At 54.3% G+C, this 56,702-nt stretch carries 55 protein-coding genes (2 of these 55 cut by a window edge); 36 read left to right on the top strand and 19 right to left on the bottom strand.

Translation table 11 applies throughout. The annotated features are described in order from the left end of the window. A protein-coding gene (gene rsmD, locus IFO68_RS11700; RefSeq protein ID WP_192016037.1) for a 16S rRNA (guanine(966)-N(2))-methyltransferase RsmD crosses the window boundary here: on the bottom strand, positions 1-336 show its 5' portion. Its footprint begins 270 nt before the window's first position; 336 of the gene's 606 nt are visible here — the first part of the coding sequence; it begins with the start codon at positions 334-336; the stop codon falls past the left edge of the window. A 181-nt stretch (positions 337-517) separates the two neighbouring features. On the opposite strand from rsmD, the gene ftsY reads away from it, so the two are divergent. From ftsY to glpD, 8 genes are all read left to right on the top strand, one after another. Further along, positions 518-1,807: a signal recognition particle-docking protein FtsY gene (gene ftsY / locus IFO68_RS11695; RefSeq protein WP_192016036.1), complete on the top strand. Its 1,290-nt coding sequence runs from the start codon at positions 518-520 to the stop codon at positions 1,805-1,807. Between the two features lie 2 nt (positions 1,808-1,809). Further along, entirely contained in the window at positions 1,810-2,478 is a 669-nt protein-coding gene (gene ftsE / locus IFO68_RS11690) for a cell division ATP-binding protein FtsE (RefSeq protein ID WP_027250514.1), read from the top strand. Then, a complete protein-coding gene (gene ftsX / locus IFO68_RS11685) occupies positions 2,468-3,394 on the top strand; it encodes a permease-like cell division protein FtsX (protein WP_192016035.1) in 927 nt (308 codons plus the stop codon). The genes ftsE and ftsX overlap by 11 nt, the downstream gene beginning before the upstream one ends. A gap of 148 nt (positions 3,395-3,542) precedes the next feature. Next, positions 3,543-4,403: an RNA polymerase sigma factor RpoH gene (rpoH, locus tag IFO68_RS11680; protein ID WP_192016034.1), complete on the top strand. Its 861-nt coding sequence runs from the start codon at positions 3,543-3,545 to the stop codon at positions 4,401-4,403. 574 nt (positions 4,404-4,977) lie between these two features. After that, positions 4,978-5,304, top strand: a complete 327-nt coding sequence (gene glpE, locus IFO68_RS11675) for a thiosulfate sulfurtransferase GlpE (protein WP_161458539.1) — start codon at positions 4,978-4,980, stop codon at positions 5,302-5,304. A gap of 70 nt (positions 5,305-5,374) precedes the next feature. After that, positions 5,375-6,226: a rhomboid family intramembrane serine protease GlpG gene (gene glpG / locus IFO68_RS11670; protein WP_192016033.1), complete on the top strand. Its 852-nt coding sequence runs from the start codon at positions 5,375-5,377 to the stop codon at positions 6,224-6,226. A gap of 123 nt (positions 6,227-6,349) precedes the next feature. Continuing rightward, positions 6,350-7,114, top strand: coding sequence for a DeoR/GlpR family transcriptional regulator (locus IFO68_RS11665; protein ID WP_192016032.1), 765 nt, complete (start codon positions 6,350-6,352; stop codon positions 7,112-7,114). Between the two features lie 283 nt (positions 7,115-7,397). Then, positions 7,398-8,912 carry a glycerol-3-phosphate dehydrogenase gene (gene glpD / locus IFO68_RS11660; RefSeq protein WP_192016031.1) on the top strand — a complete coding sequence of 505 codons (1,515 nt, stop codon included), beginning with the start codon at positions 7,398-7,400 and terminating at the stop codon, positions 8,910-8,912. A 103-nt stretch (positions 8,913-9,015) separates the two neighbouring features. On the opposite strand, the gene IFO68_RS11655 is transcribed toward glpD, so the two are convergent. Continuing rightward, positions 9,016-9,423, bottom strand: a complete 408-nt coding sequence (locus IFO68_RS11655) for a flagellar basal body-associated protein FliL (RefSeq protein WP_192016030.1) — start codon at positions 9,421-9,423, stop codon at positions 9,016-9,018. Between the two features lie 158 nt (positions 9,424-9,581). On the opposite strand from IFO68_RS11655, the gene IFO68_RS11650 reads away from it, so the two are divergent. Continuing rightward, entirely contained in the window at positions 9,582-10,190 is a 609-nt protein-coding gene (locus IFO68_RS11650) for a chorismate--pyruvate lyase family protein (RefSeq protein WP_192016029.1), read from the top strand. Between the two features lie 4 nt (positions 10,191-10,194). After that, positions 10,195-11,052 (top strand): 4-hydroxybenzoate octaprenyltransferase, encoded by an 858-nt coding sequence (gene ubiA, locus IFO68_RS11645; protein WP_192016028.1) that lies wholly within the window; start codon positions 10,195-10,197, stop codon positions 11,050-11,052. A 68-nt stretch (positions 11,053-11,120) separates the two neighbouring features. On the opposite strand, the gene plsB is transcribed toward ubiA, so the two are convergent. Continuing rightward, positions 11,121-13,577: a glycerol-3-phosphate 1-O-acyltransferase PlsB gene (gene plsB, locus IFO68_RS11640; protein WP_192016027.1), complete on the bottom strand. Its 2,457-nt coding sequence runs from the start codon at positions 13,575-13,577 to the stop codon at positions 11,121-11,123. A gap of 220 nt (positions 13,578-13,797) precedes the next feature. Here plsB and lexA point away from each other — a divergent pair, with 220 nt between their 5' ends. The 6 genes from lexA to IFO68_RS11610 all read left to right on the top strand — a co-directional run bounded on the left by lexA (position 13,798) and on the right by IFO68_RS11610 (position 19,789). After that, positions 13,798-14,418 carry a transcriptional repressor LexA gene (lexA, locus tag IFO68_RS11635; RefSeq protein ID WP_192016026.1) on the top strand — a complete coding sequence of 207 codons (621 nt, stop codon included), beginning with the start codon at positions 13,798-13,800 and terminating at the stop codon, positions 14,416-14,418. A gap of 92 nt (positions 14,419-14,510) precedes the next feature. Further along, on the top strand, positions 14,511-15,308 hold the full coding sequence (locus IFO68_RS11630; protein WP_192016025.1) for a class I SAM-dependent methyltransferase: 798 nt from the start codon (positions 14,511-14,513) through the stop codon (positions 15,306-15,308). Between the two features lie 248 nt (positions 15,309-15,556). Beyond that, positions 15,557-16,699: a cytochrome c oxidase subunit II gene (coxB, locus tag IFO68_RS11625; protein ID WP_473741667.1), complete on the top strand. Its 1,143-nt coding sequence runs from the start codon at positions 15,557-15,559 to the stop codon at positions 16,697-16,699. Positions 16,700-16,712: 13 nt separating this feature from the next. Further along, positions 16,713-18,317 carry a cytochrome c oxidase subunit I gene (gene ctaD, locus IFO68_RS11620; protein ID WP_192016023.1) on the top strand — a complete coding sequence of 535 codons (1,605 nt, stop codon included), beginning with the start codon at positions 16,713-16,715 and terminating at the stop codon, positions 18,315-18,317. Between the two features lie 9 nt (positions 18,318-18,326). Next, a complete protein-coding gene (locus IFO68_RS11615) occupies positions 18,327-18,878 on the top strand; it encodes a cytochrome c oxidase assembly protein (protein WP_192016022.1) in 552 nt (183 codons plus the stop codon). A gap of 8 nt (positions 18,879-18,886) precedes the next feature. Next, on the top strand, positions 18,887-19,789 hold the full coding sequence (locus IFO68_RS11610) for a cytochrome c oxidase subunit 3 (RefSeq protein ID WP_192016021.1): 903 nt from the start codon (positions 18,887-18,889) through the stop codon (positions 19,787-19,789). 12 nt (positions 19,790-19,801) lie between these two features. Here IFO68_RS11610 and IFO68_RS11605 read toward each other — a convergent pair whose 3' ends face one another. Further along, the gene (locus IFO68_RS11605) at positions 19,802-20,008 is read right to left on the bottom strand and encodes a DUF2909 family protein (protein ID WP_027250530.1); all 207 of its coding nucleotides are present in this window, start codon (positions 20,006-20,008) and stop codon (positions 19,802-19,804) included. 53 nt (positions 20,009-20,061) lie between these two features. On the opposite strand from IFO68_RS11605, the gene IFO68_RS11600 reads away from it, so the two are divergent. The 6 genes from IFO68_RS11600 (at position 20,062) to IFO68_RS11575 (ending at position 25,394) form a co-directional block, all read left to right on the top strand. Beyond that, positions 20,062-20,742 carry an SURF1 family protein gene (locus IFO68_RS11600; RefSeq protein WP_192016020.1) on the top strand — a complete coding sequence of 227 codons (681 nt, stop codon included), beginning with the start codon at positions 20,062-20,064 and terminating at the stop codon, positions 20,740-20,742. Between the two features lie 34 nt (positions 20,743-20,776). Continuing rightward, complete coding sequence (locus IFO68_RS11595) at positions 20,777-21,325, top strand: cytochrome oxidase (RefSeq protein WP_192016019.1); 549 nt, start codon at positions 20,777-20,779, stop codon at positions 21,323-21,325. A 31-nt stretch (positions 21,326-21,356) separates the two neighbouring features. Then, entirely contained in the window at positions 21,357-22,511 is a 1,155-nt protein-coding gene (locus IFO68_RS11590) for a COX15/CtaA family protein (protein ID WP_225445189.1), read from the top strand. A gap of 18 nt (positions 22,512-22,529) precedes the next feature. Further along, positions 22,530-23,456, top strand: a complete 927-nt coding sequence (gene cyoE, locus IFO68_RS11585; RefSeq protein WP_192016018.1) for a heme o synthase — start codon at positions 22,530-22,532, stop codon at positions 23,454-23,456. 88 nt (positions 23,457-23,544) lie between these two features. Continuing rightward, complete coding sequence (gene dinF, locus IFO68_RS11580) at positions 23,545-24,894, top strand: MATE family efflux transporter DinF (protein WP_192016105.1); 1,350 nt, start codon at positions 23,545-23,547, stop codon at positions 24,892-24,894. Between the two features lie 107 nt (positions 24,895-25,001). Then, positions 25,002-25,394 (top strand): 3D domain-containing protein, encoded by a 393-nt coding sequence (locus IFO68_RS11575; protein WP_192016017.1) that lies wholly within the window; start codon positions 25,002-25,004, stop codon positions 25,392-25,394. A 155-nt stretch (positions 25,395-25,549) separates the two neighbouring features. Here the strand turns inward: IFO68_RS11575 and nfuA are convergent, their stop codons facing one another. Beyond that, a complete protein-coding gene (gene nfuA, locus IFO68_RS11570) occupies positions 25,550-26,128 on the bottom strand; it encodes a Fe-S biogenesis protein NfuA (protein ID WP_192016104.1) in 579 nt (192 codons plus the stop codon). 118 nt (positions 26,129-26,246) lie between these two features. Beyond that, complete coding sequence (locus IFO68_RS11565; RefSeq protein WP_336510272.1) at positions 26,247-26,930, bottom strand: ComF family protein; 684 nt, start codon at positions 26,928-26,930, stop codon at positions 26,247-26,249. Between the two features lie 46 nt (positions 26,931-26,976). On the opposite strand from IFO68_RS11565, the gene bioH reads away from it, so the two are divergent. Then, a complete protein-coding gene (gene bioH, locus IFO68_RS11560; protein ID WP_192016015.1) occupies positions 26,977-27,801 on the top strand; it encodes a pimeloyl-ACP methyl ester esterase BioH in 825 nt (274 codons plus the stop codon). 136 nt (positions 27,802-27,937) lie between these two features. Beyond that, the gene (locus tag IFO68_RS11555; RefSeq protein WP_027250538.1) at positions 27,938-28,402 is read left to right on the top strand and encodes a hypothetical protein; all 465 of its coding nucleotides are present in this window, start codon (positions 27,938-27,940) and stop codon (positions 28,400-28,402) included. 70 nt (positions 28,403-28,472) lie between these two features. Here IFO68_RS11555 and IFO68_RS11550 read toward each other — a convergent pair whose 3' ends face one another. Continuing rightward, positions 28,473-30,794: a Tex family protein gene (locus IFO68_RS11550; protein ID WP_192016014.1), complete on the bottom strand. Its 2,322-nt coding sequence runs from the start codon at positions 30,792-30,794 to the stop codon at positions 28,473-28,475. 211 nt (positions 30,795-31,005) lie between these two features. Here IFO68_RS11550 and greB point away from each other — a divergent pair, with 211 nt between their 5' ends. From greB to envZ, 3 genes are all read left to right on the top strand, one after another. Then, positions 31,006-31,482 carry a transcription elongation factor GreB gene (greB, locus tag IFO68_RS11545; RefSeq protein ID WP_046220413.1) on the top strand — a complete coding sequence of 159 codons (477 nt, stop codon included), beginning with the start codon at positions 31,006-31,008 and terminating at the stop codon, positions 31,480-31,482. Positions 31,483-31,625: 143 nt separating this feature from the next. After that, positions 31,626-32,345, top strand: a complete 720-nt coding sequence (gene ompR, locus IFO68_RS11540; RefSeq protein ID WP_027250541.1) for an osmolarity response regulator transcription factor OmpR — start codon at positions 31,626-31,628, stop codon at positions 32,343-32,345. A 9-nt stretch (positions 32,346-32,354) separates the two neighbouring features. After that, on the top strand, positions 32,355-33,713 hold the full coding sequence (envZ, locus tag IFO68_RS11535) for a two-component system sensor histidine kinase EnvZ (protein WP_192016103.1): 1,359 nt from the start codon (positions 32,355-32,357) through the stop codon (positions 33,711-33,713). 76 nt (positions 33,714-33,789) lie between these two features. Here the strand turns inward: envZ and IFO68_RS11530 are convergent, their stop codons facing one another. From IFO68_RS11530 to IFO68_RS11495, 8 genes are all read right to left on the bottom strand, one after another. Beyond that, a complete protein-coding gene (locus tag IFO68_RS11530; RefSeq protein ID WP_192016013.1) occupies positions 33,790-35,163 on the bottom strand; it encodes a uracil-xanthine permease family protein in 1,374 nt (457 codons plus the stop codon). Positions 35,164-35,375: 212 nt separating this feature from the next. Next, on the bottom strand, positions 35,376-37,457 hold the full coding sequence (recG, locus tag IFO68_RS11525) for an ATP-dependent DNA helicase RecG (protein ID WP_192016012.1): 2,082 nt from the start codon (positions 37,455-37,457) through the stop codon (positions 35,376-35,378). Positions 37,458-37,489: 32 nt separating this feature from the next. After that, positions 37,490-38,194, bottom strand: a complete 705-nt coding sequence (gene trmH / locus IFO68_RS11520; RefSeq protein ID WP_192016011.1) for a tRNA (guanosine(18)-2'-O)-methyltransferase TrmH — start codon at positions 38,192-38,194, stop codon at positions 37,490-37,492. Positions 38,195-38,304: 110 nt separating this feature from the next. Further along, positions 38,305-40,407: a bifunctional GTP diphosphokinase/guanosine-3',5'-bis pyrophosphate 3'-pyrophosphohydrolase gene (gene spoT / locus IFO68_RS11515; protein WP_192016010.1), complete on the bottom strand. Its 2,103-nt coding sequence runs from the start codon at positions 40,405-40,407 to the stop codon at positions 38,305-38,307. An 18-nt stretch (positions 40,408-40,425) separates the two neighbouring features. Then, positions 40,426-40,701: a DNA-directed RNA polymerase subunit omega gene (gene rpoZ, locus IFO68_RS11510; protein WP_027250547.1), complete on the bottom strand. Its 276-nt coding sequence runs from the start codon at positions 40,699-40,701 to the stop codon at positions 40,426-40,428. A gap of 50 nt (positions 40,702-40,751) precedes the next feature. Then, entirely contained in the window at positions 40,752-41,378 is a 627-nt protein-coding gene (gene gmk / locus IFO68_RS11505) for a guanylate kinase (RefSeq protein WP_192016009.1), read from the bottom strand. A 144-nt stretch (positions 41,379-41,522) separates the two neighbouring features. Further along, positions 41,523-42,587 carry a glycosyltransferase family 4 protein gene (locus IFO68_RS11500; RefSeq protein ID WP_192016008.1) on the bottom strand — a complete coding sequence of 355 codons (1,065 nt, stop codon included), beginning with the start codon at positions 42,585-42,587 and terminating at the stop codon, positions 41,523-41,525. Continuing rightward, a complete protein-coding gene (locus IFO68_RS11495; protein WP_192016007.1) occupies positions 42,584-44,806 on the bottom strand; it encodes a Gfo/Idh/MocA family oxidoreductase in 2,223 nt (740 codons plus the stop codon). The genes IFO68_RS11500 and IFO68_RS11495 overlap by 4 nt, the downstream gene beginning before the upstream one ends. A gap of 309 nt (positions 44,807-45,115) precedes the next feature. Here IFO68_RS11495 and IFO68_RS11490 point away from each other — a divergent pair, with 309 nt between their 5' ends. Beyond that, entirely contained in the window at positions 45,116-45,628 is a 513-nt protein-coding gene (locus tag IFO68_RS11490) for a hypothetical protein (protein WP_192016006.1), read from the top strand. A gap of 8 nt (positions 45,629-45,636) precedes the next feature. Here the strand turns inward: IFO68_RS11490 and IFO68_RS22145 are convergent, their stop codons facing one another. Then, positions 45,637-47,949, bottom strand: coding sequence for a plasmid pRiA4b ORF-3 family protein (locus IFO68_RS22145; protein ID WP_192016005.1), 2,313 nt, complete (start codon positions 47,947-47,949; stop codon positions 45,637-45,639). A gap of 37 nt (positions 47,950-47,986) precedes the next feature. On the opposite strand from IFO68_RS22145, the gene IFO68_RS11480 reads away from it, so the two are divergent. Beyond that, entirely contained in the window at positions 47,987-48,289 is a 303-nt protein-coding gene (locus IFO68_RS11480; RefSeq protein ID WP_192016004.1) for a hypothetical protein, read from the top strand. A gap of 784 nt (positions 48,290-49,073) precedes the next feature. Here IFO68_RS11480 and IFO68_RS11475 read toward each other — a convergent pair. Next, a complete protein-coding gene (locus IFO68_RS11475; protein WP_192016003.1) occupies positions 49,074-49,937 on the bottom strand; it encodes a YicC/YloC family endoribonuclease in 864 nt (287 codons plus the stop codon). 189 nt (positions 49,938-50,126) lie between these two features. Here IFO68_RS11475 and rph point away from each other — a divergent pair, with 189 nt between their 5' ends. Together rph and pyrE are read left to right on the top strand one after the other, a co-directional pair. Next, positions 50,127-50,843 carry a ribonuclease PH gene (rph, locus tag IFO68_RS11470; protein WP_192016002.1) on the top strand — a complete coding sequence of 239 codons (717 nt, stop codon included), beginning with the start codon at positions 50,127-50,129 and terminating at the stop codon, positions 50,841-50,843. Between the two features lie 125 nt (positions 50,844-50,968). Further along, entirely contained in the window at positions 50,969-51,610 is a 642-nt protein-coding gene (gene pyrE / locus IFO68_RS11465; RefSeq protein ID WP_192016001.1) for an orotate phosphoribosyltransferase, read from the top strand. 140 nt (positions 51,611-51,750) lie between these two features. On the opposite strand, the gene slmA is transcribed toward pyrE, so the two are convergent. Beyond that, complete coding sequence (gene slmA, locus IFO68_RS11460; protein WP_027250562.1) at positions 51,751-52,341, bottom strand: nucleoid occlusion factor SlmA; 591 nt, start codon at positions 52,339-52,341, stop codon at positions 51,751-51,753. A gap of 207 nt (positions 52,342-52,548) precedes the next feature. Beyond that, entirely contained in the window at positions 52,549-53,760 is a 1,212-nt protein-coding gene (coaBC, locus tag IFO68_RS11455) for a bifunctional phosphopantothenoylcysteine decarboxylase/phosphopantothenate--cysteine ligase CoaBC (protein ID WP_192016000.1), read from the bottom strand. 258 nt (positions 53,761-54,018) lie between these two features. On the opposite strand from coaBC, the gene radC reads away from it, so the two are divergent. From radC to mutM, 5 genes are all read left to right on the top strand, one after another. Next, the gene (gene radC, locus IFO68_RS11450; protein ID WP_192015999.1) at positions 54,019-54,693 is read left to right on the top strand and encodes a RadC family protein; all 675 of its coding nucleotides are present in this window, start codon (positions 54,019-54,021) and stop codon (positions 54,691-54,693) included. Positions 54,694-54,897: 204 nt separating this feature from the next. Beyond that, a complete protein-coding gene (gene rpmB / locus IFO68_RS11445) occupies positions 54,898-55,134 on the top strand; it encodes a 50S ribosomal protein L28 (RefSeq protein WP_192015998.1) in 237 nt (78 codons plus the stop codon). Positions 55,135-55,147: 13 nt separating this feature from the next. Next, entirely contained in the window at positions 55,148-55,315 is a 168-nt protein-coding gene (gene rpmG / locus IFO68_RS11440; protein ID WP_005371942.1) for a 50S ribosomal protein L33, read from the top strand. Between the two features lie 110 nt (positions 55,316-55,425). Then, positions 55,426-55,911 carry a hypothetical protein gene (locus tag IFO68_RS11435; RefSeq protein WP_192015997.1) on the top strand — a complete coding sequence of 162 codons (486 nt, stop codon included), beginning with the start codon at positions 55,426-55,428 and terminating at the stop codon, positions 55,909-55,911. Positions 55,912-55,952: 41 nt separating this feature from the next. Beyond that, positions 55,953-56,702, top strand: partial view of a bifunctional DNA-formamidopyrimidine glycosylase/DNA-(apurinic or apyrimidinic site) lyase gene (mutM, locus tag IFO68_RS11430; RefSeq protein WP_192015996.1) — the 5' portion only. Its footprint extends 60 nt past the window's final position; 750 of the gene's 810 nt are visible here — the first part of the coding sequence; the start codon lies at positions 55,953-55,955; its stop codon lies off the right edge, out of view.

The raw sequence follows: 56,702 nt of genomic DNA, 5'->3' as shown, positions 1-56,702 counted from the left end.
AGCTTTATCTGTCTCTAAGGTGTCCAGATTACGCTTCAGCTGACTGGCGGCTTTCGTGTCTAGCTCCAGCAGTGTCAGGTGCTCCGCACCACGCGATAAAGCTTCAAGACCAAGGCTGCCGCTGCCGGCAAAGAGATCCAGACATCGTGAGCCGTGGATATCCGGGGCAAGCCAGTTAAAAACGGTTTCTTTGACACGGTCGGTTGTCGGGCGTAACCCGGCAACATCGTGGACCGGCAGTTTACGTCCTCGCCAGCGGCCACTGATGATACGTACAAAGCCTGCCTGGCTGGGCGGGTTAGCTTTGTGTCCGGAATGCGTCTTACGTCTAGTCATACATTTCTTCGACCGTAGAGAAAGTGGTAGTATACATGGGCCTGATTATCTTTGTGTTTGTTCGTTGTTACCCTGACGATTGGTTATGTTCGCCAGGCCTACTAAGCTGGCAAGCCCAAAGATAAACAGGCCCTTTATTTTCAGGCCGTAAATTGTACCAATCAATGTCTAGGATTTGCCAATGGCAGAAAAAAAGAAGCGCGGATTATTTTCATGGCTGGGGTTTGGTGAAGAAGAACAAACCGAGCAAAAAGAACAACATAAACCGCAAGAAGAGACCATAGAGCCGGAACAGACTCAGGAGGCACAAACGCAGCCTGCTTCTGCAGAGGAGTCGGGTCCACCTCATCAGGACATGGCGGATGCGGAAGCCCCGCTGACGCACCGCGACGCTGAGCCTGAATTGCCTGAGCAGAGTGTGCATCTGGATGTCGAGGCAGATACACAGATCCGGCCGGCAGAAGAAGATGCACAGCCACCAAGCCTGCAAGCCGCGGCTGAACCGGCCCTTGTTTCTGAGGAGCCGGCGGTGCAGGAAAAACCGCAGCGCGAGGGTTTCTTTGCCCGGCTGATGAAAGGGCTGAAGAAAACCCGCAATAATCTAGGGGCTGGCTTCTTCGGTTTATTCCGGGGCAAGCAGATTGATGATGATCTGTTTGAAGAGCTGGAAGAGCAGCTGCTGGTGGCAGATGTCGGTATGGACACCACGCTCAAGATTATCGAAAACCTGACCGAAAAAGCCGACCGCAAACAGCTCAAAGACGGCGAGGCCCTGTACGGTCTGCTGAAAGACGAGCTGAGTGAGATGCTGGCAAAAGTTGAGCAGCCACTGGTGATTGATACCAGCCGCAAGCCTTATGTGATTTTAATGGTGGGTGTGAATGGCGTAGGTAAAACCACCACTATCGGTAAGCTGGCCAAGCAATTCCAGCAGCAGGGGCTGTCAGTCATGCTGGCCGCTGGGGATACCTTCCGTGCCGCGGCGGTAGAGCAGCTGCAAGTGTGGGGCGATCGTAATAACGTGCCTGTGGTCGCCCAGCATACCGGTGCCGACAGTGCTTCAGTGATCTACGATGCGATTGAGTCAGCCAAAGCACGCAATGTCGATGTGGTGATTGCCGATACTGCCGGCCGTCTGCAGAACAAAGGCAATCTGATGGAAGAGCTGCGTAAGATTGTCCGGGTGATGCAGAAAATAGATCCGCTGGCGCCGCACGAAATTATGCTGACCGTTGATGCCGGTACTGGCCAGAATGCGATCAGTCAGGCCAAACTGTTCAGTGAAGTGGCACCAGTATCTGGTATTACACTGACCAAACTGGATGGCACGGCTAAGGGTGGTGTAATTTTTGCCATCGCAGATCAATTCAATATCCCTATCCGTTACATTGGTATTGGTGAAGGTATTGAAGATTTGCGTCCTTTTGCCGCCCAGGAATTTATTGAGGCTCTGTTCAGCGACGAGGATTAACTGTGATTCGGTTTCAGCAGGTCAGTAAAGCATATCGGGGCGGTCGCCAGGCCCTGCAAAAAGTGGATTTCCATCTGGGAAAAGGTGAGATGGCTTTTCTCACCGGCCATTCCGGTGCCGGTAAAAGCACGCTGTTGAAACTGATCGCCGCGGTTGAACGGCCGAGTGATGGCCGGATTTTCTTCAATGATCATGATATTACCCGGATAGACAGCCATCAGATTCCTTTTCTTCGCCGTCACATCGGGATGATTTTTCAGGATCACAGACTGCTGATGGACCGGACTGTGTTTGACAATGTGGCGCTGCCACTGCAAATCGCCCAGTCTCCGGCCGGTGATGTGAAGCGACGGGTTTCCGCCGCGCTGGATAAAGTCGGCCTGCTGGATAAAGCACAATGCCTGCCGATTCAGCTGTCCGGCGGGGAACAGCAGCGGGTCGGGATTGCCCGGGCCGTGGTCAATAAGCCGCTGGTGGTACTGGCGGATGAACCGACCGGGAATCTGGATGCCGATCTGTCCCAGCAGATGATGGGACTGTTTGCCGAATTTAACCGGGTCGGGGTGAGTGTACTGATGGCCACCCACGACACCTCTTTATTAAGCCGTCACAGTTACAGACGGCTTGATTTACACCAGGGCAGTTTGCGCGAGGTGGCGTATGGCGCGTAAAGCTCAAAGCTGGTTCTCTGTCCAGCGTCAGGTGGGTAAGCAGGCACTCACTGATCTATGGCGCCGTCCGGTGGGCAATGTCCTGACGCTGGCAGTGCTGGCCTTTGCCCTGACCTTACCGGCCTGTTTTTATCTGGCGGCAAAGAATATTGCGATTGTCAGCCAGGCCTGGCAGAACCCGACTCAGCTGACTGTTTATATGGCGCCGGGTGCCGGCGATGCAGACGCCCGCACCCTGAGAGAGAGTCTGGCGGGCTGGACGGAAATCAGTTCGGCGGATTATGTCTCGCCTCAGCAGGGATTGGATGAATTCCGTGAGCACGCAGGCTTTGCCAAGGCCCTGAGCCTGCTGGATGATAACCCCTTGCCGGCGGTGCTGATTATCAAACCGTCGGTGCAATGGCAGTCGGGCAGCCAGGCGGAAATACTGGCCCGCAAGCTCAGTGAGCAGGCTGGTGTGGATGATGTCCGGCTGGACAGCGACTGGCTGCAGCGTCTTGAAGCCATCAAGCAACTCAGTGTCACGCTGACCATGATCATGGCTGGCCTGATGCTGTTGGCCGTGTTCCTGATAGTGGGTAATACGCTGCGTCTTCAGCTGCAAAATCAGAAAGAGGCGGTGCAGGTTATGAAACTGGTTGGGGCGACCAACACGTATATTCTGCGGCCATTTCTGTACACAGGCGCCTGGTATGGCTTATTGGCTTCGGTGGCTGCGTTAGTGCTCACTACGCTGGTAAGCTTTATACTGGAAAGTGCAGTTGATAAGCTGGCCGCTTTGTATGGCAGTGATTTCCACCTAACCGGTCTGGCCTGGGATGAATGCCTGCTACTCATTCTCTTATCGGCTCTGCTGGGCATACTGGCAGCCCGTCTTTCAGCCGGCAGACACTTAAAAGAAATTGAACCAATGTGATGAATCAGACTCTACGTATTGGTTACGCATGCTTGCATTTTGTGCAGCATTGAAGGCATTATTGTCGGTCTGGCAGTGTAATGCTGCTTGATTTAGGTGAAAGTCCAGGGTATTTGGCCCTGGCAAAGCATCCACAGGGGTTACTTGAATGACAAAAGAGATGACTTCATTAGCTTTAGTTTCTGCTGATAGCCTGGAAGGCTATATCCGGTCTGTAAACAGCCATCCGATGCTGACAGCCGAGCAGGAGCGGGAGTTAGCTGAGCGTCTGCATTATGACGGTGATATTGAGGCTGCCCGCAGTCTGGTATTGTCGCACCTGCGCTTTGTAGTCCATGTTGCCCGCGGCTATACAGGTTATGGCCTGCCAATGGCTGATCTGGTTCAGGAAGGCAATATTGGTCTGATGAAGGCGGTAAAACGCTTCAACCCGGAAGTGGGTGTCAGGCTGGTGTCTTTCGCTGTCCATTGGATCAAGGCTGAAATTCATGAGTATGTGCTGCGTAACTGGCGGATCGTGAAAGTCGCGACCACCAAGGCTCAGCGTAAACTGTTCTTCAACCTGCGTAAGGCGAAAAAGCGCCTTGGCTGGTTTAACAATGAAGAAGTCGAAATGGTGGCCGAGCAACTGGGTGTAGAAACCAGTGAAGTGCGTGAGATGGAGTCCCGTCTTGCCGCGCAGGATGCCACCTTTGATATGCCGGCTGATGATGACGAACGTGAAAACAGCTACACAGCACCTGTGTATTTTCTGGAAGACAAGTCATCTGACGTGGCGCTCAGCTATGAAGAAAATAACTGGGAAGATCACGCCAACAATCGTCTGTCACTGGCACTGGCGAATCTGGATGACCGCAGTCAGCATATCGTGCGTTCACGCTGGCTGGAGGACGATAAGTCCACATTGCAGGATCTGGCTGATCATTATGGTGTCTCAGCCGAGCGAATCCGCCAGCTGGAGAAAAACGCGATGCGCAAGTTGAAAGATGCCGTCGGTGACGCGCTGTAACGATCCGTATGGTGCAGGATCCTTGGGATGAGGATCCCTGCGGGTCGCTGGATTTTCTATCCACAAACTTATTGAATGAAGAAACCGGCTTTGAGCCGGTTTTTTTGTGCCTGAACACCTATGGAATGGCGGTTTGCTGAGTGGCTGCTGGTATAGCCGGCTGAGGCTGAAAATGTTATCCACAGGCTTTGATCGGATCTTTACTATATCTAGTGGATCCTTTTGGGCAGAAACACATTATCAACGCTATTCACAGTTTTTTCCACAGCTGGCGAAACTATGATCAGCAGGCTACTGGCTGGCCCAGCCAGCCTGACTAACTCTCGATCCTGTAAGGATATTCGGCAAAGCCCGCACGCAAAAGGCAGCCAGATTTTTTTCAAAGCTGTGAGTAACTGAGTATACTGGCTGGCATTGAATGAGTAGGGGATACCGTGCTGAATGCGGCAGGATCCCTTGGGTCCACCATTGCTGGTTTTTGCGTCGATAGCATGTCGTGTAAGATCGTGTGATGAGGGGGATTAGCGCAGCCAGATGCTGGCACCCCGATTGATAATTACAGAATGAGGTCATCATGGAGCAGTTTGAACATATTTCGGTTGAGCAAGCGTACGCATTATTACAACAGTCCGACACTAAGGCGGTACTGGTCGATATTCGCGATCCTCAATCCCACGCTTTATCTCATCCGGCGTCTGCTTTTCACCTGACCAATGACTCTATGGTCAGTTTTATGGATGACGTTGACTTCGAGCAGCCGGTGATCGTGATGTGCTACCATGGGATCAGCTCTCAGGGTGCTGCCCAGTATCTGATTAATCAGGGGTATGAAACCGTGTACAGCATGGACGGCGGCTTTGAAGCGTGGCGCCGTCAGGCTTATCCGTGTGTTGAGCAGTAATTCAGCCAGATGATCATCCTGCGCTTGCCAGCGACGCCTGCGGCGCACAAATTTCAACAGGGAGTCTGAGATGCAGCGCATCGCCGTGCTCAATAACCCCCGAATGGCACAGGCCTTTATAGATTATATGGCCTCCCGTGGTATTGAACTTACCCTGGCCGCTGAACCCGGCGGCCAGTTTGCCATTTGGTTGTCTGACCCAGCGCACCAGGTAGAAACCGAAGCCGAGTGGCAGCAGTTTATCCGCCATCCTGACGATCAGAAATACCAGGCTGCCTCCTGGCAGGTGGCTAACCGCCGTCAGCAACCGTCGTTTCGCTATGACAGTCCCAGTATGATTGACATGGTGAAATCGGGTGCCGGTCCTGTCTGTCTGCTGGTGATGGTGCTGGCGGTCGGCATATACGGCGGTTGGTTGCTGGGCTGGCAGGCGCCGCTTTTTTACTGGCTGCATTTTCCTACCATGCAGGGAGACAGCTGGGAAGTCTGGCGCTATGTGTCTCACAGCCTGATCCATTTCTCCGCACTGCATGTGATATTCAACTGTCTGTGGTGGTGGGTGCTGGGCGGACGGCTTGAGCGGCACAGCGGCAGCGGCAAGTTACTGGAAGTCTTCATCGTTTCCGCGCTGGTCTCCGGCCTTGCACAGTTCTGGTTCCACGGCCCTAACTTCGGCGGGTTATCCGGGGTGGTTTACGCGCTGATGGGCTACCTGTGGTGGCTGGGCTGGCTGGCACCATCGCGGGGCCTCACTATTCCCAATGGCTATGTCGTCTTTATGCTGGTCTGGCTGGTTTTAGGTTTCGTCGGCGTGATGGGATTTGAAGTGGCTAATATGGCGCATCTGTTCGGGCTGATCTCAGGGTGCCTGCTGGCCTTTGTTGATGCGCATCTGCGACAGCCGGCGGATTCGGCACATTAAGGTTTCAGCCAGGAGTGGGATCACTTACCTAGTAACCAGACCGATTGCCCAGTAAGATGAGCACGCCCGGAAAGCGGGCCACTACGGTCATTGGAACTTCGTCAATCAGGAGCAGTAACAGCAGTGAAGCAAAGCAAACGTCATCAGGAGATCATCGATCTCGTGAAAACTCAGGGCTATGTCAGTACCGATGACCTGGTTGCCCGTTTTAACGTCAGCCCGCAAACAATCCGCAGGGATCTCAATGAGCTGGCCGAAGAGAATAAAATCCGGCGCCATCACGGCGGGGCGACTGTGCCGTCCAGCTCGGTCAACACCTCCTACACAACCCGTAAAGTGATGCAACTGGCCGAGAAAGATCGTATCGCGCAGGCGATGGTCAAGCATATCCCCGACGGCGCCACGCTGTTCATTGATATAGGAACCACGCCGGAAGCGGTTGCACGCGCCTTGCTGGACCACTCGGATTTGCGGATCGTGACCAATAACCTGAACGTGGCCGGTATTCTGACCGGGAAAGATGATTTCCGGGTGATTCTGGCCGGTGGTGAAGTGCGTAATCGTGACGGCGGCATAGTGGGCGAAGCGACCCTGGATTTCATCTCTCAGTTCCGTCTGGATTTTGGCATCATAGGGATCAGCGGCATTGATCTCGATGGCTCCCTGCTGGATTTCGATTATCACGAAGTACGGGTAAAACAAGCCATTATAGAAAACAGCCGCTGTGTCATGCTGGGTGTCGATCACACGAAATTCGGCCGCAATGCCATGGTGAATCTGGGTGATATCAGCCAGATTGATATGCTGTTCACCAATAAAACACCACCAGAGCCGCTGGCCAAGCGGATGACAGAGCTGGATACCCATCTCGAAATCATAATCGACTGACAGTCCTTGTTATGAGCGTTTTCGCTCATAACGGTCGCGGCGAGCATTAATCTGCCTGCACATTCTCGGAAAGCTGCCTGATAAGGCAGCTTTTTTTGTGCGTATGATCATATCAGTGTCATTTTTCGAGCATAAAAAGGATGATATTCGCTTTCCAATTGGCTATATTGAGCGATATCGAACATTTATACAAAGTGAACACTTTCGAATGCATGTCCTAATATAAGCAGAGAGGAAATGCATTCGGTAAGAGCGCAGCGCAGTTAAGGCACAGGTGAAAGGCATGACAGCAGCAAATGAGATTCTGGATATTATCGTCGTAGGGGGTGGCATTAACGGCGCGGGTATTGCCGCAGATGCCGCAGGTCGCGGATTGAAAGTGGCATTGTTTGAAGCCGATGATTTTGCATCTGCGACGTCGTCTGCCAGTTCAAAGCTGATCCACGGGGGTCTGCGCTATCTTGAGCATTACGAGTTTCGTCTGGTTGGCGAAGCCCTGGCAGAGCGAGAAGTTCTGCTGCGCAAGATCCCGCATATTGCCCGGCCAATGCGTTTTCGCCTGCCGCACCGGCCGCACCTGCGTCCTGCCTGGATGATTCGGGCTGGCTTGTTTTTGTATGATCACTTAGGAAAACGCACCACGCTGCCAGCCAGTGAAGGATTACGCTTTGGCGCGGATTCCGCCCTGGTGCCTGAAATTACCCGCGGCTTTGAATATTCAGACTGCTGGGTCGATGATGCCCGACTGGTTATCTTAAATGCGATGGAAACTGCGGCCCGTGGCGGTGAAGTCCGTAACCGCTGCCGTGTTGAAAAGGCCGAGCGTGACGGCGAGCTGTGGCAAGTGACTGTGCTCGATAGTCAGACCGGCGAGCGTTTCATCCGTCGCTCGCATGCACTGGTGAACGCGGCCGGCCCTTGGGTGAAAACCTTTTATGACACCAGCCTGGATACCCCGTCGCCACGCAATATTCGCCTGATCAAAGGTTCGCACATAGTGGTACCGCGCGTGCACGATGAGCCTCAGGCCTACATTCTGCAAAACGAAGATAATCGAATCGTATTTGTGATTCCGTATCTGGACAGATTCTCCATTGTTGGTACCACAGATGTGGAATATCACGGTGACCCGCGTAAGGTGGCGATTGATGAAGACGAAATCCGCTACCTGCTCAACGTGTACAACGATCACTTTAAGCACAAGCTGCAGCGTCAGGATGTGGTATGGACTTACTCCGGTGTCCGTCCGCTGTGTGATGACGAGTCAGACTCACCGCAAGCCGTGACCCGTGATTACACCCTGGAACTGGAACAGGAAGGCTCTCAGCCGCCCTTGCTGTCTGTGTTTGGCGGTAAGCTGACCACCTATCGCAAGCTGGCGGAATCGGCACTGCGCAAGCTGGCACCTTTCTTCCCGGACATGGGACCGGCCTGGACGGCGCAAGCCTGCCTGCCCGGCGGCGAGGCGGATTTTGACCGTGAGCGTCTCAGTGCTGATCTACGCAACCGTTTTATCTGGATGAGCACATTTACCGCAGATCGCATGGCAACGAATTACGGGATCATGAGCTGGCAGATACTGGAAGGTGTCAGCAGCGAAGCGGAAATGGGGCAGCATTTTGGCGAAGGTTTTTACGCCAGAGAACTCGATTACCTGATGAGCCGTGAGTTCGTTGTCAGCGCAGACGATGCTCTGTGGCGGCGCAGCAAACTGGGGCTGTATCTGAATGATGAGCAGCAACAGGCGGTGGCAGAGTATATTGCTTCGCAACATGCCAAGGCGCATGCTGCAGCCTGATACACTGTAATGAAATACGGGAAAAAGACCAAAGCGCCCACCGGGCGCTTTTTTTGTAACCTCTAAACCACAGGTTATGGCGGTGTTGAGTGTTTTGCTGGGGTTACTGGTACAGATATTTGGTGAACAGCAGCTCAGTTAATAGCTTTTGGTTGGTCTCTGCTATCAGCAGGTCATTCACTTTGTCCAGGCATTGCTGGCGTATGGCTTCGCGACCGGCCAGAGACTTGATTTTCACTTCCGGCTGTTCGCCAATGATTTGGATAATGGCGTCACGGATAAGCGGCGCATGGTGTTCAACCAGAGGGATATAGTCCGGGTCGGAGACCATGAGATCGACCTGCAGGCGCAGATAACCCAGCTTTTTACTTTGGGTGATATAGTTAGTGGTGATATCCGGCGTCAGGGTGAAATAACTGTATTCAGGGGTCTTTGCCGGCGCAGATTGTGCCAGCGCAGGCTGAGTCAGGGTAATCAGCACCATCGCCAATGTCAGGAGTAGAGATTTCATCTTGCTATCCATCTGTATCAGGGAAAAATCTGTTACCCAAGTGCCTACTTTGGCGAGGAATGATATTCCTGTCCGTGACGGCTTGCTACAATAGGGCATCATTCAGTGTTATCAATTGGCCACATTCTATCACCCTTTCTAGGAATTGAATTGGGAAGATGTCGAAATTCAAGCAGATATATCAGTCCGCTCTGGACAATGCCGACTGGCAACTGACAGAAAACATACACCTCAATCAGCCGCAACTGCAAAGCTGGTTGCAGGAAAATGGCTCGTTGTCACGCCGTTTTGCCCGTTATTGTCATCAGTTCAGTGTGCTTCTGCTGGCGCAGGAGCCGATCAAAGCCAGCAGCTTACAGCCTGATGAGAAGGCGATGCTGGGGCCAGTGGATTGCCTGGAGCGTATCGTACTCTTACATGGCGACGGTGTGCCCTGGGTGTTTGGCCGTACGCTGATCCCTGTGCCGACCATGACGGGTGAAGAGCAGGACATTGCCCGGCTGGGAGAGTCGCCCCTGGGTTACCGGGTGTTTACCGATCAGAGTGCGCGCCGTGACGCCCTGCAGCTGGCCCGCCTTACTGTTAATGACGATGTATTGTGGGCGCGTCGCTCTCGCCTGTGGGTAAAGGAAAAGCCGATGCTGGTGGCTGAGCTGTTTCTGGCACCCGCTCCGGTTTATCAGGATAACAGCGCTATTCAGCGGCACATTACCGGCGGTATCGGGCAGCGAGAAAGCCGCCCATTACGCACAAAAGTAGGAGAGTGAAGGTTTGGAGATGACCAAGGCAAGGGCATTCTGGCAGTTAGCGCGTATGGATCGCCCGATTGGCAGTTTGTTATTGATGTGGCCAACCTTGTGGGCCTTGTTTCTGGCCGCGGATGGCATGCCGGATTTCAAGGTGCTGGCGGTGTTCGTGCTCGGGGTTTTTTCGATGCGGGCGGCGGGCTGTGTCATCAATGATTACGCAGACCGGCATTTTGACGGCCATGTGAAGCGTACCGCGCAGCGTCCTCTGCCTTCCGGTTTGATCAGCGAGCGCGAAGCGCTGGGCTTTTTTGCCTTGTTGGCGTTAGTGTCATTTGCGTTAGTACTGACCATGAATACTCTGACTATCCAGCTGTCTGTAGTTGGTCTGCTGCTGGCGGCGGCTTATCCGTTTATGAAGCGCTATACCCATCTGCCGCAGCTGGTGCTGGGCATGGCCTTCGGCTGGGCCATTCCAATGGCGTATGCCGCGCAGTCCGGTGCTTTACCGCCAGTGGCCTGGATGCTGTTTGTCGCCAATATACTCTGGACCATTGCCTATGATACCCAGTACGCCATGGTCGACAGGGATGATGATTTAAAAATCGGGATCAAATCAACCGCTATCCTGTTTGGCCGCAATGACAAGCGCATTATCGGCCTGTTGCAGTTGGGCACATTAGGGTTGCTGATTGTGGTGGGTATGCAGATAGGGTTGTCTCAGCTGTATTACTGGAGCCTGCTTGGCGCTGCAGCGTTGTTTGTTTATCAGCAGATGCTCATTCGCGGCAGGGAACGTGAACCTTGTTTTAAGGCCTTCCTCAACAATAACTATGTGGGGATGCTGGTGTGGCTGGGCATGGCTGCCGGCTTAATGCTCTGAAGTGATGATTCCGCTCCGGTTATAAAAACGCCCGCATCTTGCGGGCGTTTGCTGTTCTAAGCGGCGAATTATTTATCCGCTGAATCCGGCCCCGGCTCTTTTTTCTCTTCCCGGTTCATGACTGCCTGAATGGTCAGCTTCACTTCCGGAGAAACCAAATCGGCCAGTAAATCGGCCAGGGTGGCCACCGGACGTGAGACCGCATGGTTGTCCTGATTCAGATAGCCTTCCTGACGCAGGGTTTTGACCATCGCAGAGAAGACGCCCTTATCGAAGAATTCAGGCGCATTAATACCGTGAAGACGGCTCAGGCGCTGTGCCATCATCTGGCTTTGCTGTTCCAGATCGCTCTTCATCAGCTGAGGTTCACTGCGCAGCAGCGTCAGGGCAATGGCGTAGCGCTGCAAGGTTTCGGTAATGGTATTGCCCAGTAACTGAAGCGGGCCGATACGGACACTGTTGAGCGACAACTCATTGCCGTCACTCAGGATCAGCCGCTGCCGGATCAGCTCATCAATCAGGGCATCAAGCGCTTCCGGTAAGTCCGCCCAGTCAAACCGCAGGTACAGCTCGGCCTTCAAAAACGGATACAGCAGGCTGATCTGACGATGCATTTCGGCCCGGCTCAGGCGCTGGTGTGAAACGACTATGTGGGCTATCAGCGAAGGCAGCGCAAACAGGTGGATGATGTTATTGCGGTAATAGGTCATCAGCAGTGACTGCTGCCTATCCAGCGACACTATCTCTCCCAGGCTGTCACGCTCAACCATGAACTTATCCATGCTGATGGCATTCTCAACCAGCTCAGCCGCTGTGTCTGACGGCTGAGTACAGTCCGACGAATACGGCGTGTTATGGAGCAGCTGAAGGTAACAGTCAATCTGTTGCTCCAGCTCTTCACGGCTCAGTGCGCGCTGGCGAGAGGCCAGCAATGCCAGCGCACAGAGAGTCAGGCCGTTGGTTGCTGCTGCATCGTTGATGTGGGTCATCATCTTATCGGCCAGGTTGTTGACCACAGGGTTGAGCCACTGCGGGCGGGCAGGTTCAATCGGGTCGATATGCTGACGCCAGTCTGGCACCTGCTCGTTCAGGTACTGATTCAGCGGGATAGGCTCACCGAAGTTGACGTAACCCTGGCCGAAATTGCGCAATTTACGCAGGGTGCGCAATACCTGACCCAAGCTTTCTTTTTCTTTTCGCTTGCCACGCAGCTCTTTGGCGTAAGTGGCCACTTCCATCACGTGCTCGTAACCAATATACACAGGCACCAGAGTGACCGGGCGGTTGAGGCCGCGCAGCATGGCCTGAATGGTCATCGACAGCATGCCGGTTTTCGGTGCCAGCAAGCGACCGGTACGGGAGCGGCCGCCTTCACTGAAATATTCCACCGAGTAACCTTTGGCAAACAGCTCACCGAGATATTCGCGAAATACTGTTGAATAGAGGCGGTTGCCTTTAAAGCTGCGGCGGATAAAGAACGCGCCGCCGCGGCGGAAAATCGGCCCGGCCGGGAAAAAGTTCAGGTTAATACCTGCCGCAATGTGTGGTGGTACCATACCTTCCTGATAGAGCACGTAAGACAGCAGCAGGTAATCCATATGACTGCGGTGACAGGGGACATAGACAATTTCATGGCCGTCCTGCGCTAATTGGCGGACCCGCTGGGCATTGCTGACATTGATCCCTTTATAAAGACGGTTCCACAGCCAGCTCAGGAAACGGTCACCGTGACGAACCAGGCTGTAGGAAAAATCGGCCGCAATTTCTTCCATCATATCAATGGCTTCTTTGCGCACTTTTTCTAAAGGCACATCGCGGCTTTCCGCTTCCTCGCGGACCACTTTTTCTATCGCCTTGGAGGCCAGCAGGCGGTTAAACAGCGCCTGACGCTGTGGTAGGCGAGGGCCTGCCGCCGCCAGCTTCTGGCGGGAGAAATGGATCTTAGCCACCCGGGCCAGCTTATTGGCAATGGCGTTATCTGTCCCGTGCTTGTCGGCCATAAAGCGTAACGACATGGTCGGGCTGAGGCGGACCATACAATCCCGGCCCTGCGCCAGTACGGCGAAGCATTTTTCCGGACCATTTAAGGCTTTCAGTATCGGTTTTTGCTCACCTTCAGTGCCGGGTTTGCGGCCCCACAGTATCGAAGCGGGCAGCAGCTGAACATCCAGTTGCGGATCGGCTTTATGGGCCGCCAGCAAATCGGTAAACAGGGTTAAGGATTTGGCCGGTAGCTGGCCGTCACTGCCGAAAATACTCGGGCTGTTGGCGACGAAGACATAGCGGGGGAACACCTGGCCATTGATGACAACAGGCTCCAGCGGATCGGGCAGCCCGACGGCCTGGGTCGCTGCACTCAGGGTCAGCAGATCGGTCTGCGAGCTGAAAGGCAAGGTGTAGATAATAGGGCGGTCGAGATCCAGTTCCAGTTCAGAAACAGGATCGGACGGGATTGTACGGGTCTTAACCAGTAAAGAAAGCGGCAAATTCAGAAGACTTTGCGAAAATTTCTGCCAACTTGACATGTTTATAACTAGCCTCGAAATCTTAATGCGTGGCAAGGATAGCAGAAAACGCGCCGGGTATTGCTGCGAAAAATACGATACAGGATAGCAAAGAGTAAAATTTTGTTCGCTGGCGTTGTGGCAGGGTCAGCCAAGCCAGCATTTCATTGAATATAGTCTTTTCAAAACAATGAACACTGGATATACTCACAGTGAACTGTATAAAAAGACAGGGTATGTCATGAAGCCGTTAACGCCACGCCAACAAGAAGTCTTTGATTTGATCAAAGCAAAAATTGAAGTCGCCGGCATGCCGCCGACTCGGGCGGAAATTGCCCGTGAACTGGGGTTCCGATCTGCCAACGCGGCAGAGGAACATTTAAAAGCGCTGGCCCGTAAGCAGGTGATTGAAATCGTACCGGGTGCATCACGCGGTATTCGCCTGCTGGTGAATGACGAGGATGCACAGGAACGTGGTCTGCCGCTCATCGGGCGTGTTGCCGCCGGTGAGCCGATTCTGGCTCAGGAACATGTTGAAACCCATTACGATGTTGACCCGTCAATGTTTAAGCCGCAGGCTGATTTCCTGCTGCGTGTCAATGGCATGAGCATGAAAGACATAGGGATTATGGATGGCGATTTGCTGGCGGTGCATAAAACCCAGGATGTCCGTAACGGCCAGGTGGTTGTTGCCCGTGTTGATGATGATGTGACGGTTAAGCGTCTTGAAAAGAAAGGGTCTCAGGTGTATTTGCATGCCGAAAACGAGGCGTTTGCACCGATTGTGGTGGATCTGACCCAGCAGCACCTGACCATTGAAGGCATTGCCGTGGGTGTTATCCGTAACGGCGACTGGGGCTGAGGTCTGATTGCGTGTAAAGAACCGACGATTTCTTTGCAATAGTTAATGATAGTCATTATCATCAAGGTATCACCTTGTAGACGATGACGACAATGACTAAATCTGCCCGCTATCATATTCCGGCTGCACTCTTGCAGCCGCTCTGGCTGCGTAGTCGCGAGAGTCTGGCTGACGGTGGTTTGATTTATGACCCCTTAGCCGCAGCGGCTTGCCGGCAGTGTCATCTGGCCCCCGATTGCCTGGCCGGTAATGTTGATCAACACCAGTTGCTGCACGCGACCTTGACCCTGTTGGTGGATCAGCGGGTACAGCATTTTCTGCGCCGTTTTCCTAATGGCCATGTCATCAATGTCGGAGCAGGGCTGGATACCCGCTTCTACCGGCTGGATAATGGCCGGTGCCGCTGGCTGGAGCTGGACTGCAATGAGAACCTGCTGTGGCGGCAAAAGTTGTTTCACGCCAGTGAGCGGTATCGGATGCGGCCGGGCTCTGTAACGGATCTGAACTGGTTATCTCAGCTGCCAACCGCTTTTTCTTCACCTGTTATGTTGGTTTGTGATCAGGCGTTGTTGCAGATTTCTGCGCAGGAAGTGGCGAAATTTGTCCAGCGGATTGGTTGTCATTTCAATCAACTGGAATTGTGCCTCGTGCTGGCCGGCGATCGCTGTGACAGCGGTCTGGGCCATAAATTAGGGACACAGGATTATGCTCATGGTTTTGAAGATCCTGTCCGCCAGTTGCTGCAATGGCTGCCCTGGGCAGAGCAAGTATCCAGCCACTCGCCACTCACTGTGCCTTGTCCGCGCTGGCGCCCCTGGCAGCGTTGGCTGTCGCACTTACCTTCGTTCGGTCACAGATTGACACCTGTGGTGTCGCACCTTCGTTTTTAAGCCCGACCTTTTCTCATTCTGCCCGCTTATGTCTACCAGCGCCCATTTCTTGTGGGCGTTGACTATTTCTTACTCAAAATTTTGTTCATTCTGGCAAATCTGTCCTAAGTTAAATGTAAACAAGCTGTTATAGCTTCTTTGCGCTGATTAGAGGGAATCCTGGCTGAGACAGGTGTTTGCTGTCTCCGGCGCGGGACGTTCGCTGACACTTGACTGTCAGGGTGACTGAGGGAGGGAGCCACGGAATGATGCGGCCATTGTTTTATGGATTGTTGGGCTTGTTGAGTTTGCCTGCATGGGCAGAAACCCAGTCGATGCCGCTGAATATGACCCAGGGGGTTACCGGGGTCAGTCAGCAGGTCTATTCACTGCACATGACGATTTTTTATATCTGTGTCGCGATTGGTATCGTGGTATTCGGCGTGATGTTCTGGGCCATTATTCATCATAGAAAGTCGCGGGGTGCTGTGGCGGCTTCCTTTCATGAAAGTACCCGGGTTGAACTGCTCTGGACCCTGATTCCTTTTGTCATTCTGATCGTAATGGCCATTCCGGCGACCAAAACCCTGCTGGCGATGGAAGATACCTCGCAATCGGATATCACTATTCAGATAACCGGTTCACAGTGGAAGTGGCATTATCGCTATTTCGGCGAAGATGTTGAGTTTTACTCCAACTTAGCCACCTCTCAGGCGCAAATTAACAATGAACGGCAAAAGCGCGATAACTACCTGCTGGAAGTGGATCATCCGCTGGTGGTGCCTGTCGGGCAGAAAATCCGCTTTCTGATGACCTCACAGGATGTGATTCATTCCTGGTGGGTGCCCGCGTTTGCCGTCAAGAAAGACGCCAATCCCGGTTTCATTAACGAAGCCTGGACCAAGATTGATAAGCCGGGTATCTACCGCGGGCAATGTGCTGAGCTGTGCGGCAAGGATCACGGTTTTATGCCGATTGTGGTAATAGCTAAGCCGCAGGCCGATTTTGAGGAATGGCTGCAAGTCACCAAAACCGCCCAGCGGGAGGCGAAAGCTGAAGAGCTGCGTCTGCTGGATATGCAAATGCCCATGGATGAGCTGATGGCGATGGGCGAGACAGTCTATAACACCCGCTGTGCTGTGTGTCACCAGGTCAATGGTCAGGGTTTGCCGGGCGCGTTTCCGGCACTGGCCGGAACAGGGATTTCGGTTGATCCGGCTAAAAAACTGGAACACATCAGCATTGTGGTCCACGGACGTAACGGTACGGCAATGCAGGCGTTCGGCCCGCAACTGAGCCTGAAGGAGCTGGCATCTGTGATTACCTATGAGCGTAATGCCTGGGGTAACAATACCGGCGATATGGTTCAGGCAGCAGAAGTACAGGCAATTCTTAAGGGCGAACAGCTTTAGGGAGTAACAGGGCATGACGGACATGATGCGTGAACAGGCAGTGGAAGAGGCCAGTCATACGGAGCATGATACACATCATCATCAAAGTGGTATCAAGCGCTGGCTGTTTACTACCAACCATAAGGATATCGGGAGCCTGTACCTGATTTTCAGCTTCACTATGTTCCTGGTCGGTGGGGCGATGGCGATGGTGATCCGGGCCGAATTGTTCCAGCCTGGCTTGCAACTGGTGGATCCTAACTTTTTTAATCAGATGACCACAGTGCACGGTCTGATCATGGTCTTTGGTGCCGTGATGCCTGCGTTTACCGGGCTGGCTAACTGGATGGTGCCACTGATGATAGGGGCGCCGGACATGGCGCTGCCGCGGATGAATAACTGGAGCTTCTGGATTCTGCCGTTTGCCTTCGCCATGCTGCTGGGGTCGCTGTTTATGGAAGGCGGCGGCCCGAACTTTGGCTGGACGTTCTATGCGCCGCTCTCGACGACTTACAGTCCGCAGAGTACTGGCCTGTTTGTCTTCTCTATTCATATCATGGGTATCAGTTCCATCATGGGGGCTATCAACGTCATAGTCACTATTATGAACTTGCGTGCGCCTGGCATGACGTACATGAAAATGCCGCTGTTTGTCTGGACCTGGTTGATCACGGCGTTTCTGCTGATTGCTGTGATGCCGGTGCTGGCGGGAGCGGTCACTATGGTACTGACCGACAAATACTTCGGCACCAGTTTCTTTGATGCCGCCGGTGGCGGGGATCCTGTGATGTTCCAGCATATCTTCTGGTTCTTCGGTCACCCAGAAGTGTACATCATGATTTTGCCGAGTTTCGGTATTGTTTCCGCGATTATTCCGGCGTTTTCGCGCAAAAGGCTGTTTGGCTACAGTTCCATGGTATACGCAACGGCGTCTATTGCCGGTTTGAGTTTCCTGGTGTGGGCACACCATATGTTTACCACAGGGATGCCTGTGGCTGCCGAGCTGTTTTTCATGTACTGCACCATGCTGATATCCGTGCCGACCGGGGTAAAAGTGTTTAACTGGGTGGCTACCATGTGGCGAGGTTCACTGACCTTTGAAGTGCCTATGCTGTTTGCCATCGCCTTTATTGTTCTCTTTACCATAGGCGGGTTCTCCGGCCTGATGCTGGCAATCACCCCGGCAGATTTCCAGTATCACGATACCTATTTTGTGGTGGCTCATTTCCACTACGTACTGGTGTCTGGCGCGATCTTCTCCATCATGGCCGCGGCTTATTACTGGCTGCCTAAATGGACGGGGCATATGTTCGATGAACGCCTGGCGAAATGGCATTTCTGGTGCTCAGTGATTTCCGTCAATATTCTGTTCTTCCCTATGCATTTCCTGGGACTGGCAGGCATGCCGCGCCGCATTCCGGATTATGCGCTGCAATTTGCCGATGTGAACGCCATCGTCAGTATTGGCGGCTTTCTGTTTGGTCTGTCGCAGCTGATTTTCCTGGCGGTCGTCGTGAAGTGTGTGCGTGGCGGGGAACCGGCAGGCGCGAAACCCTGGGATGGCGCTGAAGGGCTGGAATGGACAGTACCTTCTCCGGCGCCTCATCATACTTTCTCCACGCCACCTAAGGTGGACTAAGGGGGCGATATGGCTGACACCGATAAGGAAAAAGGTAAGAAGAAGTCGTTACTGAGCCTGATTTTACTGTCACTGGGGATGTTTGGCTTCGCCTTTGCGCTGGTGCCTCTCTATGACGTGTTTTGTGAAGTTACTGGCATCAATGGCAAAACATCCAACCAGGCCGCCATTGCCAGTGAACAGGTAGACGACAAGCGAACCGTTACTGTGGAATTTATGGCCTATATCAATCCGGGCATGGCCTGGCGATTCGAACCGGAAGTGACCAAGCTGGTGGTGCATCCGGGCGAAACCTACAAAGTGCTGTATTCGGCCCAGAACCTGACTCAGACCGCCACAGTGGGCCAGGCGGTACCGTCCGTTTCTCCGGGGCTGGGGGCGCAGTATTTTAACAAGATTGAATGTTTTTGCTTTAACCGTCAGCCACTGGCTGCCGGAGCGTCAGCAGAGCTGCCTTTGCTCTTCTATATTGATCCCAAACTGCCTGAGGATATCAATACACTGACACTGGCTTATACCTTGTTTAACGCTCAGCCGGAACCTGCGGCGCAAACGCAATGAGGTCGACCATGGCGAATCCGTACACAGAACATGAACAGTCCCTGAAGCCTTCCCATGAGCATTATTATGTGCCGGCGGCCAGCGCCTGGCCGATAGTGGGTGCAGTGGCGTTATTTTTGATAGCCATGGGCGCCGGTGCCACCGTCGGTGGACTGTTCGGCGGCAATGGTCCCTGGATTTTGATGAGCGGGGTGGGTTTGCTGCTGATCATGCTGGTGGGCTGGTTCCGCGATGTGATCCGCGAATCAATGACCGGCCTGTACAGCTCACAGATGGACCGCTCCTTTCGTCAGGGCATGAGCTGGTTCATTTTCTCAGAAGTGATGTTTTTTGCCGCCTTTTTCGGGGCGCTGTTTTACGCCCGGATGATAGCCGTGCCCTGGCTGGGTGGGGCGAGTAATAACGCCATGACACACGAAGTGCTGTGGCCGGAGTTTGTCGCACAGTGGCCGTTGATCATGACACCTGGCGGTACAGAAACCCAGGCCATGGGACCGCTTGGTCTGCCGCTCTACAATACCTTAATTCTGCTGACTTCTTCTGTGACGGTACATTTTGCCCATGTGGCGCTGGAAAAAGGCAACCGCCCGCGCCTGACCCTTTATCTGCTGTTAACTGTGCTGCTGGGTAGCTTGTTCGTGTACCTGCAGGGTGTCGAATATATCCATGCCTATCAAGACATGGATCTGACGTTAGATGCCGGGGTCTACGGCAATACCTTCTTTATGCTGACCGGCTTTCACGGCCTGCACGTGACTCTGGGTACTCTTATTCTCTTTATCGTCTGGCTTAGGGTGTTGAAAGGGCACTTTTCACCAGAGCACCATTTTGCCTTTCAGGCCGGAGCCTGGTACTGGCACTTCGTTGACGTGGTGTGGCTGGGGTTGTTTGTCTTTGTCTATATTCTCTGATGCCAGAGGGCATCAGAACGGCCGGGGATGCGGCTCAATAAGACCCGTTGCCAGTGCCAGCAACAACAGGGCAAACAGCAGGACAGAAAACAGCACGCGCCGGCCAAGGTAGTGAGACATAGGTTTGCTTTGCTTGCCTTTCAGCATCACTGGCAAGGCACGGAATAAGTTAAACAAGATAAAGAACAGCAGGCAGACAATCAGGATTTTCAGCAACATGATAGCTCCGTGGTTGGCTGAATCAGGGCGTCAGGGATGAGGCACAGGACGCGATGAGACGGACAGGTTTTATTCTTTTTACTTTGGTGGTCCTGTCGGTGTTGGTCAAGCTGGGAATGTGGCAGATCTCACGGGGACAGGAAAAAGAAACGCTGACAGCAGCGCTGAAGCTCAGGGGAGAGCAGACGTTCTACAGTGTCGCCAGCCTGCCGGATGATCCTTTGTGGTACCGGGTCAGGTTAAGCGGCGAATATGATCACAGCAAAGCGATTTTACTGGATAACCAGCTGGATCGCGGCCGGCCGGGTTATCACCTGTTTTACCCGTTCCGGACGGAAAACGGCGCCTGGGTACTGGTGAATTTAGGCTGGTTGCCTGCACCGCAATACCGGGATGAGCTGCCTGTGTTACCCGAATTTCATGGCCAGGTCATGCTGACGGGCATGATTGCACCCTCAACTCAGCTTCCTGAACTGAGCGAGGCAGGGACAGAAAGTGGCTGGCCAAGGCGGGTACAAAATATCAAGCCAGCAGAACTGGCAGGTGCAACGGGATTGCCCTTGCCTGACTGGGTCATACAGATAGCGGCGGATGACCCACTGGCGCTCAAGCAGAACTGGCAGGCCGTAGTGATGGGGCCGGAAAAGCATTATGCCTATGCTGTGCAGTGGTTTCTGCTGGCGCTGGCCGTCGCCGGACTGGCCTGGTGGTGGCTGAAACGCAGTACGCACTGAGAACGCAGTAGGCACTGAGAAACAGGAGTCAGGGATGAGAAAACACATCAATTTAGTGTTGTTGTTACTGTTGTTTGTGCTGCCTGTGGTGGTGGCCAAGCTGGTGCTGGACAACCACTGGTATCAGGGGGGAGCCATCAATCGGGGGCAACTGCTGGATCAGCCTGTGGTGACTGACTGGCTGGGGATGCGGGGTAAATGGCAGTTGGTGTATCTGCTGCCGGCAGAGTGTGATACCCGCTGTCAGGGCGCCTTGTTTAATTTGCGTCAGGTGCCTCAGGCCATGGGCGCCGAGCAGGAGCGTATTGCCAGCCTGGTGCTGGTCTCAGGTCAGGGGGATACAGGCTTGCCTGCTGCAGAGCATGTGCAGGCCGGCGGCAGTACAGTACTGGCCGCACCGGAGCCTGTCCTTGCTCAGATCCGTGCGTTGGAATTCGGCGCTCAGGCCATTTATATCTCAGATCCACAGGGCAATGTCATGCTGGCTTATCCTCTGGTGGAAGGGCAGACGCAGGTGCTGGCTCAGGGTAAGGACATGCTGAGGGATCTCAAACGTTTACTCAAGGTTTCCAAAATAGGCTGATGTTGCAAACCGCATGCGCTAAGGAGTGGCGATGTTATCAATGGCTTCTTCCCGTTACCGGCAGGCCGACCGGCGCTTTATCTGGCTGGTTGGACTGACTCTCTTATTATCCGTTGCTGTGATAGCCCTGGGGGCGTATACCCGGCTGACAGAAGCCGGGCTTGGCTGCCCGGACTGGCCCGGCTGCTATGGTTTCATGACAGTTCCCAAAACTGACGCGCAGCATGCACTGGCTCAACAGGCTTTTCCGGATCACCCGGTGGAAGTGCATAAAGCCTGGAATGAAATGATCCATCGTTACATGGCCGGTGCGCTCGGGTTGCTGATAGTCGCTTTGAATGTCCTGGCCCGTCGCCGTGGTGACAGACCACGCCGCTTACCTCTGGTGTTGCTGGGGCTGGTGGTGTTTCAGGCGTTGCTGGGTATGTGGACTGTGACCATGTCGCTCAAGCCGGTGATAGTGATGGGTCACCTGCTTGGCGGCTTTACCACAGCCAGCCTGTTACTGGTGCTCTGGTTGCGGATGCTGCTGAGACACAGAAAGCGGCCTGCGACAGCGGTTGCTTCCTCTCCTGCTTTAGTCAGTGTTCGGCGCTTAGCCGTAGCCGGGCTGATAGTGGTGGCAGTGCAGATTGCACTGGGCGGCTGGACGGCAGCCAACTATGCCGCTGTGGTCTGCACTCAGCTGCCTGTCTGCGAAGTGGACTGGGTAAGTAAATTTGATATCAGGGCGTTTGAGCCCTGGCAGCCGGGTTTTCAGACTTATCAGTATGGCGTGCTCAATTTTGATCAGCGGGTGTCTATTCATGCAGCGCACCGTATCGGCGCCATGTTGACCACCCTGGTGATCCTGCTGCTTGTCTGGCGGCTGTGGCATATCGGCTGGCGGCGCTACGCCGTGCTGATACTGGCGCTGCTCTCTGTGCAGATCGCGCTGGGCGTGACGAATGTACTGGCCAGCCTGCCACTGCCAGTGGCTGTGGCGCATAACCTGGGGGGATTAGGTTTACTGCTCAGCGTACTGGCGGCGAACTGGGCGTTGTTTATGGCTCGGGCTGCGGTGAATGTCAGCCGGGCTGCTTCTATACCGCGAGTGAAAACGGTCCGCCATGCACTGATTCAGGTGCAGGCAGGAACACATGGAAGGCAAACGCATTTTGGCCGAATGACACCCAAGTCAGGCTAATTCAGGGAGGTAGGCGACATGGCGAAATCACAGTCACTGGAACAACGCCAGATAGCGTATTCAGGCCGAAGCTGGCAACAGCTGGGGCGCGATTATCTGATGATGACCAAGCCAAAAGTCGTGGCGATGTTACTGCTGACGGCGCTGGTGGGCATGTGTCTGGCAGTCCCGGGGATCCCGCCCGTCAAAGCCGTAGTGCTGGGTTTGCTGGGGATCGGCTTGCAGTCGGCGTCTGCGGCGGCCTTTAATCACGTGCTTGATCGGCAATTAGACGCCAAGATGGCCCGCACTCATCACAGGCCCTTGGCGCGTGGGCGGGTGCCGACTGTCAATGCGGTGATTTTTGCCACTGTGCTGATGATAGTGGGCTTTGCCTTGCTGTGGCAGCTGAATCCGCTGACCGCCTGGCTGACGCTGGCCAGTCTGGTGGGTTACGCACTGGTGTATACCCTGTGGTTAAAGCACGCGACGCCACAGAATATCGTTATCGGTGGTCTGGCCGGCGCCGCGCCGCCATTGCTTGGCTGGGCAGCAGTAACCGGCCAGTTTGATCCTCATGCGCTGTTGCTGGTGATGCTGGTGTTCGCCTGGACACCACCGCATTTCTGGGCGCTGGCGATACATCGCCGCGATGATTATGCCAAAGCCGATATTCCTATGCTGCCGGTGACGCACGGGATTGCCTTCACCAAGACCATGGTACTGCTCTATACCCTGATTCTGACGCTGATCGGTCTGTTGCCCTGGCTGACAGGCATGAGTGGTGCGCTGTATCTGGCGGGCAGTCTGGTGCTGAATCTGGGCTTTGTCGGGTACGCGGTTAAGCTCAAGTTTGCCGATGAACCTGGCCATGCCTGGGCCACGTTCAAGTTCTCTATCTGGCACCTGCTGGGACTGTTTGTAGTGTTACTGGCTGACCACTGGCTGGGAATACTGCTGGCCTAATACAGGCAGATTTATGCTAACAGCTGGCAGTCATGGGTCCTGCTGTTACACTGTGCGGCTTAAGCGTGTGAATCATAAGGTTGGAACTGTGCTGGCCGCATTAAAAGATATCTCCCTCCACCGCCAGGTCTTTGCCCTGGCGCTTCCTATGGTGCTGTCCAACATCACTGTCCCTTTGCTGGGGCTGGTGGATGCGGCTGTGATCGGCCATCTTGAGCATGCCTGGTATCTGGGTGGCGTGGCTGTCGGCGGCACCATGATCAGCGTGACCTTCTGGTTGCTCGGTTTTTTGCGTATGGCAACAACAGGGCTGTGCGCGCAGGCGTACGGCGCAAGTAACAAGTCTTCGCAGGCGACTGTACTACTGCAGGGGATAGCCCTGGCCTGGGGGCTGGCGGCGCTTCTTATCCTCAGCCATGGCCTGATAGCGGATGCGGTATTTTCCGTCAGCGACGCCAGCGATGCTGTAAAAACCTATGCGGATCAGTATTACTCGATTCGTATCTGGGGGGCGCCGGCGGCCCTGGCCAATTTTGTCATCATGGGCTGGCTGCTGGGCAGTCAGAATGCCCGGCTGCCCATGTGGCTGCTGATCATCACCAACAGCATTAATATCTTGCTCGATATCCTGTTTGTACTGGGGCTGGGCTGGCAGGTGGCCGGCGCGGCCGCCGCCTCAGTGATCGCGGAATACAGCGGCATGGTACTGGGGCTGTATTTTGTTGCCTGTCAGTGGAAAACCCTGAATTTGCCGCCCTGGCGTAGCCAGCTCAATAAAGTCGGACAAGGAATAGTCCGCTTATTACGCCTGAACCGGGATATCTTCCTGCGCAGCTTGTGCCTGCAGCTGGCTTTCAGTTTCATGACGTTTCAGGGGGCCAGCCTGGGGGATAACGTGGTGGCGGCCAATGCGGTGCTGATGAGTTTCCTGATGCTGGTGTCTTACGGTATGGACGGCTTTGCCTATGCCATGGAAGCTATGGTGGGCAAAGCCATAGGCGCCAGAAACCGCGAAGCCCTGAGCAGGACGCTGATCAGCACCACTTTGTGGAGTGTGGTGATTGCTTTGCTGATGACGCTGGCCTTCACGCTGTTCGGGGATGCGATTATTGCCCTGATCTCGGATATCCCAGCGGTGCAGCGCGAAGCAAGTCGTTATTTGCCCTGGCTGGCTGCCGTGCCTCTGGTGGCAATGTGGTGCTTTCTGCTGGATGGTATTTTTATCGGCGCGACCCGAGGCAAAGAAATGCGCAACAGCATGTTTATCGCGACCTGTAGTTTCTTCCTGATATGGCAGTTGTTTAGCCAGTTTGGCAACCATGCGTTGTGGGCGGCGATGTTAGGTTTTCTGGCCATGCGAGGGCTGTTGCTAGCGGCTATTTTTGCGTATCAATGGCAAAAAAATATTTTTCTTGAAGAGGCCTGTTCTAACAAATAGTTATCATATTTTATGCTGTTCAATAAACCTGCACGGGCCAATAACCCTGTCCTTTCTTATTGATAGTGTTTAAAATATGACCTGTTTTGGAGTTGAGCAGGTTGAAAATGAAACAAAAAATCGGTGTTTTTTTATTGCTTTTTATGGGTTTACTGTGGTGTTTTAATGCTAGTGCAGTGGCTCCGGGAGCCAAAGTTCGAGTGACGGCAACGGCGTATAATTCCGTGCCAGCCCAGACCGACAGCAGCCCGTCAATTGCTGCCTGGGGAGACAGACTAAAGCCGGGAATGAAGGCAATCGCAGTATCTCGAGACCTTTTGAAAATGGGCCTCAAACACGGCTCTAAAGTAAAAATCTCAGGCCTGCCTGGTGAGTATGTGGTGCTGGATAAGATGCATCACCGCTGGTCAAAGAAAATCGATATCTACATGGGCCGTGATGTCCGGGCTGCTAAAAACTGGGGCCGACGCGCTGTGACTATCACCGTTTTAAAAGCCTGATATCGTACAATACCTAGCCGAATAATCGCACGAAAGCCTGATTATCCTGATAGGCATTAAGCACAGACAAGAATGAAAAAAGCCGCGAAAGCGGCTTTTTTTATGTGATTTACCCGGTGCGCGAGAGTAGGGATGAGATCCCGCGCGGGCATAAATCAGTAGTAAGAATGATCACCGCGGGCGTGTTCAGTCACGTCGCGAACACCTTTCAGCTCGCCTTCAAACTCGGCCAGCAGCTGCTTTTCAATCCCTTCTTTGAGGGTCACATCCACCATTGAGCAGCCGTTACAGCCGCCGCCGAACTGCAGAATAGCAACGCCATCTTCAGTGATTTCAGACAGGGACACATGGCCGCCGTGACCGGCAAGCTGAGGGTTGACCTGGGTCTGAATCATATAATCCACGCGCTCCATCAGTGGCGCATCGTCTGACACTTTACGTACTTTGGCATTGGGTGCTTTCAGTGTCAGCTGTGAACCCATTTTGTCGGTGACAAAATCAATCTCAGCGTCGGCCAGAAAGGGCAGGCTCAGCTCATCAACATAAGCCGAGAACATACCGAGCTTAATTTCGGTGTCACTGGCTTCTACGGCTTCCGGCGGGCAATAAGACACGCCGCACTCAGCATTTGGGGTACCCGGATTGACCACGAAGACACGGATGTTAGTGCCTTCCGGCTGCTGGGCCAGCAGCTTAACGAAATGCTGCTGTGCATTTTCTGAAATAGTAATCATAGACACGACGTAATACCTGACTTAGTAAGCGTTAAACCTATTCTACTCTTTGGCGGAAGAACTCGCACCCCTGAATCTTGTGTGGTTTTTTTGAACAGTCAAAATGAACCGTCACCGATCAGCGATAATGCGGTGTAAAGGCCAGGCAGTAGACATCGATCCGGGCGACGTGCTGCTTCCTGAGCAGCTGAGACAACACGGAAACGGTACTGCCTGTGGTCACCACATCGTCGACGATAGCCACGTGCTCCGGCCACACTCTTTTGTTAAGTATAAATGCCTGCTTGAGATTCTGCAGGCGGGCTTTTCTCGACAGCTGATGCTGCGGGCGGGCCGATTGGGTCCGGCGCAGTGCCTGGTGATCGGTATCGCCACCTGTGATCTCCGCCAGTGCATCAGCCAGCAGCGCACTTTGATTGAATCCGCGGATCAGCCGGCGCCAGGGATGCAGCGGTACAGGCAGCAGCAGCGGGGCAGGTTCTGTCATCTGCTCGGCTAACAAACCGGCCAGTGGCTGGCTGAGCCAGAATTTACCCTGAAATTTGTATTGCTGAACCAGCCGGTTGAGCGGAAAGCCATATTCTCCGAGGCGCACCAGCCGATCCCAGGGCGGCGGCTGACGCAGGCAGTGGCCGCAATGGCTGACGGGCTCCAGTGTGGTGGCTCCGCAGCGCTGGCAATAAGGCGGCCGAGGCAGGCTGGCCAGGCAATGCTGACACCAGTAGTGATCACCGTCACGCAGCGGTAAACGGCACAAGGCGCATCGCTGGTTTGGCCAACGAAAGATTGATCTTACAGCCACAGGGGATAACATCCTTGCCATCCGGTTTGAAGTGAAGGAAGTGTACATGACGGCATCTGTCTACTGGCAAGCATTTGGTCAGGACCTGGCTCAGGGTTCCGATCTGGTTCTCATTCATGGCTGGGGCATGAATGGCGCTGTCTGGCAGCATCTGGTGCCGCAGCTGGAAGAACAATACCGGGTGCATGTTGTTGACATGCCGGGCTATGGTTACAGTGCCGGTGTCAAGGCGCAGTCTGTTGAAGCGATGGCGGACGCCTTACTGGCTAGCGCGCCGGCACGAGCGGTCTGGCTGGGCTGGTCGCTGGGCGGACTGATCGCCAAGCAGGCGGCGCTGCAGGCGCCTGAGCGGGTCAGCAAGCTGATCACTGTGGCCAGTTCACCGCGTTTTGCCGCGATGGATAGCTGGCGCGGCATCAGGCCTCAGGTACTGAGTGATTTCCAGCAACAGCTCAGTGACGATTTCAGCCTGACGGTTGAGCGCTTCATGGCGCTGCAGGCGATGGGCAGTCCGAGTGCACGGCAGGACATCCGGTTACTCAAGCAGGCCGTGCTGTCGCGTCCCCAGCCGTCACCGGACGCGCTGGCTGCCGGTCTGGACATGCTGGCGGAGGTGGATTTGCGCCAGCAGCTGGGACAGATCCAACAGCCCTGGTTGCGTCTCTATGGCCGGCTTGACGGGCTGGTGCCGGTCAAAGTTGCCAGTGATATGGACAAGCTGGCACCGCAGTCAGAGAAAGTGGTTTTTCCGCAAGCCTCCCATGCGCCCTTTATTTCCCACCCGCAGGACTTTCTGCAGTCATTACAGGTGTTTATTGAAGGTAATGCCTCGGCAGCCCTGGCGACAGAATCCACAGAAATATTAAAGTAAAACCTTGAGTGGCCGATAATCAAAGTGTAGCGGCAGAGGTTTCTGCCATTTTTGCAGTTATTCATGAGGCGCACTACAGCCGTTGCTCGGGTGCGTCAGCGTAGAGCCTGTGGCTCACTGTAGGAGTCGCCTGAAGATGATAGTGTCGCCCCTGAATGCCGGTATACCGACACTGGCGCCATCGGTAAATCCGATGACGGAGCAGGCTGCGCGCGATAACAAGATCCGTGAAAAAGTGCGCCCGGCCAGTGCCAGTCTCCCCTCTGGCAGCGAGCCTTCGCTCAAAGGCGATGACAAACAAATGCGGCGGCCAGGCTGGGATCCCAGTGAACATCCGGATTACGCTTCGCTGGATGCCGCCCAGCAAAAAAGCTACGGCTATCAGCAGGAATTTGAACAACTGGTGCTGGCACTGTCGGCAGACAGTTATATGAAAGATGTCAGCGAGCTGGGTTACAGCATGCACATCCGCTTGCCAAGGGCGCTGCTTGAAGAGCTGGCCCAGATCAGCAAAATGGAACGTATCCGCAGCGTGATTCGCTACAAGTATGCCCAGGCCACAGTGCCGAATCCGCCCACCGAAATGCTGAAAATTGTCTGATTGATTATTTTTATAAGTGAAAGACAAAAAAGGCGGGTCAAACCCACCTTTATTGTTTTATGGCTGAGGATTACTTCTTGGCTTTGGCAAACGCCGCGGCAAAGGCACCGCCCATGGCGTTGTTGTCCGGCTGACTGTCACGCTGCTGACGAGGCGCCCGGCGTGTTTGCTCGCCCTGACGCTGGCCGCCCTGCGGTTTGTGGCTGGCTTCCTGGCCCGGCTCGTCGCTCAGGCGCATCGACAGGGCAATACGTTTGCGCTGCAAGTCCACTTCCATCACTTTGACTTTCACCACATCGCCGGCTTTGACCACTTCGCGCGGATCGGAGATGAATTTGTCCGACAGCGCCGAAATGTGGACCAGACCGTCCTGATGAACACCGATATCGACAAAGGCGCCGAAGTTGGTCACATTGGTGATCACCCCTTCCAATACCATGCCCGGCACCAGATCTTTCACTTCGTGAATGCCTTCGGCAAAGGTGGCGGTTTTGAACTCAGGGCGCGGGTCGCGGCCTGGCTTGTCCAGCTCGCGAATGATGTCGGTGACGGTCGGCAGGCCGACTTCGTCCGTGGTGTAGTCGGCTGCTTTCAGACCGCGCAGGAACTCACTGTTTCCGATCAGGGCATCGAGCGGCTTGCCGTTTTTCGCTGCGATGGCTTTGACCACATCATAGGATTCCGGGTGGACGGCGGAAGCATCCAGCGGGTTCTTACCGTTCATGATCCGCAGGAAACCGGCGCACTGCTCAAAGGCTTTGGGGCCCAGACGCGACACTTTCTTCAGTGTGGTGCGGGCATCAAAGCGGCCGTGCTCGTCACGGTAAGCCACGATATTGCTGGCAATCGCCGGCGACAGACCGGCCACGCGGGTCAGCAGGGCTGGTGAGGCGGTGTTGACATCGACACCCACGGCGTTAACACAGTCTTCCACCACCGCGTCCAGACGCTTAGCCAGATTGCTCTGGCTGACATCGTGCTGATACTGGCCGACACCGATGGATTTGGGATCGATTTTCACCAGCTCGGCCAGCGGATCCTGCAGGCGACGTCCGATGGAAACCGCGCCGCGCAGCGACACATCCAGGTTCGGGAACTCGTTGGCGGCCAGCTCAGAGGCCGAGTACACCGAGGCCCCGGCTTCGCTGACCATCACGCTCTGAATCTTCAGGTTGTTGTCTTTCAGCAGCTTTGCCACGAAACTGTCGGTTTCACGTGAAGCAGTGCCGTTACCGATCGCAATCAGATCAACGTTATGTTTTTTCAGCAGTGCCAGCACAGTGGCGGCGGACTGGGCCACCTGTTTCTGTGGCTGGTGCGGATAAATGGTAGCGGTATCGACCAGCTTACCTGTGCTGTCGACGACGGCCACTTTACAGCCGGTACGCAGGCCCGGATCGAGCGCCAGTGTCATGCGCGGGCCGGCAGGGGCGGCCATCAGCAGATCGTTCAGATTGTCGGCAAACACCTGCATCGCGCCGTCTTCAGCTTTCTCGCGCAGTGCCGCCATCAGTTCGGTTTCCATGTGCATCAGAATCTTGATGCGCCATGCCCAGCTGATCACCTGCTTACGCCAGCTATCCGCCGGTTTTGCGCCCAGGTTCACACCATAGTGATCGGCAATAATGACTTCACAGTAAGAGCCGCGCACGCCTTCTTCCTGATTCGGATCAGCGTTGAGCGCCAGTTGCAGCACCCCTTCGTTACGGCCGCGGAACATCGCCAGCGCACGGTGTGACGGCACCTGGGTCAGTTTCTCGTTGTGCTCGAAGTAGTCTTTGAACTTGGCGCCTTCCTGCTCTTTACCCTCTACCACGCGGGCGGTCAGCTCGGCATTGCCCTGCAGGTGGCGGCGGATTTTATCCAGCAGCGCCGCGTCTTCGGCAAAGCGCTCCATTAAAATAGCGCGGGCACCGTCCAGGGCCGCTTTGCTATCGGCGACACCTTTGTCGGCAGACACATAGCTGGCAGCAGCGATGTCCGGATCGTTGTCCGGTTGTGACCACAGCAGATCGGCCAGCGGCTCCAGACCGGCTTCAATCGCAATCTGGCCCTTGGTGCGGCGCTTGGGTTTATAAGGCAGGTACAGATCTTCGAGCCGGGTTTTGCTGTCGGCTGATAAGATTTCAGCTTTCAGCTCAGGCGTCAACTTGTCCTGCTCGGTAATGGATTTGAGGATCACCTGACGGCGGTCTTCCAGCTCACGCAGGTAGCCCAGGCGGGACTCCAGATTACGCAGCTGGGTATCGTCCAGCCCGTCGGTCACTTCTTTACGGTAACGGGCAATAAAGGGGACGGTGTTACCGTCATCGAGTAGCGCCACGGCTGCGGCAACCTGCTGCGTTTTGACATTCAGTTCAGACGCAATCAGGTGATGGATACTCGTGGTCATAGAATTCCTTTGGATACAGTTTGTCTCAGGCCGACCATCTAACCACAATTCCGCCTGGCCGTCAGCGTTCTTGCACCGGCAAAATGTCAGGAGTTTGCCAGCCGTGCGGACAGGTGTGATCTTGGTGCCGTCCGGAGCATGCGAACAACTCGCCGTCAGGCCTTACAACATCGTATAATCAAGCCATTACCAGTAAGCAGAGACAGACGCAATGAGAACCCCTTTGATCACCCGGGAAGGGTATAACCGGCTCAAGCAGGAGCTGGATTTTCTGTGGCAGGAAGAGCGGCCGGAAGTCACCAAGAAAGTTACCTGGGCGGCCAGTCTGGGTGATCGCTCGGAGAATGCTGATTATCAGTACAACAAAAAGCGTCTGCGTGAAATTGACCGCCGGGTGCGTTACCTGCGCAAAACGTTAGAGAAAGTGAAAATTGTCGATTATTCCCCGGTGCAGGAAGGCAAGGTGTTTTTCGGTGCCTGGGTCGAGGTGGAAAACGAAGCCGGTGACAGCAAAAAATTCCGCATTGTCGGCTATGACGAAATTTTCGGCCGCAGGGATTACATTTCTATCGATTCGCCGATGGCGCGGGCGCTACTGAAAAAAGAAGTGGATGATGAAGTGGTAGTACGCACGCCAGAAGGTGATAAAGTCTGGTTCATCAATACGATAACTTACGTAACAGACTAATATCTAAAGGCATGCCGGGGGTGGGGACACACTCGGTAACAATTTCACGGTGATCATTTGCTCACTGTTTCAGTCAGAACAGGCAGCGGTCGCGTAAAATAGCACCTCGGCGACATCCAGAGTTCGAAGCATAAGGTGGAACGATGCAAGACAATTTCAAGATTTTAGTGGTTGATGACGACATGCGCCTGCGCGCCTTGCTGGAGCGTTACCTGTCTGAGCAGGGATTCCAGGTGCGTAGTGTAGCCAATGGCGAGCAAATGGACCGCCTGCTGGCCCGTGAGAATTTCCACCTGATGGTATTGGATCTGATGTTGCCGGGTGAAGATGGCCTGTCTATCTGCCGTCGTCTGCGCAATGCCAACAACATGCTGCCTATTCTGATGCTGACGGCCAAGGGCGACGAAGTCGACCGGATTGTCGGTCTGGAAGTCGGTGCCGACGATTACCTGCCCAAGCCGTTTAATCCGCGCGAGTTGCTGGCCCGTATCCGTGCAGTACTGCGTCGTCAGACGGTCGAAGCACCTGGCGCGCCGAGTGTGGAAGGTAAGATCATCACCTTTGGTGAGTTTCGCCTCAATCTGGGTACCCGGGAAATGTTCCGCGGGGAGGAAGCCATGCCGCTGACCTCCGGTGAATTTGCGGTGCTCAAAGCCTTAGTGACCAACGCCCGCGAGCCGATGTCGCGCGATAAGCTGATGAACATGGCCCGCGGCCGCGAATACTCGGCGATGGAGCGTTCAATTGACGTGCAGATCTCGCGTCTTCGCCGCATGATTGAAGAAGATCCGAGCCGTCCACGTTATATTCAGACCGTCTGGGGGCTGGGTTACGTGTTTGTCCCAGACGGCAGCGAGGCCTAAACCATGCCGATGCGCCTGTCGCCGCGCTCGACCTTTACCCGCACTCTGATCCTGCTGGCTGGCTTGCTGATAGCCAGCCAGATTTTTTCCTATCTGGCGGTGCTGAATTATGCACTGTTACCGAGTCTGCAGCAGTTCAACCGCATCATGGCTTATGAAGTCAAACTGATGCTCAAAGAAGACGTGGAACTGGCCGATGGCCACAAGTTTCATCTCGATACCCCGCTGCGCCGGCAACTGCTGGAGCAGTTGGGGGTCACGCTTCATGCCGATGACAGTCCAGAATCGGCTGAATTCAGGGAAGCGACCCGCATTGATTACCTCAGTGAGGAAATGACCCGAGAGCTGAACACACCGACGGAAGTGCGCCTGGTGCTGGGGACAGACAGCTATGTGCTGTGGCTCGACTGCGACGCCATGCCGGGTTACCTGATGCGGGTGCCACTGTCCGAATTGCAGGAAGAAGATTTTGCGCCGCTGTTTGGTTACAGCCTGTTTATTGCTGTGATGGTGATCGCCGGGGGCTGGATGTTTATCCGGATCCAGAATCGTCCTCTGGTGGCGCTGGAGCAGGCGGCTTTAGAGGTGGCAAAAGGTGGATCTCCGCCACATCTGGATGTGCAGGGAGCCTCGGAGATCCGGGCGGTCACCAAAGCCTTTAATCGTATGGGTGATGGTATTAAACAGCTCGAAGACGACAGGGCATTGCTGCTGGCCGGTGTCAGCCATGATTTGCGCACCCCGCTGACCCGTATCCGCCTGGCGACCGAAATGATGTCGCCCGAAGATGCCTATCTGGCTGAAAGCATGATTAAAGACACCGAGGAGTGTAATGCCATCATCAGTCAGTTTATGGAGTACCTGAAATCCACCCAATTGCTGGAGCAGGAACTACTCGAACTGAATATTCTGCTTGAAGATGTGGCAGAAGCAGAAGGGGGCATTGAGCGCGGGATTGAACAGTCGCTGGGGACCATTAACGGCAAAGTGTATGCCAACGGGGTGGCCATTAAGCGGCTGATCAGCAACCTGCTGGTGAATGCGCTTCGCTACGGCCACGGTTGGGTGCGGGTCACCAGCGGCATGACGGCCGATCGCCAGATGGCCTGGTTCTGTGTTGAGGATGATGGTCCGGGTATTGAACCGGATCAGGTGGCCAGAATGATGCAGCCGCTGACCCGCGGCGACAGTGCCCGGGGCAGTGACGCGGAAGGCACCGGACTGGGACTGGCTATCGTCAAGCGTATTGTGGATCAGCATCAGGGCGACATTCAGTTCAGTAACCGCAGTGCCGGTGGCTTGAAAGTGCAGATCAGCCTGCCGGTGCGGACAGTCAAACACAATGGCAAGCGGAGTGTGAAGTCTTAAGTTCTTTTCCTAGTCCCCTCCTGACCTCCCCCTTGAAAAGGGGGAGGGATAGCATTGTACGAATAGCCGAAAAGAATCAGCCTTTCTTCTCTTCCGGCAGGATCAGGTTCAGCAAAATCGCCGTCAGGCCACCAGCCGCCATGCCGGAGGACAGAATGCTCTTCACAATATCCGGCATGAACTGCAGAATTTCCGGTTTTTGTGCAATGCCCAGCCCCATAGAGAAAGACAGTGCCATGATCAGAATGGCGCGGCGGTCCAGCTCACAGCGGGAGATAATCCGCACCCCAGAAGCGGCGATGGTGCCGAACATCACAATAGTGGCGCCGCCCAGCACAGGTTCCGGGATCAGCTGTACCAGGTTGGCAACAGCCGGGAACAGGCCGAGCAGTACCAGCATACCTGCGACAAAATAGCCGATGTAGCGGCTGGCAACGCCGGTCAGCTGGATAATGCCGTTGTTCTGGCTGAAGGTGGAGTTCGGGAAGCTGTTCAGCACTGCAGCCAGTGCCGAGTTGATGCCGTCAGCCAGCACGCCGCCTTTGATGCGCTTCATGTAGACAGGACCACTGACGGGCTGTTCAGAGGTTTCCGAGGTAGCCGTGATATCGCCAATGGCTTCCAGTGAAGTAATGGCGAAGACGATTACCAGCGGGATCAGCAAAGACCAGTCAAATCCGAGGCCGTATTGCATCGGTGCGGGGACTGCAATCAGGCTGGTTTCCGCGAGCTGGCTGCTGTCTATCATGCCCATTCCCCAGGCTGTGAGAGTGCCAGCCGCCATGGCAATCACAATCGACGAGACACGCAGATACGGGTTTTTCATCCGGTTCAGCAGCACGATCAGCCCCAGCACTATGCCGGCCAGCAGGAGCTTGTCCAGGCTGCCAAAGCTACCGTTTTCAATGGCGGCATAGCCGCCGCCGATGGAGGTCAGGCCGATCTGAATCAGCGTCAGACCAATCAGGGTGACTACAATGCCGGACACCAATGGCGTGATGATGCGGCGTGTGTGCTGCAAAATACGCGAAATAGCGACTTCAGTGAGAGAAGCCGCAAGGATAGTACCGAAAATCGCCGCCATCATGGTGGGCACGTCGGCCCCGCCGGCTTTCATCGCCAGCCCGGCCCCTATGATTGGGCCAAGAAAGTTGAAGCTGGTGCCCTGAATCGACAGCAGACCGGAGCCGACCGGGCCTATGGTGCGGATTTGAATGAAGGAGGCGACCCCGGAAGCCAGCAGCGACATACTGACTATGGTATTGGTATCGCTGGCGGGCAGGCCCAGTGCCTGACAGATAATCAGCGACGGCGTAATCACGGCCACGAACATCGCCAGCAAATGCTGCACAGCCGCAAACAGGGTTTGTGGCAAAGGCGGTCTGTCATCGAGTCGGTAGATCAAATCGGATGAACGCGGTGGCGTTATTTCTTGGTGCTGGCCAGTCATGATGCTTCCTTATGTGCGTCGACAGGACGGCTTCAGATTGAGAGGGAGACAGACGCTGAAGCCGACCATGACCCTTGGGTCAAAAGTGGCCACTATTCTAATGAGGTTGTTATTTTTAGCAAACGTTTGCGTAATTAAATTGACGGCAAAATAGCGACTAAAAGCAGAAAATGACCGCACTTTTTCGCTACCAGCAAAGAAAAGGCTGGCGATCAGGCGTTAGAGTAATTTTCTTTCTGGCCCAGCCAGCGCTCAATGATGGCTTTGGCGTTGGCCGGATATTGCTCGTGCAGGTAACGCGCCAGCTTTTGCACCTGGGGAATAAGGTGCTGGTCGCGCACCAGATCGGCGACTTTGAAATCGGCAATCCCGGTTTGTTTGGTGCCCAGCAGCTCACCCGGACCGCGAATTTCTAAATCACGCTGGGCAATGACGAAGCCGTCGCTGCTTTCGCGCAGTACCGCCAGCCGCTGCTGGGCGGTTTTGGACAGCGGCGCATGGTAGAGCAGCACGCAGTGGCTGGCCACATTGCCCCGGCCCACCCGGCCGCGCAGCTGGTGGAGCTGGGCCAGCCCCAGTCGCTCCGGGTTTTCGATGATCATCAGGCTGGCGTTGGGCACATCGACACCGACCTCGATCACAGTAGTGGCGACCAGCAGGTGCAGCTCTCCGGTTTTGAAGCGCTGCATGATGTCTTGTTTCTCAGTGGCTTTCATCCGGCCATGTATCAGCCCGATTTTCAGCTCTGGCAGTTGTGCCGTCAGCTCGGTGGCCGTATCAGAAGCCGCCTGGGCTTCCAGTACTTCAGACTCATCAATCAGGGTACAAACCCAGTAAGCCTGGCGGCCTTCATTGAGGCAGGCCGCGCGGATGCGCGCTATGATGTCGGCACGACGTGTGTCTGAAACGGCAACGGTCTGGATTGGGGTTCGTCCGGGCGGCAGCTCGTCAATCACCGAGGTTTCCAGATCGGCATAGGCGGTCATCGCCAGTGTCCTCGGAATCGGCGTGGCCGTCATGATTAACTGGTGCGGGTACCGGCCTTCGTTGGCCCCTTTCTCCCTTAATTCCAGCCGTTGGTGAACACCGAACCTGTGCTGTTCATCGATGATCACCAAAGCAAGGTTGTTGAACACGACCTGCTGCTGAAATAATGCGTGCGTGCCGACCACCATTTTGGCCTCGCCGCTTTCAATGCGGGCCAGCTCGGTGTCCCGTGCTTTGCCTTTGAGTTTGCCGGCCAGCCAGCCCACCTGAATGCCGAGCGGTTCCAGCCACTGGGCAAAGTTGAGGGCATGCTGTTCGGCCAGTAATTCGGTTGGTGCCATCAGTGCGACCTGATAACCGTGGTCAATGGCGCGGACGGCCGCCAAAGCGGCGACCAGTGTTTTACCTGAACCGACATCGCCCTGCACCAGACGCATCATAGGGATGGCTCTGGCCAGGTCTGTTTCGATATCGGCCACTACACGTTGCTGCGCGCCGGTCGGGCTGAAGGGCAGGCCGGCCAGTAACTGCTTTTTGAGTGAGGTACTGGGCGGCAAGGGCCAGGCCTGGTGCTGCTGACTTTTCTGGCGAACCGCCAGCATAGAGAGGTTCTGTGCCAGCAATTCTTCCAGGATCAGTCTTTGCTGCGCCGGGTGCTGACCTTTTTCCAGCTGATCCAGCGACACATTCGGCGTGGGCCTGTGCATCAGGTGCAGGGCATCGGCCAGGGTCATTTGCCTGTCGTACAAGCCTTCGGGCAGTAATTCGCTGACCGCGGCTTTGTCGAGCAGGTTCAGCGCCTGTTCGGTCAGGCTGCGCAAGGTTAACTGACGCAAGCCGTCTGTGGTGGGGTAGACAGGGGTGAGGGTGTCTTCAACTGCCAGTGTGGTCGGTTCAGAAAACACGCTGTAATCTGGATGGATCACTTCCAGCCCGTGCTGGCCGCGGCGGATCTCGCCGTAGGCTTTGACCTGTTTTCCCTCGGACAGGGCGTTTTTCATCGCGGCGTTGAAATTGAAAAAGCGCAGGGTGACAGAGCCGGTTGTGTCGCTGATCTTGACCGTCAGCATCCGACGCTTGCCAAAACTGATGGCGTTATGCAGCACTTCGCCTTGCACCGTCAGGTGCTGTCCGGGCTGCACGGCGGCAATCGGCCAGATCCGGGTGCGGTCTTCATAACGCAGCGGCAGGTGAAACAGCAGATCCTGTACGGTGTGAAGGCCGATTTTGCTCAGTTTCTCCGCCATTTTGGCGCCGACGCCTGACAATTCTGTCAGGGCGATGGTGTCTAGCATCTGTCCGCTCATGCCTGCTTACTCTGTGCTCTGTCCGTTCAGGGTTATTTGTTGCGCCGGGGCTTATCCCTGGCTTGTATCGCCTGCCACCAGGCGTCATCTGCCACTATCTGACCGGCGTCATCCAGCGGCGGATAAGGCAGCTGTTTACGTTTGGCGACTTTCGCCAGTACAGGGTGTCCGCGTTCAAACAAGATGCGGTGCACTGTGTCTGCCGGCAGCGGCGTGGTTTCTCTGTCATACATACCGGCTAGCTGGCGCTGGCGCTGTGCTTCATAAAGGATCAGCGCACTGGCTACCGAGACATTGAGTGACTGTACCATACCCACCATAGGAATGATGATATCCTGATCAGCCAGTGACAGCGCTTCGGCAGTGATCCCGTTTTTTTCGCCGCCCAGGATAATAGCTGTGGGTTTGGTGTAATCAATCTCGCGAAAATCCACCGCACGATCAGACAGATGGGTAGCCAGTACCTGCATGCCTTGCTGTTTCAGCTGGCCGATGGCCTCTGGCATGCTGGTGTGGGTTTCCAGCTCGACCCAGTTGCGCGCGCCGGCGGACGTGTGGGCAAGCACCCGCATTTTTTCCGGCCACACCGCGTGGACCTTGTGCACGCCTACGGCGTCGGCGGTACGGATAATGGCGGAGACGTTATTGGGTTTGTGCACTTCTTCCAGGCACAGGGTTAAATCTGGCTGGCGGGTAGCCAGCACTGACTGGATCCTCTGGTAACGTTCTGGCGTCATGATTCTTGTCTTGTTTCAGTTCTGGCTGAACGGCTTATAATTCAGCACTCGGGAAAGCACAAACGCCCGGGACGGGCGTTTGAGTAGTCAGTGCAGCTGAGCGCGGCACCTTAGTTCTTCTGCCGGGCAACCCGGACAACGTTCGGCATCACCCGGATCCGGCGCATGATGTTGGCCAGATGGACACGGCCTTTGGTCGTCAGGCGCACCGTTATGGTATACAGACGGCCGTCTTTCTCTTCCGTCGACAATCCCTGGATGTTGGACCCGGTATTGGCGATGGTGTTGGTGAGATCGGCCAGTGCCCCCTGGTGGTTCTGCATATCCACTTTGAGGTTGGTGACAAACTCCTGCTCGAAGTCACGGCTCCATTCAACCGGCATGTATTTGTCCGATTCTTTCTGGTAGCCGCGGATATTGGCGCATTCTTCGCGGTGAATGACCAGTCCTTTACCCGGACTGACATAGGCCATGATCGGGTCACCGTGAATAGGATGACAGCAGTTGGCGAAGGTCAGCAAAATGCCGTCAGCACCCCGGATAGGCATGCGGCGTTTGTCATCCGCCTGGGTTTCTTCATCCAGCGTGCCCAGCAGGCGGCGGGCAACCACCACACTCATCAGCTCGCCCAGGCCAATGGCCGCCAGCAGCGAATCGACGTCCTTCAGACGCAGATCTTTGAGCACTTTGTCCAGTGTTACCGGTTCAATCTGATCTATGTTCAGCTCGCCCAGGGCATGATTGAGCAGACGTCGGCCCAGAGTGATCGACTCGGTACGGCGCATGGTTTTCAGTACCTGGCGGATCTTGGTGCGGGCCCGCGAGGTTACCACATAGTTGAGCCAGGCGGCGTTCGGACGGGCACCCGGCGCGCTGATGATATCCACCGTCTGGCCGTTTTTCAGCGGCTTGCTCAGCGGATAAGGCTGGCGATCAATCTTGGCGCCGACGCAGGTGTTGCCGACATCGGTATGAACGGCATAGGCGAAGTCGACCGCGGTCGCGCCGACCGGCAGTTCGACAATCCGGCCTTTAGGTGTGAAAACGTAAATCTCATCCGGGAACAGATCGGATTTCACGTTCTCAATGAATTCAAACGAGTTACCGGCGCTTTGCTGCAGCTCGATCAGGCTTTGCATCCAGCGCTGGGCCTTGACCTGTGCTGTTGTGCCTGAGCTTTCACCGTCTTTGTAGGCCCAGTGAGCGGCGACCCCTTTGTCAGCCATCTGATCCATGTCTTCGGTGCGGATCTGCACTTCAACCGGTACACCGTGCGGGCCGACCAGTGAAGTGTGCAATGACTGATAGCCGTTGGCTTTCGGGATGGCGATATAGTCTTTCATCCGGCTCGGACGAGGCTTGTACAGGTTGTGCACCTGACCCAGTACCCGATAGCAGGTATCCAGGTTATCGACCAGCACCCGGAACGCGTAGATATCCATGATGGAATGAAAACGCTGTTCTTTGTTCTTCATCTTGTTGTAGATGGAGTACAGGTTTTTCTCGCGGCCAAGCACCTGGCCGTTGATCCCCGCATCATGAAGGCGGCCTTCAATCTCGGCGTGGATGCGGTTGATCATTTCTTTACGGTTACCGCGGGCGGCAGCCACCACTTCTTTCAGCACCCGGTAGCGGTTCGGATACAAGGCCTCGAAACCCAGCTCTTCGAGCTCGGTCTTGATGTTGTGAATACCCAGACGGTGGGCCAGGGGCGAGAAGATTTCCAGCGTTTCGCGGGCAATGCGGCGACGTTTGTCAGGACGCAGCGCACCCAGGGTTCGCATGTTGTGGGTCCGGTCGGCCAGTTTGATCAGGATAACCCGGATGTCATTGGCCATGGCCATGATCATCTTGCGGAAGTTTTCCGCCTGAGCTTCCTTACGGTCGCGGAACTTAAGCTTGTCCAGCTTGGACACGCCGTCCACCAACTCTGCCACGGTCGAGCCGAAACGACTGTCGAGGTCGTCTTTGGTGACATCGGTATCTTCGATAACGTCGTGGAGCAGGGCTGCCATCAGGGTCTCAAAGTCCAGGCGCATTTCGGCCAGGATTCGAGCAACGGCAATCGGGTGGATGATGTAAGGCTCGCCGCTGGAACGCGTCTGGCCTTCGTGGGCGTCTCTTGCTACCAAATAGGCCTGCCTGAGCGCCTCAATCTGAGTCTCAGGCAGGTATTCAATTACAACTTCTTTCAGGCTATCAAAGAGATACAAATTGCCCGCTTCCTTGAATTAGCGCTGGTTACCTGCAATAGCACTGACCGCCGCCAGTTCTGCGGCTTCCTGCTCTTGCATTTCCTGACGCTCACGTGCATCCAGAATGTCTTTCGTGATCAGGCCTTCTTCGATCTCGCGCAGTGCGATCACTGTGTACTTGTCATTCTCTTCAGGAACCAATGGATCCTTACCGCCAGTCTGCATTTGACGTGCACGGCGAGAAGCAATTTGGATCAGGTCGAAACGGTTGCCGATTTTATCAACAGCATCTTGAACAGTTACACGTGCCATCGAGGACTCCAGTGGGTTTAATAAAAAGACGGAAAATTGTACAAAATTACTTACTGTTGCGCCAGTAGCGCAGTCAACATGCTGCTATATTTAGCAGCTTGCTTGTCTTGCTTCAATCGCTCAGCGCGGATGATCGCTTTAAAATCGATTAATGCGACATCAAAATCGTCATTCACGATCACATAGTCGTACTCTGTGAAATGCGAGATTTCTGAGCGTGCTTCATCCATGCGTCTGGCGATAACGGCTTCGCTGTCCTGACCGCGGGCGTTCAGACGACGCTCCAGCTCATCTTTGGACGGCGGCAGTATAAAAATACTTTTGGCTGCTGGCATCAGCAGGCGGATCTGCTGCGCGCCCTGCCAGTCGATGTCGAGAAACACATCGATGCCTTTGTTCAGCTGCTGTTCGATCCACAGACGTGACGTGCCATAGAAGTTACCGAACACTTCGGCATGTTCCAGAAACGCACCCTGTTCAGCCAGTTCTTTAAATTCTTCCACGCCGATAAAATTGTAATGCACACCATGAACTTCACCCGGACGCATACCGCGTGTGGTGTGGGATACGGAGACTTTCATGTCATAGGTCGGGTTGGTTTCCAGCAGGGCGTTGATCAGGCTGGATTTACCTGCGCCGCTGGGTGCCGAAACTATGTAAAGCGTGCCTTTGCTCATTACCATTGTCACTCAAGTGGAAGAAAGGGCGCGCAGGGTATCACGAACTGCAGCTAAATTGAATCGGCACGTGTAAGTTTCGCTCTCGGGCCAAAAACCGCGTTGTCACCCTGCTCTTATAAAAAATAGCAGCTTGTTGCCGGGTTAGCGGATCGGGGCAGTGAGGCGGGTGAAATTCTCCAGCATATTCTGGAAGCTGTAGTGCTGGCAGGCTTTCTGGTAATTGGCTTCTCCTATCGCTTGCCAGTGCCTGGGTTCAGACAGTATCCGGCGAAACGCGCTGGCGTAGTGAGCGGGCGGCACCACAAAAGGGGTGTTTTCCGCGGCCACTATGGTTTTTACATCGCCGACATCGGTGGCGACGACCGGCAGGGCGGCGGCCATGGCTTCCAGCACAGATAGCGGCATCTGCTCGGTATCGGACGACAGGCAAAAGATGTCGCCCTGTGCCAGAAATCCCCAGACATCATCAATGCGTCCGACCAGCCTGACACTGTTCGTCAGATTAAGGCTATCTATGTAAGCCTCAAGTTCAGTCAGCATAGGGCCATCGCCGCCTATCAGTAAGCGACTGTGGGTGGCTTGGCTGGCAAAGGTGTCGATCAGGCGGTGGAGGTTTTTCTCGGCGCGTAAGCTCGCCAGGGTAATCAGTGTGGTGAGCGCGGAAGGCGCCCCTTTGCTGATTGCCTCCGGCATGGCAATACCATTGGGAAAATAGTGCAGCCGCTGAGCGGGGATCTGCCAGTGCTGGCGGGCAATGGCCATCAGGGTGTGAGATGGCACCACGACCTGAGTCTGACCGCTGAGCGCATGGCGGCGGAACAGATTGCGGCGCCGGTACAGTTGGCTGGCTTCATCCGGGCTGAATCCGTCCTCCCAGTGAATGCCGCGACACAGGTGCAGCAGGCGATTGCAAAACGCCCATTCTATCGCGCCCCAGTTGTAGGTCATCAGAATATCGGACTGATGATGGCTGAGCGTGCGGTGAATGGCGTGCAACCGCTGCGGCAGGCTCATGGCTTTCAGTGTTGGCATCGGCAGGAACTCGGCCTGCACATCGGTTGCCAGCCTGGACATCGCCTGGCTGGCGCCGTCCAGCGAGATAATGGTGTGGCGATATTGGCCGGACAAAGCATTGGCCAGCTGTGCGAAGCGGATCTGCGGGCCGCCAACGGCAAAGGTTGAAAACACATGCAGTATGCGGGTCATTCTGATGCCACCTTGTCAGCTTGCACGGGGAGCGGAACGGGTTTTTCATTACGGGGGGCTTCTGCGGCTGGCATAGTCGCGGGCGGCGTTCTGTGAACCAGAATCGCGTGTTGATAGAAGCAGTCCCAGTCGCTGACTGGCTGCCAGTTCAGCAAACGCTTTTCGACACTGGTATCAAAACGCGCATTCAGGGCGCGGGATCGCAGATCCCGCAGCGCGGGCAGCAGGGTGTTGCGGCCGGACAGGCGTTTGATGGCCCATTTGCCCAGCTCCTGCAGATACAGCCAGAAGGTGAACTGCGGCACATAGCGGTAGGGACGGCCCAGTCCTTTGCTGATCATGGCCACATATTCACGCGCGCTGGGGCGCACATCACCGACCAGATTCAATGACCTGCCGGCAATGCCCGGCACTGTGAGGGCGGAAACCGTGGCGCTGGCGACATCCTTGGCCAGGACAAAAGGCAGGGGATTGTGGCCTAAGTTCCAGCCGATAAAGTACTGGTTGTTATTAAAAAAGCCGACACCTGTGTGATTGACCGGCCCTCCCTGGCCGACCACAATGCCGGGCCGGAGCACGACCAGATCTTGCCCCTTGCTCTCATGCAGCAGCAGGTGATCCGCCATGGCTTTGGCGCGGGCGTAATGTGCCCGCTGATCAGCGGCGGGATCCGGCGGTGTGTCACTGTGAATCATAATCCTGTCGCTGCCGAGATAGAGCGAGGCGATGGAGCCAAGATGTACCAGCCGCGTGATCTGGTGTGTCTGGCAGGCCTGGGCAATATCACGGGCCGAATCGACCATGGCGCGTTTGATCGCCTCCCAGTCACCGCTGGCACCGCCGTGGGCCAGGTTGATGACGTAAGTAGCACGCTGCACCGCTTCATCAAGGGCGGCAGGGTCGCACACATCCCCCTGGATCAGCTGAACGGTCGGCTGGTGATATAAAGCGGGTAAGGCCTGAATATTGCGCGCCATGACACCCACTGAATAGTGCTTGGCCAGCAATTGCTCCACCACATGACGGCCAATAAAGCCGGTGCCGCCAATCACCAGCACATCGAAAGGCTGGAAGTCATCTTCGATTGCGTGATTACCGAGCGGTGTGGTTGCTGTCAGCCGATCTGCGCCCTGGGTTTGGCTGGCCAGATAGTGGCACAGGGCCACCAGATCACAGCCAAATTCCCCATCATGCAGTAAGGGCTGCCCGGTAGAGATAGCCTGATAGAACTGGCTGATACTGGTTTTCATCGACAGCAAAAAAGGGTCCTGCGAAGCTTTGAGACCGGCCGTGGTCAAGGCATAGTTGGTGAACTGCCGTAGCCCTTGCGACAGCAGGCTGCCTGCCTGGGTGCAGGCGGTCACCGCGGTATCGAGCGCAGGCAGAAAACGACTGCGGCTTTGCACTATGGCTTGCTGGCGGACAAAATCCAGCCTCAGACAGCCGTCTTCGCCGGTGATCTGCATTTCCCACACCGGAAAGTCCTGACCCATTGCAAAAGTAAAATGCACCGGGATGTCCAGCTCACCAATGGCATCTAAACGTTGAATAAAAGGCTGGCCATTACTGAGCCGCTGGATCTGGCTTAGCTTACTCAACATCTTATTAGCCATCGACTGTGCTGTCGGGCGTCCGAACAGGCTCATCAGTTGCGACAGCGGATGCACGGCCTGCTCCAGCAGTAAGTTGACGGGCTGGCGGAACATCCAGTGACTGAACTGACCGGCCGTCAGCTGGCGTAATGGCATTTCATAGCGCAGGGAAACCGATTTGACCGGGCCAATATCATTATTGGCCAGATGCTGCTTGGCCCGCTCCATCACAGGGTGAAAGATGAAATTCTGGTTAACGGCCAGGGTGACGTCATGTTGCTGAGCCAGGCTAATCAGCGCCTCGCACTCTTCTTCGGTTTCAGCCAGCGGTTTCTCGACCAGCACATGTTTGCCGTGACTGAGCAGCTGGCTGGCCAGCGCATAATGCAGATTGGGCGGGGTCAGCACATGGGCGGCGGTAAATTCGGTTTCAGCCAGCGCTTGCTCCACAGTGCTGAAGAACAACGGAATGTGATGACGCTCTGCCAGTGCTTGTGCGGCAGAGAGATTGGGATCGACAACAGCACAGAGCCGGATACCGTCCAGCGACCGGAGCGCCGCAGCGTGAACATCCGATATGTAACCCGCACCTATCAGGATGACTTTATTGTCTGTTTTTGCTGTCATGCTTTTGCCCTTCTGCATTATCCCTTGAAAATCAGTGGCTAGCTGCGGCTGTTAATTGAACTTTTATGCTATATTTTCGCCGCTATTGTTAACTATAGTCAGTGCAGGCAGGTACTGAGCGTCGACGTAGTAAAGTCATGCAAAAGTTGAGGTAAGAAGATGAAACAGCGGGGAGAAGCGAGGGAAATATCCCTTGCCTGATCGGGTTTGAGCCGGATCTGCTAACCTGATTATCAGGCTTATTTGTGATTTATTGCCGGGCTAGGTGGCCAGCACTCTTCATTACATCGCTACACGGAGTCCAACAAGATGCCGATTCGCTCTCTGTTTTTTTGTCTGCTCTTGCTGTTAACCGGATGCGGCAGCACTGGAGCTGATTCATCGGGTCCAGCCAGCTATCACTACAGCAATGAGTGGTGGTACGACGATTACCTCTATTACTGGCACCATTATTATCCGAACTGCTGCCATGGTGATGGTGAATACAAAGATGTGGTGACAGACTGGTGGCAAAGTCTGGATCCGGACAAGCAGCAGGAGATCAAAAACAAGTTTGACAACTGGCAGGGTGATCGTGCTGATATTGCCGACAATCTGCCGGCGGTCAAAGCTCAGCTTGATCAGAAATGGCAGAGTCTGCCGCCGGAGACGCAACAGCGCGTCCGACAGCAATTGCAAACCCGCCGCGAGCAGGGGCCTGTCGACCGCTCTGCCATTCGCGCGAACCGTCCGGCTGTTCAGCGCGGCATGATGAACCGGCCAAACATTGGCGCGGGTCAACTTCGCGGTCTGGGAGGCGGCGGACTGCGGGGCAGAATGTAGATGTGATCCTAACTTATTGTATTTTCAATCAGGGTATTAACCTGATCTTTATCGAATTGGCGTGCATTCCAGTCGTCATCCATACCGTACCACATCAGCTGATCCTGCTCGTCTTCACTGAGGTTTTTCTTCTTGGTCAGCGCCAGCAGTAACGCATAGCCCCAAATTCCGCCGCAATCCTCTGGCGGACAGGCGCCGTTTCCTGCAGTGACTTTGGGAAGGCTGCAACTTCGTTTATTGATCTTCTCTAAGGAGATGGTGTGCTCCCAGTGGTCACCATAATCGTAGATGTAGTCTATGCGGTCGCCTTCTTCTTGCAGTACTGCCATCAATGGGATGTCATCAGCAGGCAAGTCAGTTTCATCGGTATTATCAATGTGGCCCAATTGAGTATGGAACATATAGAGATGGGCATTCTCCCATCCCATGATGTCTTGCAGAAGTTGATGGAAGGATTCTAAATCCATCGCGCTGGAAACGGTAAAGCGACGCCATATTTTAGGCTTTGAACCCACCAGTTCAACTTTGATCACGTACCCTGTCGGCGAAGCAATATGTTGATCGAGTAAGGCAAGCTTATTCTGGTGATCACGATGCAGCAGGCTCTCTTCGGCTAACCAGTCAAACAGTGGGAAGCTTTTTTGGCCAAGATTGCCTTCTGCAAGCAGATAGGCACTTGCCAGATAAAGTTGTGGACTGGAAATAACCAGAGAAGGCGGTTGCTGATAGTAAAACGACAGCAATCCAGCCAGCGCAAGCGCTTCAACATAAGGCTGTGGGTTGCTCAGGTAATAGTGATCTCTGACCTGTCGTGGTTTCGTAAAACGCGGGGCGATATTCTCGATAATCCAGCTGCGAGTCATTGGTGTGTTGAGCAGAAATTTACTGCTTTTGCGATTTTTTTCTTTCCATGCTGGGTCTTGGCTATCGATCTTACATACCTGAGAAACTCGGTTCAGATCGAAGGGTTGTGGTTCGGTCCATTGCGGAGGGAGCAAAGCCAGTAACTGGAGCATTTCCACATTCATTTTTTCTGGACTGTTTAGCTGCGTCGCCAAAGCCCAGGGAATCACATGGCTCAGTAATAGTGGATCGCACGGTATTGCTTGTAGTTCATTGGAAAAGGCATTTGCAATCTGTCTGTATTGAGCCTGTTCGATGTGGGGGGTAAAGTAGCTATCCACTAAACCATAACCTACACGGAATACGCTACCTATCAGGTGCTGAGCCTTTGTCTCCGGCTCTTTTATCAGACCACAGAAGAGGATGGATTGATTGCCATCCGCGAACGAAGCGTAAAGCTCAACCACTTGGCAAGGTGCGTTTTGTCTGGCGTATTTCATCGCCAGTCGGCTCCACTCAGGAAGGTGGGCCTTGACTGCGTCATCGCCAAAACGCTGCACCAGTGTGAGGTAGTTGCGGTTGGTGAGTTGTTTCCACTTTTTCTCGGGTAGCTGGGTGAGAAGTTCTGCCGCGACCTGGCCTAATTCCGGCTCTTGATGCAGGGTGAGTAATAGCAGTGCATCGACTATCCAGTCGTTTGAAACAAAGCTGGGGAGCATTAACCTCACGGCATCCGGCGGCAATATAGCCAGATCATCACTGATAAAATGACAAAATTCAAAGCCGGTTCGAATACCCTGCTGCTGGATTATCTCATTCATTGCTGCTGCCATTTGTTCGGGGGCGAGGGAAGCAGAATAATGATTTTCCGATGTTTGCATCTGCATTTCGGTTAAGCGAGCGAGGATTTGCTGATCAACCGGCAACTGATGCGCTTTGATGATTTTGACCATTTCATAGGTCATCAAGAGGTTCATTGTCTTATGTTGAATCTGTTCAATGATGGTATCGCTGAGCTGCTGTGGTAGCTGTTGATTGGGGGAGCCGCGCAGGTGAATACACAGCTCATTGATCATGTAATCAAAATACTGCAGAAAGGTCTTACCACACTTCTCTGAAACGTCTTCAGGCATATTGATGCCAAAGGGAAGCGAGAGCATCAGTATTTGTGGATCGGATAAAAACGCAATTTCACTTCTGTGCAGTTGAGTGAGAGGTGTGCTTGAGAGGATTAGTTCCCATAGCTTCTTCAGTTGTGATGGATTGTGGGATTTCATCAAAGTGCCTAAAAATAATAAATCGACAGTGTATGAATTTTTCGCCGCCTCAGCCAGAATAAAAGCGGAAGAGGGTGAAGGCGGGCTGGGCATTTGAAATGCGGTATTCGGCGGCGATGAGATAGTGGCAAAATTCTGTTCACCAGAAGCCTTGAAATGTTGCCAGTTCCTACCATTAAAAAGTTTGAGCTTACAGGGCAAATGTCATTTCGCCAGCTATGGTTGCTGTGGCAGTCGCTTGACCAGTGTTATCATCTGGCTCTTTATGTTGTGGCGCTTGCAAAACCATGCCAGCCCGGATCAATTAATTGATGATATCGTCACGGCCTTCCCTGATTTATTGCGCCAGCTCGAGCCAGACGATTACTACTCGCCAGAAAAAAGGCTTGGCGTGTTAATTGAATCGCGCTTTATTGAACGCTTTTTACAGTTTTGGGGATTTGTCACTGTCGATCCTAAACGGTTTGCTTCAGAAGATCGCAAACCGCCAAAAGTGCAGCTTCAGCCGTTGTTAGCGCAAACATTCCAATTCACACTTTAGCACTAATAAAACGTTAAACAGGTTACCGTGAGCGAATATCAATCCTACCGATTTGAGCGTCTGGACGGAGTTTTAGGCAGTAAACAACGCCAAGCTCTGAGGCAAATTTCAAGCCGTGCTGAGATCACCGCCACGTCTTTTCAGGTGTATTATCACTACAGCGGTTTAAAGGCTGAGACGGCTGATGTTGTACTCAACTACTCATGACTCCTACCGAATGGGTGGTATTCGTTTTAAGCGATCCGGCTCAGCTGATTTTCTTGACCGTGATTTTTTAGACAATAACCAATAAAGGTTGGAAGTTATCACCGGCTTATGACTTAAACCCGATCGTTGGCAAGCATGGGCTTCATCTGAATATTACCGACACAGACAACGCGCTTAACTACCAACTGGTTTTTGACGTGAAAGATTTTTCAGGCTCTCGCAGAACGAGGCAACGCAAATTTATGATGAAGTGCTAAACGCCGTTAAGCAGTGGCAACAAGTTGCGCAGCGATTGGGGATCAGCCGAGCAGAGCAAGCCGTAAAGCAAGTAGCGTTTAATGTTTAAGCCACGGGTCAATGCCGTCTCTTATTTCTTATGAAACAGGCTGAAAACTCTCTGGCGCCGCAAGGGACATTAAATGGAAACTACTCACCATTTTGCCCATCACTTAATCAGCAACTGGCAACGGACAACTGCAAACCGATTTGGACGGGAAAAATAAAAAAGCCCTGTATTTACAATGCTCTTCACAAGGGAATACAGGGCTTCTGAGACGTGCTGGGCTGGGTGAAAAAGTTATTCTATGTTTTGAATTTGCTCGCGCATCTGCTCAATCAGCACTTTGAGCTCGACGGCTGAGGCGGTGATCTCTGTGTTGATGGATTTGGAAGCTAGGGTGTTCGATTCGCGGTTGAATTCCTGCATCATGAAGTCCAGGCGTCGGCCACAGGCGCCGCCTTTTTTCAGGATTTTGTGGGTTTCTTTAACGTGGGAATCCAGGCGATCCAGCTCTTCGGCGACATCGCTTTTTTGCGCCAGCATAATCAGTTCCTGCTCGATGCGGTTGGCATCCAGCTCCACTTTGGCTTCTTCCAGACGGTTGAGAATGCGATCGCGTTGCCATTGCATAACTTCAGGCATCAGGGCGCGCACCTTGCCGGCTTCCTCTGAAATAGCGGCTAGACGCTGGTCAATCAGATCTTTCATATTGGCCCCTTCGCTGGCGCGTGCTGCCAGGAAGTCGTCCACCGCGCCGTCAAATGCCGTCAGCAGCTCTTGGTTGATGGTGTCCATGTCCTGCTCAGGCGTTTCCATCACGCCGGGCCAGTTCAGCACCTGAAACGGACCGATATTGCCTTCACCTGCGGCTTCTTTTACCCAGCTTGCTGCCTTGATCACCTGCTTGGCCAGCTGCTCGTTGATACGCAGTTCGCTGCTGGAAGCCGGATTGGCTTCAAAGCGCAGGCTGCACTCGACTTTGCCCCGGGCCAGACGTTGGCGGAAGCGCTCACGCAGTACAGGTTCCAGGCTGCGGAACTGTTCTGGCAGGCGCAGGTAAGTTTCCAGGTATCGTTGGTTTACCGAGCGGATTTCCCAAACGGCACTGCCCCAGTCGCCTTTTACTTCGCGACGGGCATAGGCGGTCATACTGTGAATCATTGGCTGTCGGCCCTTAAGAAATGATGGCTTGATTATACGCGCCGATACGAATAATGGAAATCTCTCCGGGGCGGGAGCCTGCTGACAAGCGTGCACTGCGGCGCAGATCTGGCTATAATCGCCGGTTAATGTCTGCTGACCGCGGTTCGGTCAGCGCTCAGCACTCAATATCAGCCAAGGTGAAACCCGATGCGTCCAAGTGGAAGAAGTGCCAGTCAAGTTCGTCCTATTACTATCACCCGTCATTTCACCGCCCATGCCGAAGGGTCGGTATTGGTTGAGTTTGGCGATACCAAGGTCATTTGTACTGCCAGCGTTGAAGAAAATGTGCCGCGCTGGCTGAAAGGCAAAGGCCAGGGCTGGGTAACGGCGGAATACGGCATGCTGCCACGCGCGACTCATTCCCGTAACCGTCGCGAAGCGGCTAACGGTAAGCAGGGCGGGCGGACACTGGAAATTCAGCGCCTGATTGCCCGCAGCCTGCGCGCGGCAGTGGATCTGGAAGTGCTGGGTGAGCAGATGATCACGGTCGACTGTGATGTGATTCAGGCCGACGGTGGTACGCGCACCGCATCTATCACAGGGGCCATGGTGGCACTGACAGATGCGATTAATCTGATGCTGGAAAAAGGCCAGCTCAAGAAAAACCCGCTGAAAACCACTATCGCTGCCGTGTCTGTGGGCATCTACCAGGGTACGCCAGTGTGCGATCTGGATTATGCGGAAGACTCGAATGCCGAGACCGATATGAATGTCATTATGAACAGTGATGGCAAGATTATTGAGATTCAGGGGACGGCTGAAGGAGATGCCTTCAGCACTGAAGAATTAATGGAGATGCTGTCGTTAGCCAAAGACGGCATTGCCGAGATCATCACTATCCAGCAGGCTTCGCTGGAAAGTTAATGTTTTTGGAGCGGTTCCTGTCGGAGCCGCTTTTTTTTGCCTGCAGCAAGCGAAGGCTGCGGGGGATTGACCGGCCAGCGCCCGTGTCTGGCTGAAGCATGCGACCAATCGCTCGAGGAGAAACAATGAAAGCATATCAGCGTCAGTTCATCGAATTTGCTTTGGAAAAAGGCGTATTGAAGTTTGGTGAGTTCACCCTGAAGTCTGGCCGTCAGAGCCCGTATTTCTTTAATGCCGGCCTGTTTAATACTGGTCGCGATCTGGCGCGTCTGGGCCGCTTTTATGCCGCGGCACTGGCAGATTCCGGTATTGAGTTTGATGTCTTGTTTGGTCCTGCTTATAAAGGCATTCCGATCGCGACCACGACAGCGGTCGCGCTGGCCGATCACCATGATGTGGACACGCCTTACTGTTTTAACCGCAAAGAAGCCAAAAACCACGGTGAAGGCGGCAATCTGGTGGGCAGCCCGCTGGAAGGCCGCATTATGCTGGTTGATGATGTGATTACGGCTGGCACGGCAATCCGCGAGTCGATGGAAATCATCCAGGCCAATGGAGCAGATCTGGCCGGTGTGCTGGTGGCGATTGACCGTCAGGAAAAAGGCAAAGGCGAACTCTCTGCGATTCAGGAAGTCGAGCGCGACTTCGGTTGTGCAGTGATCTCTATTGTTTCTCTGGGTGATGTGGTGAGCTATCTGGAAGAGCAGGATGGTATGGACGCGCACCTGGAAGCGGTGAAAGCGTATCGCGCTCAGTATGGTATCTGATTGATTCTGCTTGTTGCAGGGCAGAGCGTGCAAAGGAAAAGGGTTGGCAATGTGCCAACCCTTTTTTCTGTGTTCAGAATACGACTGCGTTCTCGATACTGATGTGTGCTGAGCCCGATACAAGAGAGGGGATGAAAAGGTTAGCTCAGCTGACCGGTCAGCAGTTCCCAGTAAGCATCGAAATTGTCATTCGGCTTGTGACGGAAGCTGGAGCGCACAAAGCGGTTATAGCTGCCTTCTACCTGGCCCAGCAGCTGGGCGGATAACAGGTTTTCATCAATGGGGAAACCACGGCCTTCGCGCAGTTTGCGCTCACGCAGGATCTGACGCAGCTGGGTTTCAATGCGCTCGAACAGCTGGTTGATACGCGACTGTAACCTGTCTTGCTCAAACATCAGGGCATGGCCTGTCATGATGCGGGTAAGCCCGGGGTTGCGCTCGGCAAATACCAGCAATAACTGCAGCACCATACGCAGGCGGGTCATGGTGTCTTTTTCGTCATCCAGGATACGGTTAATACGTGTAGTGATCGAGTCTTCAATAAATTCGATCAAGCCTTCAAACATACGGGCTTTACTGGGAAAGTGGCGATACAGTGCCGCTTCGGAAACGCCCACCTGAGCAGCCAGTTTAGCGGTAGTAATGCGCTGACTCCCCTGGTTGGATTCCAGCATTTCAGCCAGCGCTTGTAAGATTTCTTCGCGGCGGTTGTTTTTTTTATTGCCAGCCATGAATAACCGTTCCTTTTCGATATAAGACTGTGTCCGGACAGAAAAAGCCTGACTATCTTAGCCATGCGCACAGGGCATGGAAAGTGTCTGGATCAGGCAGTGTTATCTGTATCGACAGCCAGAGTGTAAGCTTGAGAGCTGGCTGCCAAAAATGAATGAACCGCTTAGTGCTTTTGCCGGTTTCGCTGAGAGTTCAACGAAATCGGCTTAGTCTTGCGCTTTGTAGCGGTTGATGATCTCAGTAATTAATTGTCGCCCCAGTGATGCTTTGTCTGTCAGGGGCAGTGCCTTGTCACCGTTCTTCCAATACAGGTGAAGGGCATTGCTATCACTGTTAAATCCTTGTCCCTGCTGCGCGACATCATTGGCACAAATCAGGTCGAGGTTTTTACGCTGCAGCTTGTCCTGCGCATAGCGCGCGACGTCTTGTGTTTCGGCAGCAAAGCCTACCGTAAACGGACGTTGGTCAGTCAGAGCAGCGACGCTGGCGATAATATCCGGATTTTTCACCAGTTTCAGTGCCAGCTCGTCTTGTCCTTGCTGCTTTTTCATTTTTTGTGACGCTATTTCCGCCGGGCGGAAATCGGCCACTGCCGCGCAGCCAATAAAAATATCATGCGCCTTTGCCTGCTCAGTGGCGGCCTGGTGCATGTCTGCAGCACTTTCCACATTGATACGGTTAACGCCGGCCGGGGTGGCAAGGTTGACCGGGCCACTGATCAGCGTGACGCTGGCACCGCGTTGTGCTGCAGCCTGCGCGATGGCGAAGCCCATTTTGCCTGAGCTGTGGTTGGAGAGGTAGCGTACCGGATCCAGGGCTTCTCTGGTCGGGCCGGCAGTAATGGCGATACGGACACCGGCCAGGTCTTGTGGCTGGCATGCGTTTTCTATCTCACTTACCAGTGCCATAGGTTCCAGCATCCGACCCGGGCCGACATCGCCACAGGCTTGCTCGCCGCTGGCTGGACCCCAGATTCTATGTCCCCAGCTTGCCAGCACAGACAAGTTATCCTGGGTGGCAGGCTGACGATACATTTGCTGGTTCATGGCGGGCGCGACAGCAATAGGCGCGCTGGTGGCCAGACATAAAGTCGTCAGCAGGTCGTTGCCCATACCGGCACGAAGGCGGGCAATCAGATCGGCGGAGGCGGGTGCCAGCAGCACTAAATCGGCCCATTTTGCCAGTTCAATATGGCCCATGGAGGCTTCGGCGGCGGGGTCGAGCAGGCTGTCGGCCACCGGGTGACCGGAAACGGCCTGCATGGTAAGCGGGGTAATGAATTCCTTGGCGGCCGGGGTCATGACGACGCGAACCTCTGCGCCTCGTTCAATCAGACGCCGTGTCAGCTCTGCACACTTGTATGCTGCGATGCCGCCGCTGATCCCCAGAAGTATTTTCTTTCCTGCCAGAGTTTTCATTCGCTTGCCTGTGTCGTGAAAAAACTGGCAACAAGATATCACCAAAGTGATGAGGTTTCATCGCTTTAGTCGTGAGAAAAATGCCGTCAGGCTGTGATGGAGGGCAGAGACCGAGCTATCGCTCGACACGGCAAGGCCGGAACATTGTAACAAGACACCAGAGCTGCGCCTGGCGCCGCATTTTCAAGTACCGGGCTTTGTCTCGGGAGCAACATGTGCGTTTCTTTGGCGCAGACACAGTGAAAGGGTTGAAGCGCCATGGTATTGAAACATTTGCCTGCGGAATCGCGTCCCAGGGAAAAATTGCTGCAGCGTGGGGCCAATGCGCTGTCGGATGCAGAGCTGCTGGCCATTTTTCTACGCACGGGTCTGCCGGGCGTGAATGTGATTGAGCTGGCCGGCCAGCTGCTGGATGAGTTCGGTTCTCTGCGTGCGTTACTGGCGGCTGATTGCAAAACCTTTTGCCAGCACAAAGGGCTGGGGCCGGCTAAATATGTCCAGCTGCAGGCGGTGCTGGAGATGAGCCTGCGTTATTTATCAGAGAAACTGGCGAAAGGTGAGGCTCTCAGCAGTCCTGAATACACGCGGCAATATTTGAGCCGGATGCTGCGTGATCGCCATCGTGAGGCATTTTATGTGTTGTTTCTGGATAACCAGCACAGGGTGATTAGCGGTGAGGTGATGTTTGAAGGAACGATTGATGCCGCCAGTGTTTATCCGAGAGAGGTGGTAAAAAGATCACTGGAACTTAATGCAGCGGCGTTGATTTTAGCGCATAATCACCCCTCAGGCGTGGCGGAGCCAAGTCAGGCCGATCGGCGAATTACTCAGAGGATCAGCGATGCGCTGGCCTTGGTAGATATTCGGATCCTCGATCATTTTGTCGTCGGAGACGGGGAAGTGGTTTCTTTTGCTGAAAGAGGATGGCTGTAACTATCAAGCTGATTATTGCTCAGCTTGATGTCAAACTAGGCCGAAATTGATCAAAAAGACGAGAAAGGATCTGCTCGGGACTTGAGCAACTGGTTTTGACTTAGTATAATGCGCGACCTTTGATAGCTTCGGTTAGGTGGAATGCTTTTTGCGTTCGGTTAATCGCGGTTGATATCGAGCTGAAACGATTTGGAGAAGACAGTAATGTCCCGAGTATGCCAAGTAACTGGTAAACGTCCTGTAACGGGTAACAACCGTTCACACGCACGTAATGCCACCAAGCGTCGTTTTCTGCCGAACCTGCAAACTCATCGTTTCTGGGTAGAAAGCGAAAAACGCTTCGTTAAACTACGTCTTTCTGCGAAAGGCATGCGTATCATTGATAAGAAAGGTATTGATACCGTTCTGTCTGAAATGCGTGTTCGCGGCGAGAACGTTTAAGAGGATTTGAAGAATGGCTAAAGGCATTCGTGAGAAGATCCGTCTGGTATCATCTGCCGGCACAGGACACTTCTACACTACCGACAAAAACAAACGTAACATGCCAGGCAAATTTGAGATCAAGAAATTTGATCCAGTTGTTCGCCAGCACGTTTTGTACAAAGAAGCAAAAATCAAGTAATTGGTTTATTCTGCTTTTTGATAAAAACCCAGCCAAGGCTGGGTTTTTTTATGGCTGTCGGTCAGGAAGCGGATTATGATCACTCATTCATACTTACTGCTGGAGAGACGATGAAACTGTCGCGCAAGGGATGGAACAACATCATCATCATTGGGGTATTGCTGTTTTTAGCTATGATTCAGCTGCCTGAATTGATTCAGCAGCGGCTGATGCAGGCCACCCCGGTCGAGCAAGAGTCCGTCGGATTAGTACGCTTACTCCCTGCTGACAGCAGCATTGAAAAGCTGGTGCTGCCCAGTGTTATTTTCAGCCGTCATCTCCAAGACTGGCAATCTGAGCCCGTCATAGCCGGTGATCCGTCGGCCATAGTGGCAAACTGGCAGGATGTCGCCGGTACTAAAATTGACTCAGAAACCTTTGCCCAGCTGAACGATAAGCTGGCATCGCCGCGTAGCGTGGAAGTGTGGCTGGAAAATCATGAAGAGCCTTACCGCCTGACTGTGTATCAGCTTCCTCAGTTCTGGTTATTGCAAAACTGGCAGGGAGAATGGCTGGCGATTACCGTCGAGGCCAGCTACCTGTTCCCTGAAATCTGATATCCTGCACTCACCAACAGCTAAGATTAACCAGAGAGAAGATGCCTGAATTACCTGAAGTTGAAGTCAGCCGCATGGGGATCACGCCTCATGTGGTGGGCCAGACCGTCATCAGTGTGACGGTTCGCAATGCCAGCCTGCGTTGGCCTATCCCTGCTGAATTACAGTTATTACAGGGGCAGATCATTCGTGGTGTGACGCGCAGAGCCAAATACTTGTTACTGGAAACGGATGCCGGTTTTGCCATTATTCATCTGGGGATGTCAGGCAGCTTACGTATCTTGCCCGCCGAAGTGCCACCGGTTAAACACGATCATGTTGATGTGCTGCTCGCCAGTGGTGAAGTGCTGCGTTATAACGACCCCCGCCGGTTTGGTGCCTGGCTGTGGCAGGAGCGTGACAGCGAACATCCTGTGCTGAGTAAGCTCGGGCCAGAGCCTTTGGCTGAGGACTTCGATGCCGGCTATCTGGCGAAAAAAGCCCAGGGCAAGCGCACCGTCATTAAACAGTTCATCATGGATAACCAGGTAGTAGTGGGTGTCGGTAACATCTATGCTAATGAGTCCCTGTTTGCGGCGCGTATTCATCCGCAGACTCCGGCAGGGCAACTGACGGCTGAGCGACTGGCTGCTCTGGTCGATGAAATCAAGCGGGTGCTGAGTAAGGCGATTGCTCAGGGCGGTACAACACTGAAAGATTTCAAACAAAGTGACGGTAAGCCGGGCTATTTTGCACAAGAGTTGCAAGTCTATGGAAAGGCGGGGAAACCCTGTCCGAACTGTGGGCATATC

The sequence above is a fragment of the Photobacterium arenosum genome, from assembly GCF_014841115.1.
Lineage (GTDB): Bacteria > Pseudomonadota > Gammaproteobacteria > Enterobacterales > Vibrionaceae > Photobacterium > Photobacterium arenosum.
This window is presented reverse-complemented; position numbering and strand designations above follow the sequence as displayed.

Excerpts from the sequence above, each read along its gene's own strand:
- coaBC (WP_192016000.1), bottom strand. The coding sequence starts at position 53,760 with ATGAAAACTCTGGCAGGAAAGAAAATACTTCTGGGGATCAGCGGCGGC.
- cyoE (WP_192016018.1), top strand. The coding sequence starts at position 22,530 with ATGGCGAAATCACAGTCACTGGAACAACGCCAGATAGCGTATTCAGGC.
- IFO68_RS11475 (WP_192016003.1), bottom strand. The coding sequence starts at position 49,937 with ATGATTCACAGTATGACCGCCTATGCCCGTCGCGAAGTAAAAGGCGAC.
- IFO68_RS11595 (WP_192016019.1), top strand. The coding sequence starts at position 20,777 with ATGAGAAAACACATCAATTTAGTGTTGTTGTTACTGTTGTTTGTGCTG.
- rpoH (WP_192016034.1), top strand. The coding sequence starts at position 3,543 with ATGACAAAAGAGATGACTTCATTAGCTTTAGTTTCTGCTGATAGCCTG.
- lexA (WP_192016026.1), top strand. The coding sequence starts at position 13,798 with ATGAAGCCGTTAACGCCACGCCAACAAGAAGTCTTTGATTTGATCAAA.
- glpG (WP_192016033.1), top strand. The coding sequence starts at position 5,375 with ATGCAGCGCATCGCCGTGCTCAATAACCCCCGAATGGCACAGGCCTTT.
- ftsY (WP_192016036.1), top strand. The coding sequence starts at position 518 with ATGGCAGAAAAAAAGAAGCGCGGATTATTTTCATGGCTGGGGTTTGGT.
- rpmB (WP_192015998.1), top strand. The coding sequence starts at position 54,898 with ATGTCCCGAGTATGCCAAGTAACTGGTAAACGTCCTGTAACGGGTAAC.
- IFO68_RS11600 (WP_192016020.1), top strand. The coding sequence starts at position 20,062 with ATGAGACGGACAGGTTTTATTCTTTTTACTTTGGTGGTCCTGTCGGTG.
- ompR (WP_027250541.1), top strand. The coding sequence starts at position 31,626 with ATGCAAGACAATTTCAAGATTTTAGTGGTTGATGACGACATGCGCCTG.
- recG (WP_192016012.1), bottom strand. The coding sequence starts at position 37,457 with ATGAGCGGACAGATGCTAGACACCATCGCCCTGACAGAATTGTCAGGC.
- IFO68_RS11530 (WP_192016013.1), bottom strand. The coding sequence starts at position 35,163 with ATGACTGGCCAGCACCAAGAAATAACGCCACCGCGTTCATCCGATTTG.
- IFO68_RS11605 (WP_027250530.1), bottom strand. The coding sequence starts at position 20,008 with ATGTTGCTGAAAATCCTGATTGTCTGCCTGCTGTTCTTTATCTTGTTT.
- ctaD (WP_192016023.1), top strand. The coding sequence starts at position 16,713 with ATGACGGACATGATGCGTGAACAGGCAGTGGAAGAGGCCAGTCATACG.
- IFO68_RS11610 (WP_192016021.1), top strand. The coding sequence starts at position 18,887 with ATGGCGAATCCGTACACAGAACATGAACAGTCCCTGAAGCCTTCCCAT.
- IFO68_RS11555 (WP_027250538.1), top strand. The coding sequence starts at position 27,938 with ATGATAGTGTCGCCCCTGAATGCCGGTATACCGACACTGGCGCCATCG.
- glpE (WP_161458539.1), top strand. The coding sequence starts at position 4,978 with ATGGAGCAGTTTGAACATATTTCGGTTGAGCAAGCGTACGCATTATTA.
- IFO68_RS11500 (WP_192016008.1), bottom strand. The coding sequence starts at position 42,587 with ATGACCCGCATACTGCATGTGTTTTCAACCTTTGCCGTTGGCGGCCCG.
- greB (WP_046220413.1), top strand. The coding sequence starts at position 31,006 with ATGAGAACCCCTTTGATCACCCGGGAAGGGTATAACCGGCTCAAGCAG.
- rph (WP_192016002.1), top strand. The coding sequence starts at position 50,127 with ATGCGTCCAAGTGGAAGAAGTGCCAGTCAAGTTCGTCCTATTACTATC.
- ftsX (WP_192016035.1), top strand. The coding sequence starts at position 2,468 with ATGGCGCGTAAAGCTCAAAGCTGGTTCTCTGTCCAGCGTCAGGTGGGT.
- radC (WP_192015999.1), top strand. The coding sequence starts at position 54,019 with ATGGTATTGAAACATTTGCCTGCGGAATCGCGTCCCAGGGAAAAATTG.
- slmA (WP_027250562.1), bottom strand. The coding sequence starts at position 52,341 with ATGGCTGGCAATAAAAAAAACAACCGCCGCGAAGAAATCTTACAAGCG.
- IFO68_RS11575 (WP_192016017.1), top strand. The coding sequence starts at position 25,002 with ATGAAACAAAAAATCGGTGTTTTTTTATTGCTTTTTATGGGTTTACTG.
- coxB (WP_473741667.1), top strand. The coding sequence starts at position 15,557 with ATGCGGCCATTGTTTTATGGATTGTTGGGCTTGTTGAGTTTGCCTGCA.
- IFO68_RS11650 (WP_192016029.1), top strand. The coding sequence starts at position 9,582 with ATGTCGAAATTCAAGCAGATATATCAGTCCGCTCTGGACAATGCCGAC.
- nfuA (WP_192016104.1), bottom strand. The coding sequence starts at position 26,128 with ATGATTACTATTTCAGAAAATGCACAGCAGCATTTCGTTAAGCTGCTG.
- IFO68_RS11435 (WP_192015997.1), top strand. The coding sequence starts at position 55,426 with ATGAAACTGTCGCGCAAGGGATGGAACAACATCATCATCATTGGGGTA.
- IFO68_RS11490 (WP_192016006.1), top strand. The coding sequence starts at position 45,116 with ATGCCGATTCGCTCTCTGTTTTTTTGTCTGCTCTTGCTGTTAACCGGA.
- IFO68_RS11655 (WP_192016030.1), bottom strand. The coding sequence starts at position 9,423 with ATGAAATCTCTACTCCTGACATTGGCGATGGTGCTGATTACCCTGACT.
- IFO68_RS11495 (WP_192016007.1), bottom strand. The coding sequence starts at position 44,806 with ATGACAGCAAAAACAGACAATAAAGTCATCCTGATAGGTGCGGGTTAC.
- IFO68_RS11615 (WP_192016022.1), top strand. The coding sequence starts at position 18,327 with ATGGCTGACACCGATAAGGAAAAAGGTAAGAAGAAGTCGTTACTGAGC.
- plsB (WP_192016027.1), bottom strand. The coding sequence starts at position 13,577 with ATGTCAAGTTGGCAGAAATTTTCGCAAAGTCTTCTGAATTTGCCGCTT.
- rpoZ (WP_027250547.1), bottom strand. The coding sequence starts at position 40,701 with ATGGCACGTGTAACTGTTCAAGATGCTGTTGATAAAATCGGCAACCGT.
- glpD (WP_192016031.1), top strand. The coding sequence starts at position 7,398 with ATGACAGCAGCAAATGAGATTCTGGATATTATCGTCGTAGGGGGTGGC.
- bioH (WP_192016015.1), top strand. The coding sequence starts at position 26,977 with ATGACGGCATCTGTCTACTGGCAAGCATTTGGTCAGGACCTGGCTCAG.
- IFO68_RS11550 (WP_192016014.1), bottom strand. The coding sequence starts at position 30,794 with ATGACCACGAGTATCCATCACCTGATTGCGTCTGAACTGAATGTCAAA.
- envZ (WP_192016103.1), top strand. The coding sequence starts at position 32,355 with ATGCGCCTGTCGCCGCGCTCGACCTTTACCCGCACTCTGATCCTGCTG.
- rpmG (WP_005371942.1), top strand. The coding sequence starts at position 55,148 with ATGGCTAAAGGCATTCGTGAGAAGATCCGTCTGGTATCATCTGCCGGC.
- IFO68_RS11590 (WP_225445189.1), top strand. The coding sequence starts at position 21,357 with ATGTTATCAATGGCTTCTTCCCGTTACCGGCAGGCCGACCGGCGCTTT.
- IFO68_RS11630 (WP_192016025.1), top strand. The coding sequence starts at position 14,511 with ATGACTAAATCTGCCCGCTATCATATTCCGGCTGCACTCTTGCAGCCG.
- trmH (WP_192016011.1), bottom strand. The coding sequence starts at position 38,194 with ATGACGCCAGAACGTTACCAGAGGATCCAGTCAGTGCTGGCTACCCGC.
- pyrE (WP_192016001.1), top strand. The coding sequence starts at position 50,969 with ATGAAAGCATATCAGCGTCAGTTCATCGAATTTGCTTTGGAAAAAGGC.
- gmk (WP_192016009.1), bottom strand. The coding sequence starts at position 41,378 with ATGAGCAAAGGCACGCTTTACATAGTTTCGGCACCCAGCGGCGCAGGT.